This window comes from Devosia sp. Root105, from assembly GCF_001424865.1.
Taxonomy (GTDB): Bacteria; Pseudomonadota; Alphaproteobacteria; order Rhizobiales; family Devosiaceae; genus Devosia_A.
Genome location: NZ_LMCR01000017.1, coordinates 57,414 through 115,084, shown reverse-complemented (window position 1 = coordinate 115,084; position 57,671 = coordinate 57,414). Strand labels below are relative to the sequence as shown.

The 57,671-nt window shown below is 66.2% G+C and carries 49 protein-coding genes (2 of these 49 cut by a window edge); 20 read left to right on the top strand and 29 right to left on the bottom strand.

Translation table 11 applies throughout. The annotated features are described in order from the left end of the window. The 5 genes from ASC68_RS19045 to ASC68_RS19025 all read right to left on the bottom strand — a co-directional run. Nucleotides 1-1,277 carry the 5' portion of an FGGY-family carbohydrate kinase gene (locus ASC68_RS19045; RefSeq protein ID WP_055882808.1) on the bottom strand. Its footprint begins 121 nt before the window's first position, so only the first 1,277 of its 1,398 coding nucleotides appear in the window; it begins with the start codon at nucleotides 1,275-1,277; its stop codon lies beyond the left edge, outside the window. Further along, on the bottom strand, nucleotides 1,274-2,206 hold the full coding sequence (locus tag ASC68_RS19040) for an ABC transporter permease (RefSeq protein ID WP_055882806.1): 933 nt from the start codon (nucleotides 2,204-2,206) through the stop codon (nucleotides 1,274-1,276). The genes ASC68_RS19045 and ASC68_RS19040 overlap by 4 nt, the downstream gene beginning before the upstream one ends. Beyond that, nucleotides 2,203-3,690, bottom strand: coding sequence for a sugar ABC transporter ATP-binding protein (locus tag ASC68_RS28715; RefSeq protein ID WP_055882805.1), 1,488 nt, complete (start codon nucleotides 3,688-3,690; stop codon nucleotides 2,203-2,205). Before ASC68_RS28715 ends, ASC68_RS19040 begins: the two co-directional genes overlap by 4 nt. A gap of 2 nt (nucleotides 3,691-3,692) precedes the next feature. Then, the gene (locus ASC68_RS19030; protein WP_055882803.1) at nucleotides 3,693-4,622 is read right to left on the bottom strand and encodes a substrate-binding domain-containing protein; all 930 of its coding nucleotides are present in this window, start codon (nucleotides 4,620-4,622) and stop codon (nucleotides 3,693-3,695) included. A 77-nt stretch (nucleotides 4,623-4,699) separates the two neighbouring features. Further along, nucleotides 4,700-5,851: a Gfo/Idh/MocA family oxidoreductase gene (locus ASC68_RS19025; RefSeq protein WP_055882802.1), complete on the bottom strand. Its 1,152-nt coding sequence runs from the start codon at nucleotides 5,849-5,851 to the stop codon at nucleotides 4,700-4,702. Nucleotides 5,852-6,464: 613 nt separating this feature from the next. On the opposite strand from ASC68_RS19025, the gene ASC68_RS19020 reads away from it, so the two are divergent. The 8 genes from ASC68_RS19020 to ASC68_RS18985 all read left to right on the top strand — a co-directional run bounded on the left by ASC68_RS19020 (nucleotide 6,465) and on the right by ASC68_RS18985 (nucleotide 13,435). Then, nucleotides 6,465-7,988 carry an ABC transporter substrate-binding protein gene (locus tag ASC68_RS19020; RefSeq protein ID WP_055882800.1) on the top strand — a complete coding sequence of 508 codons (1,524 nt, stop codon included), beginning with the start codon at nucleotides 6,465-6,467 and terminating at the stop codon, nucleotides 7,986-7,988. A 99-nt stretch (nucleotides 7,989-8,087) separates the two neighbouring features. Then, the gene (locus tag ASC68_RS19015) at nucleotides 8,088-9,035 is read left to right on the top strand and encodes an ABC transporter permease (RefSeq protein ID WP_055882798.1); all 948 of its coding nucleotides are present in this window, start codon (nucleotides 8,088-8,090) and stop codon (nucleotides 9,033-9,035) included. A 16-nt stretch (nucleotides 9,036-9,051) separates the two neighbouring features. After that, complete coding sequence (locus ASC68_RS19010; RefSeq protein WP_055882796.1) at nucleotides 9,052-9,918, top strand: ABC transporter permease; 867 nt, start codon at nucleotides 9,052-9,054, stop codon at nucleotides 9,916-9,918. After that, nucleotides 9,918-10,910 carry an ABC transporter ATP-binding protein gene (locus ASC68_RS19005; protein ID WP_055882795.1) on the top strand — a complete coding sequence of 331 codons (993 nt, stop codon included), beginning with the start codon at nucleotides 9,918-9,920 and terminating at the stop codon, nucleotides 10,908-10,910. Before ASC68_RS19010 ends, ASC68_RS19005 begins: the two co-directional genes overlap by 1 nt. Further along, nucleotides 10,907-11,746: an ATP-binding cassette domain-containing protein gene (locus ASC68_RS19000; protein ID WP_055882793.1), complete on the top strand. Its 840-nt coding sequence runs from the start codon at nucleotides 10,907-10,909 to the stop codon at nucleotides 11,744-11,746. Before ASC68_RS19005 ends, ASC68_RS19000 begins: the two co-directional genes overlap by 4 nt. Continuing rightward, nucleotides 11,743-12,504 (top strand): SDR family oxidoreductase, encoded by a 762-nt coding sequence (locus ASC68_RS18995; RefSeq protein WP_055882791.1) that lies wholly within the window; start codon nucleotides 11,743-11,745, stop codon nucleotides 12,502-12,504. The genes ASC68_RS19000 and ASC68_RS18995 overlap by 4 nt, the downstream gene beginning before the upstream one ends. Continuing rightward, nucleotides 12,501-12,950, top strand: coding sequence for a hypothetical protein (locus tag ASC68_RS18990; protein WP_055882789.1), 450 nt, complete (start codon nucleotides 12,501-12,503; stop codon nucleotides 12,948-12,950). Before ASC68_RS18995 ends, ASC68_RS18990 begins: the two co-directional genes overlap by 4 nt. Next, complete coding sequence (locus ASC68_RS18985; RefSeq protein WP_055882787.1) at nucleotides 12,947-13,435, top strand: hypothetical protein; 489 nt, start codon at nucleotides 12,947-12,949, stop codon at nucleotides 13,433-13,435. Before ASC68_RS18990 ends, ASC68_RS18985 begins: the two co-directional genes overlap by 4 nt. Before the next feature lie 199 nt (nucleotides 13,436-13,634). Here ASC68_RS18985 and ASC68_RS18980 read toward each other — a convergent pair whose 3' ends face one another. The 11 genes from ASC68_RS18980 to ASC68_RS18930 form a co-directional block, all read right to left on the bottom strand. Beyond that, nucleotides 13,635-15,086, bottom strand: coding sequence for a M81 family metallopeptidase (locus ASC68_RS18980; protein WP_055882785.1), 1,452 nt, complete (start codon nucleotides 15,084-15,086; stop codon nucleotides 13,635-13,637). After that, a complete protein-coding gene (locus tag ASC68_RS18975) occupies nucleotides 15,086-16,144 on the bottom strand; it encodes a malate/lactate/ureidoglycolate dehydrogenase (RefSeq protein WP_082528294.1) in 1,059 nt (352 codons plus the stop codon). Before ASC68_RS18975 ends, ASC68_RS18980 begins: the two co-directional genes overlap by 1 nt. 21 nt (nucleotides 16,145-16,165) lie before the next feature. After that, nucleotides 16,166-16,957 carry an SDR family oxidoreductase gene (locus tag ASC68_RS18970; RefSeq protein ID WP_055882783.1) on the bottom strand — a complete coding sequence of 264 codons (792 nt, stop codon included), beginning with the start codon at nucleotides 16,955-16,957 and terminating at the stop codon, nucleotides 16,166-16,168. Continuing rightward, on the bottom strand, nucleotides 16,957-17,904 hold the full coding sequence (locus tag ASC68_RS18965) for an ABC transporter permease (protein ID WP_055882781.1): 948 nt from the start codon (nucleotides 17,902-17,904) through the stop codon (nucleotides 16,957-16,959). The genes ASC68_RS18970 and ASC68_RS18965 overlap by 1 nt, the downstream gene beginning before the upstream one ends. Beyond that, nucleotides 17,901-18,776 carry an ABC transporter permease gene (locus ASC68_RS18960; protein ID WP_055882780.1) on the bottom strand — a complete coding sequence of 292 codons (876 nt, stop codon included), beginning with the start codon at nucleotides 18,774-18,776 and terminating at the stop codon, nucleotides 17,901-17,903. The genes ASC68_RS18965 and ASC68_RS18960 overlap by 4 nt, the downstream gene beginning before the upstream one ends. Continuing rightward, nucleotides 18,773-20,857 carry an ABC transporter ATP-binding protein gene (locus ASC68_RS18955; RefSeq protein WP_082528293.1) on the bottom strand — a complete coding sequence of 695 codons (2,085 nt, stop codon included), beginning with the start codon at nucleotides 20,855-20,857 and terminating at the stop codon, nucleotides 18,773-18,775. The genes ASC68_RS18960 and ASC68_RS18955 overlap by 4 nt, the downstream gene beginning before the upstream one ends. Next, nucleotides 20,857-22,413, bottom strand: a complete 1,557-nt coding sequence (locus ASC68_RS18950; RefSeq protein WP_055882776.1) for an ABC transporter substrate-binding protein — start codon at nucleotides 22,411-22,413, stop codon at nucleotides 20,857-20,859. Before ASC68_RS18950 ends, ASC68_RS18955 begins: the two co-directional genes overlap by 1 nt. Before the next feature lie 54 nt (nucleotides 22,414-22,467). Further along, complete coding sequence (locus tag ASC68_RS18945; protein ID WP_055882773.1) at nucleotides 22,468-23,988, bottom strand: M81 family metallopeptidase; 1,521 nt, start codon at nucleotides 23,986-23,988, stop codon at nucleotides 22,468-22,470. Between the two features lie 434 nt (nucleotides 23,989-24,422). Beyond that, nucleotides 24,423-25,193, bottom strand: coding sequence for an IclR family transcriptional regulator (locus tag ASC68_RS18940; protein WP_055882771.1), 771 nt, complete (start codon nucleotides 25,191-25,193; stop codon nucleotides 24,423-24,425). A gap of 22 nt (nucleotides 25,194-25,215) precedes the next feature. Next, a complete protein-coding gene (locus tag ASC68_RS18935) occupies nucleotides 25,216-26,514 on the bottom strand; it encodes an alanine racemase (protein ID WP_055882770.1) in 1,299 nt (432 codons plus the stop codon). Beyond that, nucleotides 26,505-27,971 carry a M81 family metallopeptidase gene (locus ASC68_RS18930; protein WP_055882768.1) on the bottom strand — a complete coding sequence of 489 codons (1,467 nt, stop codon included), beginning with the start codon at nucleotides 27,969-27,971 and terminating at the stop codon, nucleotides 26,505-26,507. Before ASC68_RS18930 ends, ASC68_RS18935 begins: the two co-directional genes overlap by 10 nt. A 224-nt stretch (nucleotides 27,972-28,195) precedes the next feature. Between ASC68_RS18930 and ASC68_RS18925 the strand changes: the two genes are divergently transcribed. The 11 genes from ASC68_RS18925 to pip all read left to right on the top strand — a co-directional run bounded on the left by ASC68_RS18925 (nucleotide 28,196) and on the right by pip (nucleotide 38,279). Further along, nucleotides 28,196-29,020, top strand: coding sequence for an IclR family transcriptional regulator (locus tag ASC68_RS18925; RefSeq protein WP_055882766.1), 825 nt, complete (start codon nucleotides 28,196-28,198; stop codon nucleotides 29,018-29,020). Then, a complete protein-coding gene (locus ASC68_RS18920; protein ID WP_055882764.1) occupies nucleotides 29,017-30,501 on the top strand; it encodes a M81 family metallopeptidase in 1,485 nt (494 codons plus the stop codon). The genes ASC68_RS18925 and ASC68_RS18920 overlap by 4 nt, the downstream gene beginning before the upstream one ends. Before the next feature lie 18 nt (nucleotides 30,502-30,519). Next, nucleotides 30,520-30,906: a RidA family protein gene (locus tag ASC68_RS18915; RefSeq protein ID WP_248310567.1), complete on the top strand. Its 387-nt coding sequence runs from the start codon at nucleotides 30,520-30,522 to the stop codon at nucleotides 30,904-30,906. 177 nt (nucleotides 30,907-31,083) lie between these two features. After that, nucleotides 31,084-32,433, top strand: a complete 1,350-nt coding sequence (locus ASC68_RS18910) for an aspartate aminotransferase family protein (protein ID WP_248310566.1) — start codon at nucleotides 31,084-31,086, stop codon at nucleotides 32,431-32,433. Between the two features lie 251 nt (nucleotides 32,434-32,684). Next, nucleotides 32,685-33,752 (top strand): LysR family transcriptional regulator, encoded by a 1,068-nt coding sequence (locus tag ASC68_RS18905; protein ID WP_082528291.1) that lies wholly within the window; start codon nucleotides 32,685-32,687, stop codon nucleotides 33,750-33,752. Nucleotides 33,753-33,853: 101 nt separating this feature from the next. After that, nucleotides 33,854-33,937, top strand: coding sequence for a pyrroloquinoline quinone precursor peptide PqqA (pqqA, locus tag ASC68_RS18900; protein WP_055046352.1), 84 nt, complete (start codon nucleotides 33,854-33,856; stop codon nucleotides 33,935-33,937). Nucleotides 33,938-33,968: 31 nt separating this feature from the next. Further along, complete coding sequence (pqqB, locus tag ASC68_RS18895; protein ID WP_055882761.1) at nucleotides 33,969-34,871, top strand: pyrroloquinoline quinone biosynthesis protein PqqB; 903 nt, start codon at nucleotides 33,969-33,971, stop codon at nucleotides 34,869-34,871. After that, nucleotides 34,868-35,632, top strand: coding sequence for a pyrroloquinoline-quinone synthase PqqC (gene pqqC, locus ASC68_RS18890; protein ID WP_055882759.1), 765 nt, complete (start codon nucleotides 34,868-34,870; stop codon nucleotides 35,630-35,632). The genes pqqB and pqqC overlap by 4 nt, the downstream gene beginning before the upstream one ends. Continuing rightward, nucleotides 35,629-35,958: a pyrroloquinoline quinone biosynthesis peptide chaperone PqqD gene (pqqD, locus tag ASC68_RS18885; protein WP_055882757.1), complete on the top strand. Its 330-nt coding sequence runs from the start codon at nucleotides 35,629-35,631 to the stop codon at nucleotides 35,956-35,958. The genes pqqC and pqqD overlap by 4 nt, the downstream gene beginning before the upstream one ends. Next, nucleotides 35,955-37,154 (top strand): pyrroloquinoline quinone biosynthesis protein PqqE, encoded by a 1,200-nt coding sequence (gene pqqE / locus ASC68_RS18880; RefSeq protein WP_055882755.1) that lies wholly within the window; start codon nucleotides 35,955-35,957, stop codon nucleotides 37,152-37,154. Before pqqD ends, pqqE begins: the two co-directional genes overlap by 4 nt. 189 nt (nucleotides 37,155-37,343) lie before the next feature. Continuing rightward, complete coding sequence (gene pip, locus ASC68_RS18875; protein ID WP_248310565.1) at nucleotides 37,344-38,279, top strand: prolyl aminopeptidase; 936 nt, start codon at nucleotides 37,344-37,346, stop codon at nucleotides 38,277-38,279. On the opposite strand, the gene ASC68_RS18870 is transcribed toward pip, so the two are convergent. The 13 genes from ASC68_RS18870 to ASC68_RS18810 form a co-directional block, all read right to left on the bottom strand. Continuing rightward, nucleotides 38,276-39,163 carry a siderophore-interacting protein gene (locus tag ASC68_RS18870; protein WP_055882752.1) on the bottom strand — a complete coding sequence of 296 codons (888 nt, stop codon included), beginning with the start codon at nucleotides 39,161-39,163 and terminating at the stop codon, nucleotides 38,276-38,278. The two genes, pip and ASC68_RS18870, sit on opposite strands and share 4 nt — an antisense overlap. Before the next feature lie 148 nt (nucleotides 39,164-39,311). Continuing rightward, nucleotides 39,312-40,085 carry an exodeoxyribonuclease III gene (locus ASC68_RS18865; RefSeq protein ID WP_055882750.1) on the bottom strand — a complete coding sequence of 258 codons (774 nt, stop codon included), beginning with the start codon at nucleotides 40,083-40,085 and terminating at the stop codon, nucleotides 39,312-39,314. A 19-nt stretch (nucleotides 40,086-40,104) separates the two neighbouring features. After that, nucleotides 40,105-40,749, bottom strand: coding sequence for an alpha/beta fold hydrolase (locus ASC68_RS18860; protein WP_055882748.1), 645 nt, complete (start codon nucleotides 40,747-40,749; stop codon nucleotides 40,105-40,107). Further along, a complete protein-coding gene (locus ASC68_RS18855; protein ID WP_055882746.1) occupies nucleotides 40,749-41,828 on the bottom strand; it encodes a tetratricopeptide repeat protein in 1,080 nt (359 codons plus the stop codon). Before ASC68_RS18855 ends, ASC68_RS18860 begins: the two co-directional genes overlap by 1 nt. 55 nt (nucleotides 41,829-41,883) lie before the next feature. Then, nucleotides 41,884-42,531 (bottom strand): DUF4304 domain-containing protein, encoded by a 648-nt coding sequence (locus ASC68_RS18850; RefSeq protein ID WP_055882744.1) that lies wholly within the window; start codon nucleotides 42,529-42,531, stop codon nucleotides 41,884-41,886. Nucleotides 42,532-42,575: 44 nt separating this feature from the next. Next, nucleotides 42,576-43,475 carry a Ku protein gene (locus ASC68_RS18845; protein WP_055882742.1) on the bottom strand — a complete coding sequence of 300 codons (900 nt, stop codon included), beginning with the start codon at nucleotides 43,473-43,475 and terminating at the stop codon, nucleotides 42,576-42,578. A gap of 9 nt (nucleotides 43,476-43,484) precedes the next feature. After that, nucleotides 43,485-45,953, bottom strand: a complete 2,469-nt coding sequence (ligD, locus tag ASC68_RS18840; protein WP_055882740.1) for a DNA ligase D — start codon at nucleotides 45,951-45,953, stop codon at nucleotides 43,485-43,487. A 183-nt stretch (nucleotides 45,954-46,136) separates the two neighbouring features. Next, complete coding sequence (locus ASC68_RS18835; RefSeq protein ID WP_055882738.1) at nucleotides 46,137-47,150, bottom strand: LacI family DNA-binding transcriptional regulator; 1,014 nt, start codon at nucleotides 47,148-47,150, stop codon at nucleotides 46,137-46,139. Nucleotides 47,151-47,171: 21 nt separating this feature from the next. Next, entirely contained in the window at nucleotides 47,172-48,188 is a 1,017-nt protein-coding gene (locus ASC68_RS18830) for an ABC transporter permease (protein WP_055882737.1), read from the bottom strand. Continuing rightward, nucleotides 48,185-49,759: a sugar ABC transporter ATP-binding protein gene (locus tag ASC68_RS18825; RefSeq protein ID WP_055882735.1), complete on the bottom strand. Its 1,575-nt coding sequence runs from the start codon at nucleotides 49,757-49,759 to the stop codon at nucleotides 48,185-48,187. Before ASC68_RS18825 ends, ASC68_RS18830 begins: the two co-directional genes overlap by 4 nt. Before the next feature lie 92 nt (nucleotides 49,760-49,851). Beyond that, nucleotides 49,852-50,799 carry a substrate-binding domain-containing protein gene (locus tag ASC68_RS18820; protein ID WP_055882732.1) on the bottom strand — a complete coding sequence of 316 codons (948 nt, stop codon included), beginning with the start codon at nucleotides 50,797-50,799 and terminating at the stop codon, nucleotides 49,852-49,854. Nucleotides 50,800-51,125: 326 nt separating this feature from the next. Beyond that, nucleotides 51,126-55,439, bottom strand: coding sequence for a translocation/assembly module TamB domain-containing protein (locus ASC68_RS18815; protein WP_156387380.1), 4,314 nt, complete (start codon nucleotides 55,437-55,439; stop codon nucleotides 51,126-51,128). Continuing rightward, nucleotides 55,436-57,307: an autotransporter assembly complex family protein gene (locus ASC68_RS18810; protein WP_055882729.1), complete on the bottom strand. Its 1,872-nt coding sequence runs from the start codon at nucleotides 57,305-57,307 to the stop codon at nucleotides 55,436-55,438. Before ASC68_RS18810 ends, ASC68_RS18815 begins: the two co-directional genes overlap by 4 nt. Nucleotides 57,308-57,614: 307 nt before the next feature. On the opposite strand from ASC68_RS18810, the gene ASC68_RS18805 reads away from it, so the two are divergent. Then, nucleotides 57,615-57,671, top strand: partial view of an amidohydrolase gene (locus tag ASC68_RS18805; protein ID WP_055882726.1) — the beginning only. 768 nt of this gene lie beyond the right edge of the window; the window shows 57 of its 825 coding nt (coding positions 1-57); it begins with the start codon at nucleotides 57,615-57,617; the stop codon falls past the right edge of the window.

The following is a 57,671-nucleotide window of genomic DNA, read 5'->3' as shown; positions in this document are numbered from 1 at the left end:
ACGGTCAGCCCAAGTGCCTTCGCTGCGGCGCGATAGGCGCCGAGGCTCGCGGCCAATACCGGATATTGCGGCACCGTGACCTCGCGGCCCAGCACGTCGGCCATGATCTGCGGCCACACCGCGCTCTGCGCGCCACCGCCCACCAGGTAAACCGGCCCAACGGCGCCCATGGCCCGCACATTGGCGGCGATGGCGAACGCCACGCCTTCGAGCGCCGCATAGTAGAGCGCCGCCGCGCTGTCGCTAGCCGCGACATTGGCGAACCCGGCCCTGAGTTCAAGGTCGACGAACGGGGTGCGCTCGCCGTTGAGATAAGGCAGGAACAGCGCCCCGCCGGGTGCAGCATCCGCCTCACCCGCCAGCCGCTCGGCTTCGGAGAGGGTCAGACTCAGCGTGTCACGGGCCCATTGCGCCGCCGCGCCGGCAGAGAAGATCGGCGCCACCTCGATCAGCCCGCCATGCAGCGGATGCGACAGCCGATAGTATGGCCGCGGCGTTCGCTCGGTCAGCGCGGTGACACCCGCCACCCAACCGCTGGTGCCCAGGTAGATGCTGACCTCATCGGGCTGCTCCGCCCCGCTGCCGATGGTCGTCGCTGCGGCATCGCCACAGCCGTTGATCACCGGGATGCCAGCCGGCAGACCCAGCGCAGTCGCGGCCTCAGCCGTCAGCCCGCCGAGCACGGTTTCTGCCGCGAGGATCGGGGGCAGCAAGCCGCGATCGATGCCGAGCAGTTCGACCAGCTCAGCCGACCAGTCGCGCGTGCCGATATCCATCAGCCCGGTGGTGCTGGCGCAGCTCGGATCGGTGGCCGCGACGCCGGTGAGCCGCAACGCCAGAAAATCCTTCGAACCCGGCAGCACCCATTCGGCGTTTTTCGGCCCGAGCGCCAGCAGTTTGAACGCCGTCATCAGCGGCCGCGGCGCATTGCCGAGGATCGCCGTGGCATCGGCCGCCGCGAGCCGCGCCACCACCGCCTCGAAGGCTTCCGTCCCGATCGGATCGGAATAGAGCGCCGCCTCCCGCACTGGCGTGCCGACCGCATCGACGGCGATCAGGTTCTCCATCATCCCGGTCAGCGACAGCGCCGTGACGCCGTCGCGTGGCAGCCTGCCCAACGCCTCGACCGCGGCGCGCCACCAGTCCTCCGGCGCCCGCCGATGCGGCGCACGCTGCTCGGGGTAGCCGGCATCGGTGGTGGCGATCACCGCGCCGTCGTCGGCGAACACCGTCGCCTTCAGCGCCGAGCTGCCGCAATCGAGCACCAGGATGCTCATTTCGCCCGCCCCACCCGGCGCAGCAGCACCGCCACGAGAATGATCACCCCGGTCATGATCTTCTGCACGAACGGCTCGACCCCGACGATGGTCATGCCGTTGACCATCACCCCGGTGATGGCGACGCCCAGCAGCGTGCCCGCCACCGTCGGCGCTCCGGTGGGCGATGCCGTGGTGCCGATGAACACCGCCGCATAGGCCGGCAGCAGCAGCGGCTCGCCCATGGTGTGCTGCACGCTGCCCAGTCGCGACGCCAGCAGCAGCCCGGCGAGAGCCGAGAGCCCGCCGGCAATGGCGAAGGTGACGATGACGTCGCGGACGATCGGCAGACCGGCGAGCCGCGCTGCCTGCGCGTTGCCGCCGATGGCCCGCAACCGCCGCCCGAACTCGGTCTGCGTCAGGACGAACGCCGCGACCCCCAGCACCGCGACGATCCAGAAGCCCAGCACAGGGATGCCGAACACGTCGCCGCGCGCCAGGCTCTTGAAGCCATCCGGCACCGACTGGAACAGGCTCTGCCCACCACTGAGCCCGAAGGCGAAGCCCGAAAGGATGGTGCCGAGCGCCAGCGTCGCAACGAACGACGGAATGCCGAACCGCGCCACCAGCACCCCATTGGCGGCACCGCCGACGCTCCCCACCAGCAGCGCTGCCGGCACCGCCAGCCACAGGTCGTAGCCCTGCCCGAACAGCACGAAGCAGATCACCGCCGCCAGTGACGCCGAAAAGCCGACCGACAGGTCGAACTCCGAAATGGTCATCACCAGCGTCGCCGCGGTCGCGACGATAGCGAGGGTCGCCATCTGCTGGACGAGGTTGAACACATTGGCCGGCGACGCGAATGCCGCAGGCGCCGCGATCGAAAAACCGATGCAGAGCAGCACGAAGGCGATCAGCGTGCCGAAGCGATTGAGATTGGTGCGGGTCACGCCGCCTCCCGAGACTGCGCGGCCGCCGACAGCGCTTCGGCGCTCGCCTCCGCGCGGGTGAAAACTCTAACGATGCCGCCCTGCCGGAACACCGCGATACGGTCGCCCAGTTCCAGCGCCTCGTCGCGGTCCGAGGTCGAAACCAGCACCGCATTGCCGTCGGCGGCGATGGCCCGGATGATGTCCTTGATGGTCGCCTTGGCCATCACGTCGACGCCCTCGGTCGGCTCATCGAGCAGCATCACCTTGGAGTGCCGGTTGGCCCAGCGCGAAAAGATCAGCTTCTGCTGGTTGCCGCCGGACAACGTCCGCGCCAGCTGTTTCGGGTCGCGATAACTGAGCGACACCCGCTCGGCAGCGACAACAAACTCCGCCTCTTCGGCCTTCACATCCGGCACCGGCAGCCCGCGCAGGCGGCGATAGCCCGACAGCAGCGGCAGCGTCTTGTTGAACACCAGGTCCTCGTTGACGAACAGCCCGCTGCGATGTCGGTCGGCCGGCACGCACGACACGCCCCGGGCAATCGCCTGCCGCGGCGAGCGCGGCGCATAATCCGCACCGGCGAGCCGCATCTTGCCGACCCAGGGGATCGCCCCCCAGATCGCGTTGAGCAGGCTCGAGCGTCCGGACCCGGCCAGCCCATAAAGCGCGATCACCTCACCGGCATGCACGTCAAGTCGCGCCGGCCGGGTCAGGTCGCCTGCCGTCACGCCATCGATCTCGATAATCTTGGGCGCGCTGGTGTCGGTCGCCCGGTTCGAGCGCTCCGAGGCGCTGCCGCCCATTGCCGCGATCATCGCCTCGGGTTTCACTTCGCCCTCGGCAAAGCGCGCCACGATCCGCCCGTCGCGGATCACCACGGCGCGTCCGCAGAAATCGGCGATCTCGTCGAGCCGGTGGCTGACCAGGATGATCGAGGTGCCGCGCTGTCGCGTGCGGCGCAGCACGTCATAGAACCGCTCGGCATCCTCTGCCGGCAACGCCGCGGTCGGCTCGTCGAGGATCAGCAGGCGGCCCTTGTCGGCCACCGCCCGCAACAGCCGCACGAACTGCCGCTCGGCCGGCGGCAGGAACATCACCGGCAGGTCGAGATCGAGCTCCGGCGCGATGTCGGCCGCCACTTCGGCAATCGCCGCGCGCATCGCCTTGCGGTCGATCCGTCCGAACCGCCGTGGATAGGCGCGGCCGAGATAGCAGTTTTCGACCGTATCGAAGCCCGGCACCAGCGGCGCATCCTGGTGGATGACCCGGATGCCCGCCGCGTAGGCATCATGCGCCGAGTGAAACTGCGTGAGGCTGCCGTCGATGCGGATCTCGCCCGCATCGGGTCGATCCGCGCCGGCAATGAGCTTGATCAGCGTGGATTTGCCGGCGCCGTTCGGCCCGACAAGCCCAAGCACCTCGCCCTCGGAAAGGGCGAGGCTCACGTCCTCGAGCGCGTGGGTTGCGCCGAAGCGCCGGCTGATCCCGGAAAGGTCCAGCAACGTCAGGGACAGGTGACGCCGAGGCTCTCGCGGGTGATCAGTTCCACCGGCGCGTAGAGTTCGTCGGCCTTGGCGCTGCCGCCGGCGAGGATGGTGTTGAGCTCGCCGGCCGCGATGCTGGCCATCTCGCCAAAGCCCTGGCGCACGGTGCCGATATAGGCGCCGCAGGCCTTGATCAGGTCGATCGCCTGCGGGTTGCCGTCGATGCCGGCAATGACGATGCCCTTGCGGCCCGCCGCCTCGATGGCGAGGTTGGCTCCGATCCCCGGCTCGTCCCAGGCCGCCCACACCGCGTTGATGGCGCCGTCGCCCGGGTTGGCGAGCAGCATCGCATCCATGGCGGCGCGGCTGTCATCGACCTGGCCCGGTACTGCCACGTAGTGATCGGCCACCTGCTTGATCTCAGGGTTGGCCTTCAGCGCCGCATCGAGCGCCAGCTCGCGCTGATGCACGCCCGGGTGTGCCGAGTAGAAGAAGCGCACGATGTTGCCCTTGTTGCCGATTTGATCGAACAGGAACTTGGTCATCGTCTCGCCGAGCACGTAGTTGTCGGAGGTGACGTTGAGCACGCTCGAGGCGTTCTTGGCGCCGTCGATGGTGATGACAGGCACGCCCGCCGCCTTGGCCTTGTCGACCTGGTCCTGGATCTGCGCCGGGTCGACCGACACCAGGACAATGGCGTTGGCGCCGCTGGTGGTCGCATCCTCGACGCGGCTGGCAAAGGCCGCCATGTCGCCGGCGGTGTCCACCACGTCGACGGTCCACTGATACTCGGTCGCCTTGGCCTTGAACGCCTCGATCATCTCGCCCGTCGCGATCGCCGCGAGGAACGGGGTGATCACCGAGACTTTCTCGCCGGCGGCGAGCGCCCCCGAGGAGACGCCGAGCGCCAGGATGGACGCGAGCCCGAGGGCTGCGATGGATTTATGCATGGGATTGTCCTCCGAGAATTCCGCGCGAACATATCGGCGCCGTTTGAGGCCGCAAAGCCCTTCCAACGGAGAATCCGTCAGCTGAGCCCGTAGCTGTCGAACTGCCGCCAGGTCTCGGTGAGCTCAATCACCTGCCGGCTGGCCCGCGCCTCATCGATCTTGATCGCTGTCATCCCCGCCACCAGCCCGTCGACGATCGACACCGGAAGCGACGCGCCATCGGTCAGGTGGGCGAAGATATCGGCCACCATCTGCTCGTCGGCGCCGTAATGTACCGAGGTGCCCTTGGTCTCATAGCGCTTGTCGACCATCCGTTCGCCGGTCCGCGCATCGTGCATGCGGTAGAAGTTGCGCACGAAATCGCCCTCGGCCATGCCATGCGTGCCGATGACGGTGAAATGCCGGTACTCGTCGGGCACATTCAGGTTGGTGTGAAAGCAGAGGTTCTCGCCGCCGGAATATTCCACCAGCGCCGTCTGGTAGTCGATGATGTCGCCATCGCCGTCCCACACCCGGCTATTGCTCTCCCAGCCACCGGGTTTGCGGAAATACACGTCGAGATCGTTGATCCCGGCCTTGGTCGGCATGTTCTCGGGCACGAAGGTCTTGCGCCCGCCGAAGCTCGCCACCCGCACCGGCCGATTGCCGACCAGCCCCTGGTAGAGGTCGATATCGTGGCAGCACTTTTCGAGGATGAAGCCGCCCGAATAGCCGCTGCGCCGCCGCCAGTCGCGCATGAAGAACGCCCCATGGTAGGGCGCGATGTGCTCGCTGGCCTCGATCGAGGTGATCTTGCCGAGCGCGCCCGAACGATAGCTCGCGACGAGGTCGCGATAGAGCGGCGCATAGCGCAGCACCAGGCCGATCATCACGCTGTCGGCGCCGCCGCTCTGCTTCAACAGCTCGAGCAGCGCATAGGTATCCGCCTCGGTGGTCACCACCGGCTTTTCGGTGAACACCTTCAGGCCCGCCTCGAGCCCGATCCGAATGTGATCGAGATGCATGTGGTTGGGCGAGCCGACCATCAAGAGGTTGAGCTTTTCGGCCTTGAGCAGCGCCTCCGGCGTTTCATAGGCGGGCCCCGCATCGATCCCTGCCCCGGTCAGTTCCGGCATCCCATAGGGCGTCGGATCGACATAGCCAACCAACCTCGCGCCCGGCACCTGCTGCACCGCGATCCGCGCCAGGTACCCTACCCGGGCGCCAAGCCCGACAATTCCGATCTTCACGTCAAATTTCTCCTCGAGGCGGCGCAGAAGCTAGATCAGTTTCCGGTAGACCGCCACCGAACCACCCTGCTGCTCTGATGCACGCTACCTTGGGACGCAATGGGTAGCGCCGGTACGCGAACCAACGCTCTGCAAGCACCCCAAACTCGATGTCATCCCAGCCAAAGCTGGGACCCAACTCACAGCCCGCGCAAGTGGATGGATGGGTCCCAGCTTTCGCTGGGATGACACCGGTGGGTGGGCACGACCACGCGCATAAGGGCCTGTGCCGGGATGACATCGTGTTCGGGGCGATTACACCGATTCCCGCTCGATCACCCAGCCATCGCCAGCGAGAAAATCATGCTACTGCGCAAACAACGTTCCATATAGCGGAACGCAACTCAGCGACCGAACATCAAATTGCTGCGCGCTTTGCCGCTGAAACGGGAAGCTACTTGCCATACGCACATATCCTATGCAGACTATCGGCATGCAAAAAGAGTTTGCATTCCACATTATGGAATACGACGGCAGCACAGGCGCGGTGCACTGCCGACGGCACAGGGGGTCAGATGTGGAGGCGCCGCGCCACGCACAGATTTTCAGGGACAATCGGAAGGGACGATTCAACATGCAGTCTAAGGGAAAGTTCGGCCAGCGCCTCGGCGCCATCGCCGCGGCTGCGATCATGCTGGCAGCCTTTGGCGGCGCCGAAGCCATGGCCGCCTCGCCGCGCGCCGCCGAGAACAAGGTGGTGCTGATCGCCCGCCAGGATCCGGGCACGCTCGATTACGTCACCAGCGGCCTCACCGCGCTGCGCCTGTGGATTCCGGCCAACGTCGTCGAGCCGCTGATCTATTTCAACAAGGACGGCTCGGTTGAGCCCGGCGTCGCCGAGTCCTGGACCATTTCCGACGACAAGCTGACCTACGAGTTCAAGATCCGGAAGACCAACTTCTCCGATGGCACCCCGGTGACCGTCGAGGACGTGATCTACTCGCTCAACACCATGAAGGCCTCGCCGGTCGTCAACAACTCGTCGGCCTACAATGCCGTCACCGCCATCGAGAAGGTCGATGACCAGACCGTCAAGGTGACGCTGTCGCAGCCGAGCCAGAACTTCTGGCGCGGCATGGGCTCGGTCGCCGGGCTGATCCAGCCCGAGCACGCCGCCGGAAGCATCGCCACCAACCCGATCGGCACCGGCCCCTACGTGCTGAAGTCCTACACCACCAACTCGACCTTCGAGTTTGAAGCCAACCCGAACTACTGGGGCACCAAGCCAACGATCACCGCCGCCACCGTGCGCATCGTGACCGACGGCACTGCCGGCCTCAATGCGCTGGAAGCCGGTGAAGTCGACGCGGTTCCGGTGATCACCATTGACCTGTGGGAACAGCTGACCAAGCGTGAGCTCGACAAGAAGTTCACGCTCGTCACCTACCCGCAGATCGGCGAGCCGACCTACGCCGTGTTCAACCAGAAGCTCGACCCGGCTTTGCGCCAGGCGCTTGCCGCGACGCTCGATCGCCAGTCCTACAACGACGCCTTCGGCGCCGCCTGGGGTGCCGAGAACACCTGTACCTTCGCGCTGCCCAACCAGCCCTGGTACTCGCCGGAAAGCCCCGAAACCTGCCCCTACCCGTTCGACTATGAGGGCGCGATGGCCAAGGCTCCGGAGTTCGCCTCGACCCCGCTCGAATATGCTTCGCTGAGCGACGTGCCTGACCTGTCGCTGCCGGCCGACATCATGATCCCGGCGATGCAGGGCGCCGGCTTCAACGTGACCCGCAACGCCATTGACCTCGCGCGCTACAGCCAGCTGATCTTCCAGGGCCGTCCGCCGCAGTTCGATATCACCGTGATGTCGGGCGACGCCGAGCCGACCCAGTGGGCCTGCCCCACCCCGGACAAGGCCGGCTGGAGCACCTATTGCAGCGCCGAATACACCCAGGCACTGAGCGATGCCGACAAGGCGACCTCGGACGAGGACTACCTCGCCAAGATGAAAGAGGCCGCGGACATCCTCCGCAAGGACGCCGTCATCGTGCCGCTGATCGCCAAGAAGGGCGTCGGCCTGTTCGACGGCGAGCTCAAGGGCTTCCTCGAGCCGCGCGTCCTCGTCGCAATCGAGATCGGCAAGCTGCACTGGTAAGTGTAGCCTGATCCAATCCGCGAGCCGCCGGCCCGTGCCGGCGGCTCGCACCAGGTTTCTGCGGCCCCGAACAGGCCGCTTCGTCAAGGGTTGAGCTGAATGGCAATCTACGCGCTACGCAAACTTGCGTTTTTTCTGGGCGCCGTCTTCGTTGCCTCGCTGGCCATCTTCATTCTCATTCGCGCCGCCGGCGGCAACGTCGCCGCCATCGTCCTCGGCAAGGATGCCACCGCCGAGGCGATCAACGCCCTGGCGCATGCCTATGGCCTCGATCGGCCGCTGCCGGTCCAGTATTTCAACTGGATCACCAACATGCTGCAGGGCGATCTCGGCCAATCCTTCCGCACCAAGGAAAGCGTTGCCGAGCTGGTCACCGCGCGGCTTTCCGTCTCCGTGCCGTTGGCGCTCTCCGGCCTGCTGCTCGGCCTCATCATCGCCATTCCGGTCGGCACCTACGCGGCGCGCAATGTCGGCAAGCCCTCGGGCGCCGTGCTGGCGCTGATCAGCCAGATCGGCATCGCCGTGCCGGTGTTCTGGGCCGGCATCCTGCTTTCGGTGCTGTTCGGCGTAAAGCTCGGCTGGCTGCCCACCGGTGGCTGGATCGACTGGCGCGAAAGCCCGATCGGCGCCATCCGCTCGCTGGTGCTGCCGGTGCTGTCGCTCGGCCTGATCATGGCCGCCGTGCTGATCCGCTATGTCCGCTCTGCCGTGCTCGACGTCATGAACCAGGATTATGTGCGCACTGCCCGTGCCGTCGGCATGACCCGCACCCAGGCGCTGCTCAGCGTCGGCCTCCGCAACGCGGCGCTCCCCATCGTCACCATTGTCGGGCTGCAGATCGCCGAGCTGATCGGCGGCACCGTGATCATCGAGATGGTGTTCTCGCTGCCGGGCCTGAGCCGCATGATCCTCGCCAACGTCGCGGCGCGCGAGGTGATCGTCGTGCAGTCGACCGTCATGCTGATCATCATCTTCGTTATCTTCGTCAACTTCGTCGTCGACCTGCTCTACGGCGTGCTCGATCCACGCGTTCGGAACGCGGCGTGAGAGGGGAGGCAGCAGCATGAACACCACCACCGCCCCCGCAGTCGCCCCGCGCCGCCGGCGCCGCCTCGAGCTCAATGCCTCGCTGGTCGTCGGCGTGGTGCTGACCATCGGCTTTCTGGTCATCGCCATCGTCTCGTTCTTCTGGCTGCCCTCGAACCCCAACATCCCCAACATCAAGAACCGCATGCTGCCGCCGGGCACCGTCGATCACTGGCTCGGCACCGACGGGCTCGGCCGCGATATCATCGCCCAGCTGATGGTAGGAGCGCGCACCTCGATCCTCGTCGGCGCCGGCGGCGCCACCATCAGCCTGATCCTCGGCACCATCGCCGGGCTGGTCGCCGCCGCCTATGGCAAGATCGCCGACGAGACCATCTCGCGCGGCGCCGATATCATGCTGTCGATCCCCGGCATGGTGACCGCGCTGGTGCTCGCCGCCACCATGGGCTCGGGCGCGCTCACCACCATCTTCGCGCTCACCGCTTTCTTCACCCCCTCCTTCACCCGCGTCATCCGCTCCGCCGCGATGAGCGTGCTGCAGGAGGATTTCATCACCTCCGCCAAGCTCTATGGCCGCGGCAAGCTGTTCATCCTGGCGCGCCACGTCATCCCCAATATCGCCGGTGTAATGATCGTCCAGTTCACCCTCTATTTTGCCGCCGGCATTCTCACCGAGGCGGGCCTTTCCTATCTCGGCGTCGGCGTCACCCGGCCCTCGATCTCGTGGGGCATGATGCTCAACGAAGCGCAGCAGACCGTCGGCATTTCCTCGCCGCTCGCCATGTGGCCGGGCCTTGCCATCGTCATCGTCGTGCTCGGCCTGAACCTCCTCGGTGACGGGTTGCGCGACGTGCTCGATCCCAAGCTGAAGCGGAGGAGCTGATGACCTCGGCCAAACCGCACGCCATCGAAGTCAAAAACCTCGAGGTCACCAATGGCGACGTCACCGCCGTGCGCGGCGTCTCCTTCACCATTCCGCAGGGCGGCCGTATGGGGCTGGTCGGGGAATCCGGTTCCGGCAAGTCGATGACCGCGCTGGCGCTGATGGGCCTGCTCCCCATGGGCTGGAGCACCCACGGCAGCATCCTCCATGACGGCGTCAACCTCGTCAGCCAGTCCGACAAGGCGCTGTCGAGCCGCCGCGGCCGCACCCTCTCGATGGTGTTCCAGGATCCGCTGAGCTCACTCAATCCGGTCCGCCGGGTCGGCGACCAGATCAGCTCGGTGATCCGCCGCCATACCGGCGTCGACAGGAAGATCGCCGAAGCGCAGACCATCGAACTGATCAAGCAGATGAACCTGCCGCGCCCCGAGCAACTGGTGCGCGCCTATCCGCACGAGATCTCCGGCGGGCAGCGCCAGCGCATCATGATCGCCATGGCGCTCGCCTGTTACCCGCAGCTGATCATCGCCGACGAGCCGACCACCGCGCTCGATGTCACCGTGCAGAAGCAGGTGCTGCGCCTGCTCAATGGCGCCGTCCGCGACCGCGGCTCGGCGCTGCTGATGATCACCCACGACCTGCCGATCATCGCCGCCATGTGCGACACCGTCGCCGTGATGTATGCCGGCCGCATCGTCGAGATCGGCCCGGTGCAGGAGGTGTTCCGCAACCCCAGGCACCACTACACGCGCGGCCTGCTCGACAGCCAGCCGACCATGGACAATATCGCGCTCGACGGCTCGTCGCGCCTCGTCTCGATCCCCGGCATGGTGCCGCCGCTGCACAGCCTGCCCACCGGCTGCGCCTTCAACCCGCGATGCCCTGCCGCCACCGACAAGTGCCGCGAAGCCATGCCGGAACTGGGCAGCGACGGGGTCAGCGCCGCCTGCTGGCACCCGATCCGCCTCGCCGGCGAGGTGGCCGCGCAATGAGTGCCGTGACCCCATTCCCCGCCGACGCGCGCCCACTGCTCGAGGTGAGGCAGCTGAGCCAGGTCTACAACCTCAACCGGCAGAAACTGTTCGCGCCGCGGCCGAAGCTGAAGGTGCTCGACAGCATCGATTTCTCCGTCCGCCCCGGCGAAGCGGTTGGCCTCGTCGGCGAATCCGGTTCGGGCAAGACTACCCTTACCCGCATGCTCACCGGCGTCGAACGCCCGGGCGAAGGCCAGGTGCTCTATGACGGCGTCGACGTCTGGACCGGTGGTGAAGCGCACCGAAAACTGTTCCGCCGCTCGGTGCAGGTGGTGCTGCAGAACCCGCGCTCCTCGCTCGATCCGCGCATGCGTGTCGGCACCTCGCTGCTCGAGCCGCTGCGCAGTTTGAGGATCGAAGGCGACCACGGCGCCCGCGTGCTTGAAGTGCTCGACCAGGTCGGGCTCGACAAGAATGCGCTCGAGCGCTTCCCGCATGAGTTCTCCGGCGGCCAGCTGCAGCGCATCGCCATTGCCCGCGCCCTGATGCCCGGCCCGAAAGTGCTGATCGCCGACGAGCCGGTCTCCGCCCTCGATGTGTCGATCCAGGCCCAGGTGCTGAACCTGCTCAAGGACCTGGTGCGCGACCTCGGCCTCAGCCTCGTCTTCATCGCCCACGACCTGTCCGTCGTCGCCTACACAACCAGCAAGGTCTATGTGATGTCGTCTGGCAAGATCGTCGAAGTGGGCAAGCCGCTCGACCTGTTCCGCACCCCACAGGCCGAGGCGACACAGGCGCTCGTCGGCGCTGTGCTCAGCGTCGAAGCGGGTCTCGCCGGGAACGCACTCGCATGAGCCAGTGCGTCGCCATAACAGGTTCTACCACCGGCATCGGCTATGCCATCGCCGAGGCCTTTGCCCATACCGGCGCGCGGCTGGTGATCAACTCGCACCTCGCTGACGAGAGCGGGGCAGCCGCGCGGCTCGGCAAGCTGACCGAATGCCACTTCGTCCAGGCCGATCTCTCGACGGTGGCTGGTGCGCAGGGCTTCGTCGCGGCGGCGCGCGCGAAACTCGGTCGGCTCGATACGCTGGTCAACAACGCCGGCACCTACCTCGACACCAATTTCGACGACCTCACCGAGGCGGCGTTCGACCGGACCTTCAACCTCAACGTGAAAGGCTACCTGTTCGCCGCGCAGGCCTTCGTCAAAGGTCTGGCGCCGGGTCAGGAGAACCCGAGCATCATCTGCACCGGCTCGACCAACTCACTGGCGGCCGAAAAGAACAGCGTCATCTACGACACCTCGAAGGGCGCGGTGCTGATGCTGGTCCGCAACCTTGCGGTCACGCTCGCCGAACGCGGCATCCGCGTCAACGGCATCGGGCCGGGGATCATCGAGACGCCTCTGTCCGCGAAGGGGCTGGCGGCGCCGGGCGTGCGCCCGGCGCTCGAACGGCAGATCCCGCTCGGTCGCGTCGGCATGCCCGACGATATCGGCGGCGCCGCCGTCTTCCTCGCCTCTCCCGCCGCCCGCTACATCACCGGACAGATGCTCTATGTCGATGGCGGCATCCTCGCCAACCAGATGTCCTGGGAGCCCCAAGCATGAGTGAAAAACTCCGCTACGCCGAGACCGGCGAAGTGCACCTCGATTTCCATGGCGCCACCGACACCACCATCGAGTTCATCATCGGCAAGTTCGGCCTTGCCGCGATGGACGATATTTTCCGCAAGGTCGGCAAGGACGTCTATCGCTCGATCCATGAGGATCTGGTGGCCGGCGATACCGGGCAACTGGTGCGCCACTGGCAGCACTTCTTCGATCGCGAGAACTGCGACTACGATATCGCGGTCGGCGACGACGAGATCGTCCTCACCGTCCGCCACTGCACCGCCTGGCACCACGTCGCCAAGCTCGTCGGCACCCCCTCGGCGCATTTCTGCGATCAGACCAGCCGTACCAATGAGGGCATGGCCGAGGGCTCGCCCTTCGCCATCGACACCGAAATCACCGGCCCCGGCGCCTGCCGGCAGATCATCAGGAGGCGCGCATGATCCCGTCCGATCACTACACCCGCTTCTACAACGAGGTGTTCAAGTTCCTCGAGGCGCAGGGCGAAGAGGTGCTCGAAGCCTATTTCCTCGCCATCTCGAAGAACCAGGAAAAGCACATCCTCGAACTGATCCAGACCAAGGGTCTCGCGGGCATGGAGGAGTACTGGACCCACATCAAGATCGAAGAAAACTGCGACATGGACATCGACCGCAACGAGGATCGCCTCGAATTGCGGATGAATGTCTGCCCCAGCCTTTCCAAGGTCATGGACAACGACGCCGAGCCGATGGGCCGCTACTGCGACCACTGCGCCGGCTGGATCGGCCCGATCTTCGACAAGACCGGCTACCACCTGGTCTACGACGTGATCGATAGGAAGAAACCGCAATGCGTCATGCGGGTGTTCAAGGACGCGGCGAAAGCCAAGGAAGCCGAGAAGGACGTAAAGCTGCTGATGGGGTGGCCTGGGCACAAGGTGGGCTGATCTTCACGGGAGCTGGCCGCCCCGTCCCTTCTCCCCTCAGGGAGAAGGTGGCCGAAGGCCGGTTGAGGGGTGAAGCGGCGCCACACGCGCTCGCTGAGAAGCTGAACCCCTCACCCAAGTTCCGCTACGGACCTGGCGGTCCTAGCTGCACTACCCTCTCCCCTCAGGGGAGGGGGGCCCTGCCTCCGACCTCCCCCCCTCACGCCCACGGATCCGCCACCTGCGGCCATAACGGCCGCCCAGCATGCGGCAGCGGCAGCGTCCGGAAATCCGGCGATGAAGTGCCCTCGGCCACCGCGTAGATGATCCGGTCGGCCACCGGCGCGAAGCCGGCATGAAAGTGCTGCGCCGATTTCAGCACCACCGTGCGGTAGTCGCCAATCTCGATGCCGAACTGGGTGAAGGCGTCCGGATTGAAGGTCTGCGTGCGGATAGTGTTGATGACGATGTGGACGCCGCCGGCATCGAGCAGCACCGCATCGCCCATCGGCATCTTGCCGTCGCCATAGCTCACCTTGGCATCGCGGATGAGCTTCAGCACCCTGGCTTCGACATCCACCGGCCGGCCCGACATGGCGCTGACCTTGCCGCCGATCCGTAGCCGCAGCGTCGCGCCTTCGCCGGCTTCCTCGCAGATCCGCACCGCCGCGGGGTCCCATAGCAGCCCGAACAGTGCCCGCTCGGCTTTCGCGGCGAGCAGCGGCTCGAGCAGGAAGGTCGAGTCGCTTGCCGCACCGCAGCCGGCATTGTCGGAGATATCGGCGACCACTGTGCAGCCATTGCCGCCAGCAATCGCCGCCATCGTCTCGGCCACGTCGAGCAGGTTTGCCGCATAGGTCTCGCGCAGCGCCCAGATGCGGTCGCCGAGTTCCTTTGCCACCGCCTCGGCCAGCGCCGCATCGCCATCGGTCACCACCAGCGTCTTCGCCCCGACATCGCGCACATCGGCCCAGGGGAAGCCGTGCCCGAAGCTGACCGACAGGATATTGTCGCGCTGCTCGGCGGCCTGCATCCAGTCGACCAGCGCGCGCACTGGCGCATCCGAAGTGCGCCACACATCGAGCATGCGAAGATCACGCAGCGCCATCACCGGCTTGATCTCGCCCAGCACGGTACGGCGCCCCAGCTCGAACAGCTCTGCCCCGCGCTCGGCGACATCGGTATGCGGATACTCCTTGTAGAGCACCAGCAGGTCGGCATGGCGCATCAGCCGCTCGGAGATGTGGCAGTGGAGGTCGAACTCGACGCCCACGGTGACCTCAGGCCCGACCACCTGGCGCACCATCTCGACCAGTTCGCCCTCGCAGTCGTCGCACTGCTCAGACGCCATCGCGCCATGGAGGTTCAGCAGCACCAGGTCGAGCTGACCGGCGGCCCGGAGGTCGCCGAGCAGCGTATCTCGCAGTTCCTCCCATACCGCCTGCACCGTACGGCCCGCCGGCTGCGCGAAGGCCGAAAGGCTTTCGATCACCTCGTCGCCCGCCGCCTCGGCGAGGCGACGCCACTCGACGAGCGGCAGGACGAAATAGTTATCCGAGCTGAGGCTGGCATCGCGGCGGACCCACAGGGTTTCCTCGAACGTCTTCCGTCCGGTCGGCAGCGGCGAGAACGTATTGGTCTCAGTGCCGAGCGCCGCGATGAAGACGCGCATCAGACGGCCCCGAAGCCCTTAAGCCCGACATCGCGCGCCGACGCCTCGAGCTGCTCAAGTGTCGCCGCATCTACGGGCACGCCCTCCGCGAGGCGCTTCGCCCTCGTCTCGAGCTCGGGCATCCCCGGCAGCTTCACACTGCCGCCGCCCTCGTTCTCCGACAGCACCCAGCCCAGCACCGCTTCCATCTCGGCCGCGAACGGTCCGGCTGTCCCCAGCCGCTCCGGCGAGACGATCACCGAGAACATCGAGTTGATCACCGCGCCGCTTCCCGCCTTCTCATGCTGCGTCGGCGCCCCGACCAGCGCCGCACCCAGCAGCTCGCAGGCCAGCATCAGACCCCAGCCCTTATGCTCGCCGAACGTCGTCAGCGAACCCGGCGGGGTTTCGAACAGGGCACCAGGGTTGATGGTAGGCTTGCCCTGGTTGTCGAGCAGCGCCCCGGGCGGCAGCTCGACCCCCTTGTTGTGCGCCACGCGCACCTTGCCGGCAGCGAGCTTGGAGGTGGCGAAATCCACCACCACCGGCGGCGCGCCATCGCGCGGGAAGGCTGCGGCAAATGGGTTCGTGCCGAGCCGCGATTGCGTGCCGCCGAACGGCGCGACGATGGCGCCGGCGACCACGTTGACGAAATGGATCGACACCATGCCGGCCGCCGCGCACTGCTCGGCCCAGTGGCCGATGCGCCCGATGTGATGGCTGTTGCGGAGGCTGACGATGGCACTGCCTTCGTCCTTGGCGCGGGCGATGCCGAGCGCCATCGCATCATGCGCCATCACCTGCCCGGCGCCCTGCCCCGCATCGCAGATCAGCATGGCGCCGGTATCGATCGCCACCTTGAGGCTCTGGTTCATCACCATGCCACCGGACTTCACGCCGTTGATATACATCGGCACCACGCCGACGCCGTGAGAATCGTGGCCACGCAGGTTCGCTTCCACCAGATGCTCGGCGATCAGTTGGGCTTCCCGCGGCTCCGACCCGGCGGCGCGGAAAACACTTAGGGTATTCGCCTGCAGCCGGTCCCACGGGACAAGGTGCATCTTGGTCTCGGACATTCGATGGTTTCCTTGAAAACTTCAGATCGCGGCGGTGAGTCCGCCATCGACGGTAATGACGCTGCCGGTGGTGTAGCCCGAGGCGCGTGAGGCGAGATAGAGGGCAGCCGCACCGAGTTCGGGTGGATCGCCCCAGCGCGCCATCGGCGTGCGGTCGGCAATCTTCTGCTGGAACTCCGGCACCGCGCCGCGCAAAGGCGCGTTGCCATCGGTGAGGAAGTAGCCCGGCGCCAGGGCATTGACGGTGATGCCATTGGGCGCCAGTTCCACCGCCAGCCCACGCACCAGCCCATGCAGCGCGGTCTTGGCCGTCACATAGGCACTGATCCCCGGCCGGGCGACCGTGGCGTTGATCGACGAGACGAAAACGATCCGCCCGTAACCCGCCTTGATCATCAATGGCGCCGCATGCCGCGCCAGCCGCCATCCGGCGGTGAGACTGCCATCGATCACCGATTGCCACTCGGCTTCGTCGAGTTCGACGAACGGCTTTCGCACCCCGGCGGCGGTGTTCGAATAGAGGATGTCGAGCCGCCCATGCCGGGCCGCGATATCGTTGAGCGCCTCGACCGCCGCATCGCCGTCGGCGGCATCGAAGGCCGCGATCTCGGCGCTGAACCCCCAGCCGAGCATCTCTGCGAGCCGCTCTTCGAGCAACTCGGCCCGCCGCCCGGTCAGCACCACGCGGGCGCCCGCGGCAGCCAGCGTCTGCGCCACCGCCCAGCCAAGTCCCCTGGAGGCGCCGGTGACCAGCGCCACCTGGCCCGAGAGGTCGAAAAGCTGCGCCGGATTGCGCGGTGCCGGTTCTGTCATCAGCTGTATTCGATCCGTGGGTCGATATAGGCGTAGAGCACGTCGACGGCCATGTTGATGCCGATATAGAGCACCAGGATCACCACGATGCAGCCCTGGATCAGCGGATAGTCGCGCGTGCTGATCGCCTGGATCAGCAACCGCCCGAGCCCCGGATAGGTGAACACCGCCTCGGTCACCACCGCCCCGCCGATGAAGTTGGCCATCATCAGCCCGACAATGGTGACGAACGGCAGCAGCGCATTGCGCATGATATGGGTGCCGACCACCTGCCGCTCCGGCAGCCCCTTGGAGCGCGCCGTGCGCACGTAATCGGCCCGCAATTCGCCGACCAGCGAAGCACGCAGGAACCGCGCCAGGATGCCCGACACGTAGACCCCGAGCGTCAGCGCCGGCAGCGCCAGGTTGCGCAGCGCCGCCAGCGGGTCTTCCCAGATCGGCACGTAACCGGAGGCCGAAGGCAACCAGTGCAGTTCCACCGCGAACAGGAGGATCAACAGGATCCCCAGCCAGAAGGTCGGCACTCCCAGCGCCAGCGCGCTCCAGGCGCTCAGCACCCGGTCGATCCACGACCCCGGCTTCAGCGCGCTGAGGATGGCGACGGGAATGCCGATCAGCAGCGACACGATGGTCGCCGCCACCGCCAGGTGCAGCGTGGCCGGCAACCGCTGCCCGATCAGGTGCAGCACCGGCTCGCGGCCATGGATCGACATGCCGAAATTGCCCTGCAGGGCATTCCACAGCCAATCGAGATATTGCACCACCGCCGGCCGATCGAGACCGAACTGCTTCTCCGCCGCGGTGATCGCCTCGGGTGTGGCGTTCTCACCCACCAGCATGCCGATCGGCCCGCCCGGCACTGCGAAGATCATCGCCCAGATACCGATCGAGGCCAGCAGCAGCACCGGCAGCAACTGCCCGAAACGCCGCAACACGAAGCCGATCATGGTGTGCCCCCGACCTTGGCGGGCGTGACGACCTCGCTGCGGTTCTCGAGAATGCCGGCCAGCGCTCGGCCGATAGTGTCGAAGCTGAGGATGGTCAGCGTCAGCACGATGCCCGGCAGCACCGCATAGTACGGCGCCTCATGCAGGTAGGACTTGCCGGTGCGCAGCATCTCGCCCCAGCTCGGGGTGGGCGGCGCGACACCGACGCCGAGGAACGACAAGGCCGCCTCGAGCAGGATCGCTACCGAGCAGAGCACGACGATCTGAACGAAGATCGGGCTCCATGAGTTGGGCAGAATCGTGCGGAACATATTGTAGGCCGAGCTGCCGCCGAACGCCTCGACGGCGGTGACGAAATCGCGTCGCCGGAGCGACAGCACCTGCGCCCGGGTGATGCGCGCAAAGCTCGGAATGCCGGTGATCCCCACCGCGATCAGCGCCGCCACCTGGCTGCGCCCCAGCACCGCGATCATCGCCATGGCGAAGAGGATGGCCGGCAGCGCCAGGAGCACATCGACGAAGCGCATCAGCGTCGCGTCGCGCCAGCCACCGAAGAACCCGGCGACCAGCCCGATCGGCACCCCGATCACCGCCGCGATCGCCACCGCGCCGGCCGCGGTGAGCAGTGAGGTCCGCGCTCCGAACACCACGCGCGCCATGATATCGCGCCCCACCTCATCGGTGCCGAACCAATTGGCTGCCGACGGCCCGTTGAGCGCGTTGACCAGCTTCTGGGCATAGGGGTTGAGCGGCAGGAGATCGGCGAAGATCGCTGCCAGCGTGATGCCGAGGAGGAACAGCAGCGCCAGAGCCGAACCGGGGCTACGCAGCAGCCGCTGCAGCACCGATCGTGTCGAGTGGAGGAGCTTCATCGCGCCGCCTCCAGCTGCCGTTCGGCGCCCACCGACAATGGCCCGGCATGGTGGCACGACGTACGTGTATCGAGCCCCGGGTAGGCCGCGAATACCGGCGCCTCGCTGCGGCAGCGCTCGGTGGCGCGAAAGCAGCGCGGATGGAAGGTGCAGCCGCTGGGCGGCTTGGCCGGGTTGGGGATCTCGCCTTCCAGCACGATGCGCCGCCGGCTGTCGCGCACCGCCGGATCGGGCACCGGCGCAGCAGAGAGAAGGCTCTGCGTGTACGGGTGGATCGGCTGGTCGTAGAGCGTGTCGCGTCCGCTCTCTTCGACGATGCGGCCCAGATACATCACCGCCACGCGGTCCGAGATGTGCCGCACCACGCTGAGATTATGCGCGATGAACAGGTAGCCGAGCCCCAGCTCCCGCTGCAGGTCCTGCAGCAGGTTGATCACCTGCGCCTGGATCGACACGTCAAGCGCCGCCACCGGCTCGTCGAGGATCAGCAGCCGCGGCTTGAGCGCCAGCGCCCGGGCAATACCGATGCGCTGCTTCTGCCCGCCCGAGAACTCGCTCGGGTAGCGCCCCAGCATCGAGCGCGCCAGCCCGACCATATCGAACAGCTCGGCAATGTGCGGCGCCCCGCCCATTTCGTCATAGATGCCGTGGATGCGCAGCGGCTCGGCGACGATGTCCTCGACCGTCAGCACCGGGTTGAGCGAGGCATAGGGGTCCTGGAAGATGTACTGCATCTGCCGGCGGGCCTTGCGCATCTGGGCGCGCTCCAGCCCGACGATCGACTGACCCTCGAAGCGGATATCGCCGCCCGTCGCCCCGATCAGCCCCATGATGGCGCGCCCGGTGGTGGTCTTGCCGCAACCGGATTCACCGACGAGGCTCACCGTCTCGCCCGGTCGCACCGAGAGGCTCACGCCATCCACGGCCCGCACCCAGCCGATGGTACGGCGGAGGATCGAGGATCGAACCGGGAAATGCACCTTGAGGTCATCAACGACGAGCAGCGGGTTGGCCGGCGGGGTGGCTCCGCCGGCCGCCTCGCGCGGCGTGGCAACTACGCTCGCAACGGGGATCTCGTCCGCATAATGGCAAGCCGCCTGCTGCAGTTCGTTGACGACACGCAGGGATGGTTCTTCGCCGCTGCAACGGGCCCGGCCCACCGCCAGGGCGCAGCGCGGGTGGAAACTGCAGCCGGTCGGCAGCGCGCTGGGGGTCGGCGGTTGGCCGGGAATGGGATCGAGCCGCGCATCGGTGGTGTCGATCCGCGGGATCGAGCGCAGCAGCGCCCGCGTATAGGGGTGCCGGGGTGAGCGGAACAGCTCGGCCACCGGGCCGGTCTCGACGATCCGGCCGCCATACATCACCGCCACCCGGTCGGCGACTTCCGCCACCACCCCCAGGTCGTGGGTAATGAGGATCACCGCCGCGCCGGTCTCGGCCTGTCGCCGCGCCAGCACCGCCAGCACCTGCGCCTGCACCGTAACGTCGAGCGCCGTGGTTGGCTCGTCCGCGATGATCAGGTTGGGCTGTCCGGCCATCGCCATGGCGATCACCGCCCGCTGCCGCATGCCGCCGGAGAACTGATGCGGATACTGAGCGACCCGCCCTTCGGGGTCGGCGATATCGACTTCGCGCAACAGCTCGGCGGCGCGTTTCTGCGCCTCGCCCTTGGCGAGCAGCCCGTGCGCCACCTGCCCCTCGGTGATCTGCCGGCCGACCGGCAGCACTGGATTGAGCGTCGTCGTCGGGTCCTGGAAGATGAAGCCGACATCGCGCCCGCGCATCTGGCGCAGCGTTTCCGGCTCGGCCCCGATCACCTCGAGCTTGCCGAGCCGGATCGAGCCGGAGACCCGCGCGGTCTCGGGCAACAGCCCGGTGACCGCGAGGGCGGTGACGCTCTTGCCCGATCCGCTTTCGCCGACGATGCAGAGCACTTCATTGGTGTAGACATCGAAATCGACGCCCCGCACCACAGGCACCGCACGACCGGAACCGGTGAACTCCACCTTGAGATCCCTGACCGACAGGACTGGAACGCTCTTCGGGTCCATGTCGGGCCGTGCGGCGCCTGCGTCAGCCATTACTTGAAGCCGATCGTGCGGGCGACGAGCAGGTTATCGATATCGAGCGTGAAGCCGCCGAGCTTGTCGGAAGCAACGATCAGCCCGGTATCGACGGTGTTGGTCGGAACAGCGAACGAGTCCGTCACCAGCACGCGGTTGAGCTCGGCATAGGCCGCCTTAACCGCATCCTCCGGGCCGGAAGTGGCGTTCACCTTGTCGATCGCCGCCACATAGTCCGGGAACGGATGCGGGTCTTTCAGCACCGGGTTCTTGGCCGTGCGGTAGATCGAGTTGGTGGCCATGCGCGACGGGAACTTCTGCGCATTGCCGACCGCCCCGAAGGTGGCCCAGAAGTCGCCGCCCAGCAGCGCATCGGTGTATTCGGCGCCCTGGCGGACATCGAGTTCGATATTGATGCCGGCTTCGGCCAGGGCGCTCTGCACGATCTGGCTGATCACCACGCCCGGCTCGTCATTGCCGAACACCAGCATCTTCCAGTCGCTCATTTCGGCGGCCGACAGGCCCGAGGCCGCGAACAGTTCCTTGGCCTTGTCCATGTTGTAGGCGAACTCGGCGGTATAGGCCGCGTCGAACGCCGGCGAGGCCGGTGCCCAGGGCAGCGCCACGACGGTGCCGAGACCCGCATAGGCCACCTTCACCATGCCTTCGCGGTCCATGACGTAGTTGAAGGCCTGGCGGAATTTCTCGTTGGTGAAAGGCGCGCGTGTCGCATTGATGCGGAACACCTGCACCAGCGAGCCCGGCCCGCGGATCACCTGGTAGCCCGCATCCTGCAGCCGCACGGCGTTGCGCGCGGTGCTGCCATAGACCATGTCGATCGAACCCGACTCGAGCGCCGCGCTGGCCGCCGCGTCGTCAGCGAAAATAGTGAAGACGATCTCGTCGAGGATCGGCTCGTTCTCGCGCCAGTAGTTGGGGTTCTTCTTCATCGTCAGACTCTGCCCGACGGCACGATCGGCGAGCAGATACGCCCCGGTGCCGGCCGGCACCGTTTCGACCGTCGAGATCCCCGCCGCTTCGATCGGGATCATGAACTGCAACAGGTCGGTGATCTGCTTGGTCGGCGCCGGCGCCTTGAAGTTGATGGTGATGGTCGTCGCATCGGGCGCTGCCCAATCCTTGACGATCGCCATGGTGCCGAAAACGTTCTTGCCAAGGTCGGGGTTGGCCGCCTTCTCCAGTGTCGCCACCACGTCGGCTGAGCTGAACTTGCCGCCCGAGGCGAAGGTCACGTCGTCGCGCAGCTTCAGCGTCACCGAGCTGTTGTCGGCGTTGATCGTCCACTCCGTGGCAAGGCTCGGCACCGCCTCGCCTTCCGGCGTGTACTCGATCAGGCTGTCATAGAGGTTCTTGATCAGGTGGAAATTCACCGTCGAGAACTGCTGCGGATCATAGTTGGTCATGTCGGCGAGCAGGCCGACACGCAGCGTACCGCCCTTGAGCTCCTGGGCCTGGGCGGTGACTGGTGCAACGAGGGCGGTGCTGATCGAGGCGACAGCGGCGAACAGCGCCAGCCCCAACAGTCTCAAAGGCTTAAGAAATCCGGACTTCATGCAAGCGACTCCCCTGTGAGTTCAAAGACGTGACGGCAACAGGCAGAAACGAAATCAGGCTGGCCGGCGTGGTCCCGGCTGCGACGACACGGCGCGCCAGTCCGGGACCCGATCGAGCGGGTACATCGGCCGCGGCACCCGCTTCCATGGCAGCGTGAACACATCCGACTGGCCGGGGCCGCGCGTATCGGCACGGATCACCCGCGAGGTCAGCGGCGCGAAATACTGGAAGTTCGACGCTGTCTTCAGCACTGCGATCTTGTAGTCGCGCGGGTCCACGCCCATCGCCTCGTAGAGCTGCGGCAGGTTGCCGGCGAGCCCGCGCAACTCGGTGATCATCATGGTGATTGGCCCGACATCGAAGATCACCGCCTGGCCGAGGTCGACCTCGTTCTGGTGGCTGTCGGTGATGTGGATCATGCCGCCGCCGACGGTGCGGACGATGCCGGTCACCTCGATCGGCGTGAAGAACGCCGTCGCCGCATCGCCGCCGAGCAGCAACGTCACCTGGGCGCCCTCGCCGGCTTCGCTGAGGGTCTTCGCCGCACCCGGCGAGATCAGCGGCACCAGCGCCTTGCTCTTGATCTTCAGCCGGAGCATCGCCTCGAGGATCAGGTTGCTGTCACCGGCCGAGCCGCCGAACACCGTGTCGCCGGTGTCGGACAGCACCACGATGCCCCTGGGTTCGGCATCCGCCATGCGCACCGCATCATCGATCGACACCGCCTCGCGCACCTGGAAATCATCGCGCAGCGACCAGCAGAGGTCGGCCAGTTCGTCCGCCAGTTTCTCGGCCAGCGCCTGGTCGTTGTCGGTGACGACAATGGTCGCCCAGCCGCCTTCGGCCACATCCAGCCAGGGTTGCATCGGATAGTTCGACGCCTGCAGCACACGCGGGTCGGCTTCCATGGCGCGCGCCCGGTCGAACCAGACCTGCATCGGCCCCTTCGAGGTAAGGAACTGCTCCTGGTGCGACACCAGCGGGATCTTCCGCCACGCCGTGGTCGGTTTCAGCTTGTTGGTGATGATCTTGAGCAGCAGCTCGGTGCCGATCACCCCGGTGTCGAACGTGTCATGCGGCTGCGCCCGGTGCCCGACGATGGCGTCGACGCTGTCGACCATCTTCTGCGTCACGTTGGCGTGGTGATCGAGCCCCAGGACGATCGGCACATCCGGCCCGAGGATTTGCCGACAGAGCGCCGCCTGTTCGCCCTCGACATCGTCGATCCCTTCGGCGGCGCAGGCCCCATGCAGCTGCAGCGCCAACCCGTCGATCGGCCCCTCGGCCAGCGCCGCCTTGAGCCCTTCGCGGATCTTGTCATCGAAATAGTCGTAAGAGGCCCGGTCGATCCGCCCGCCGGCCACCGCCCAGGCACGGATGATCGGCACGATCTCGATGTCGGGACCGGACTTCTCGATCACCTCCAGGAAGCCGCCGACCTGCCCGAGCCCGCGCAGCTTCTCGACGATGTCGCGACCCTCGTAGATGCCGAACGCCTCATAGTCCGCCATCGTGGTGAGGACCGGATTGAAGTCGTTGGTTTCCTGGGCGACGTGAATAACGGCAATACGCAAAGCCAATCTCCGGCAACGCCATACCGTCCCGCCAAATGAGGTTTGGCGCGGTAGACAGTCGTATCGGTTCTCCAAAGGCGGAGAACTTCAGAATAGTCTCGGAAACGGAGCGCTAAGCCATTGCGATCACAGGGCGCACCCGTAGATCATCACGCTATTAACGGCCCAAAATGGTGTCAATAACGCCAGGTTTCGTCAGGGGGAACAACGGTGGCACGGGACTTCGACCTTAGGAGTGGCTGCAGGAAAGGGTGAAGGACCTCTCGGCTAACCCACCACGATCACCCCACCTACCATGTCATCCCAGCGAAAGCTGGGATCCAACTCTCCTCTGGTACGGGCTGTGAAATGGGTCCCAGCTTTCGCTGGGATGACAGCCGGTGGGTTGGTCAAGGGTCGAGCCCACCAGCTTCTCCGGGCGCGCCGCAAACGCCCTAGTGCTGCGCCGACAGATGTGTGGAAATCCGCTTGGCGGCGCCCTTCAGCGCATCGGCCGCCACTATGGTGAGTTCCGGCTTCATCCGCCGCTCCGGCGCGGAGAGGCTCATTGCCGCCACCGGGTAGCCGGTCCGGTCGAGGATCGGCACGCCGATGCACATCAGCCCGTCCTCGTTCTCGCCCACTTCGATGGCGTAGCCGCGCCGCCGCACGTCATCGACCTGCCGCCTGAGCTTGTCGGCATCGGTCAGTGTGTTGATGGTCCGCTGCGGCAGATCGATGCGCAGCGCCAGCGCATCAGCATCGGGCAGGAACGCCATCATCGCCTTGCCCAGCGAGGTCGAATGCGCCGGATGCCGGTGGCCGATCCGCGCATTGGCGCGCAACGGCCGGCCGGGCTCCAGCATATCGATATAGACCACCTCGTTCTCCGACAGCACGGCGAGGTTCACCGTCTCGTGGAAGGTCTCCATCAGCGTCCGCATCTCCGGCTGGGCGATATCGCGCAAGCCCTGCAACTCCTGGTCGACCCGCGCCAGCGAGCGGAACTTGCTGCCCACGCCATAGCGGTCGCGCTTCAGGTCGTGCTCGAGAAACTGCGCCGCCGACAGCGTCTGCAGGTAGCGGAACACCGTGGTCTTGGGCAGCTTCAGTTCCTGCACCGTCTCGGTCAGCGTCACGTCGTGCCCCTGCCGCGCCACGTAATCCAGCACCTGCAGGGCCTTCATCACAGGAAGAACGATATAGTCGCCACCAGACTTGCTCATCGCTTACCCCTTGGTTGATCGGTCAGAAGAACGTCTTGAGGGCGGCCGTGACGCCGTAGTCCTCGTCGACCAGCACCAGCATCTGCCACTTGTCGAAGGTCGTGCACGGGTGCCCGATGCCGAACGCCACCATGTCGCCGGCCTCGAGCGGGCTGTCGGCGGGCGTGGTCATGTGGCAGTGCTGGTCGTTGAGCGCCACCACCGTATGCCCCGTTGGCATCGTCTCAGGCTTCGTCATGTTGCCCGGCCGGAACCAGCGCAGCGGCACCGGCATGCCGGCATCGAAGCTGATGTCGCGCTTGCCCATGGTCAGCACGGTGCGCCCACCCTCGGGGCGCGACTGCACATAGGCCCAGACTTCCAGCGCCGCCTCGAGCCGCCCCTCCGGCAGCTTCAGCGAGGTGTCGTTGATGATCCGTTCGAACGCGGCGGCATAGGAGATCGAGTCGTGCGTCAGGTAGCAGCCCGAGCGCAGCACCTTGACCACCGGGCGCGCGAACGCCACCTGGTTGAAGCGCGTGCCGACGCGATCGAAAAAGGCCGAGCCGCCGGCGCTCACCACCACCGGCTGGCCATCGCGGAACAACCCTTCGGCGAGCGCGCTGACCGCCAGCGCCGCCACATCGTCGATCAGCCCATCGGCCGCCTCCGGTGTCGGCAGCAGGCCTTCGAAACACTCGAAACCGCCCAGCACCAGCCCCGGCGTCGAGGCGACGACGCGCGCCACCTCCATCGCCTGCTCGCGGGTCCGTGCCCCGGTGCGCCCGCCGAGAAAGCCGATCTCGACCAGCACACGCAGTGGGTTGCCCTTGGGCGGCGGGTTGCGCTTCGCGCCGGCGGCCAGCAGTTGCAACCCCGGCAGCCCGTCGGCGAGGCAGTAGAGTTCGAATCCGTCGCCCTGCAGCGCCCTGAAGCAGGCATCGATCGCCTGCGTGCCGACCGGCTGGTTGGCGATCAGCACCCGCTTCACCCCGAAGCGCACGCAGACGCTCAGTTGCTGCACCGTAGCGACGGTGATCGCCCAGGCGCCATCGGCCACCTGCAGGTCGAACAAAGCCGGCGACATCGTGGTCTTGCCATGCGGCGCGATCACCAGGTCGTTGTCCCCGGTGAAGGCGCTCATCCATTGGCTGTTGGCGCGCACCACCTCCTGCCGGATCACCGCCAGCGGCAGCGGCATGTCGCCTTTCAGCACGTTCCAGCCCTGCCGGCCGACCTCGCCCACCGTCAGTGCCGGCGCGTCGAACGGCAGCCCCTTGGTCAGCGGGTCGAGCGGCTGGCGATCGAGGGCGGCGAGGTCGAGACGAGGGATCAGAGCCATGGGTGAGGGTCCAGCGGATAGATGGGGCGGCGGAGCTTGGTGTACGGGATCATTTTGGGATCGCTCGGGAACGGCCCGCCGGTATCGAGATAATGGATCTTCGCCGCGATCCTGGAGAATGCGGCATAGAAGTGGTTCGACGACTTCACCACCACGACCTTCTTGGCCGCGAGGTCGATGCCGAGCTTGGTGAAAGCCGGCGGACTGAAGGTCTGCGACCGCCCGGTGGCGAGGACGATATCGACATTGCCGATGCTGATCGCCGCGGCCGGCCCGAGCGACACCCAGCTCTGCTCGAACGGGATCAGCAGGTTGTCCGACACCGCCTTGACCACCACGTCGGCATCGACCGGATGGCCGGAGGTTTCCGACACCTTGCCGCAGAAGCGCAGCCGGATCGCCGCGCCGACGCCCGCCGCGCGGCAGAACTGCACCGCGATCGGATCCCACAGCGCGCCGATGGCCGACGGAATCTCCGGATGCGCCAAGAGTGTGTCGATCATCACCGAGGAATCCCCGGCAACGCCGCCGCCCGGGTTATCCCAGCGATCGGCAAAGACGATCGGCTGACCCGGCTCGGCCAGCGCCTGCCAGATCGCCTCTTCGGGCTTGTAGTGATAAGGCGCTGCGGCGCCCGGCGGCCAGCCGAGGATCTCGCGCCCCAACTGCTCGGCCAGCGCCTTGGCCTTGGCGCGGTTGCGCTCACCATCGGCCACCACGAAGACCTTGCAGCCGACATCGGCGACATCGGCGGGCGTGAAGCCGTGCGTCACCGAGATCGACAGGATGCCGTCCTTGCCTTCGAGCTCTATCAGCTTGTCGACAAAGCTCCGCCCCGGCTCACGGCTGGTCATGAACGCGGCGGTAAGCGAGCGAAGATCGAACACTTCGGTCACCGGCTCGATCTCGCCGCGCGCCGTGCGGAGGCAGAGCTCCACCAGATCCTCGGCGCGCGCCAGAAAATCGGTGTGCGGGAACTCCTTGAACGCCACCAGTACGTCGGCATTGTCGACCCGCTGTCGCGTCAGGTGATGGTGCATGTCGAGTTCGGCGCCGACCACCACGTCGGGCCCGACGATCTGGCGCGTCCGCGCCAGCAGGTCCCCCTCGCAGTCGTCATAGCCGCGCGCCACCATGGCACCGTGCAGGCCATAGAGCACGATATCGACCGGCATCGCCGCCCTGAGCTGGTCGAGGATTTCGTCTCGGAGGCTCTCATAGGCGCCTTGCGAGACCAGCCCTGCCGGCTCGCCCCAGGTGGCGGTGCCCTCGATCAGCGTGAAACCGTCGGTCTTCGCCCGGCGTCGCGCTGCGACCATCGGCGCCGAACAGAGCGTCGGCGTATCCGGATGCGTGCCGGGCGGGCAGTAGAAGGCTTCCTCGAACGCGCTGCGATCGACGAACAGCGGCGAGAACGTATTCGTTTCGGTGGCCAGCGACGCTACAAAGACCCGCAACACATCCGCTCCCTGCCATCCATCCTATATGATGGAACGGCCTTTCGTTGGCCGCGGAGAATGTAAAGATGTTGGCAGCCGAGCTGTCAACTCTACCGAGGTCGCATCTCGGCAAAAGCTGGTCTAACTGCTTGCGCCATGCCGGCGCTCGTGTCTTATTGCGCCGGTAACAGCCATCCGGCGATTGTTCTACAATGTGGAACCAGCCGCGAGAGACCGTGCCAATGCCCAGAACCAGCGCCCCTGACAACGCGCAGACCAGCCTCCCCACCGCCGAAGCCCGTATTCAGTCGGTCGCTCGCGCCAAGGCGCTGCTCGACGCCATGGCCGGCGGTGATTGGGTATCGCTGCGCGACCTGGCGATCCGCACCGGCCTCGCCAAGACCACCGCGTTCAACCTGGTCAGCGCGCTCGTCGATGTCGGGCTCACCGAGCGCGACGCCAAGGCCGGGGCCTATCGGCTGAGCTTGCAGCACCTGGTCTACGGCAAGGCGGTCGAGCGTCGGCTCGATATCGCCGCCATCGCCCGCCCGCACCTGATCCGGCTCTGCGCCACGACGCGCGAGACGGTGAACCTGGCGCTTCCCGGCCCGACCGACGCGGTGATCGTCGAAAGCCTCGAGGGCAGCCAGTCGCTGCGCGTTTCCTCCTATTCCGGCACCCGCGCCGCCTATCACTCCACCGCCTGCGGCCGGGCGCTCCTCGCGCATCAGCCGCTCAACTTCCGCCGGATCATCTATTCGGTCGGCAACCTGCCGGCCGCGACCTCGCGCACCATCACCGACCCCGAGGCGCTCGAGACGGTGCTCGAGCGCTGCCGCACCCTCGGCTGGGCCACCGAGTTCGAAGAGAACGAGATGGGCAGCGCCTGCGTCGCCGCACCGATCTTCGGGCCCGGCGGTGACGCCATTGCCGCCGTCAGCATTGCCGGCCCCTCGGCTCGTTACGAGCCCGACAATATCGAGCGGCTGGGCAAGCTCCTCGTCGCCAGCCTTGCCGAGATCACCGCCGAAATGACCCATCACGCGCCGCATCCGAGCTCCAAATGACCAAGCCTCGCATCCTCCTCGCCGGCCTGTTCCACGAGACCCACACCTTCGTCGACGAAATCACCGGGCTTAGCGAGTTCACCATCAACCGCGGCAGCGCAGTAACGGCGCGGCGCGGCGACGGCTCGACCATCGATGGTTTCCTCGAGGTCGCCGAAACCGAGGGCTGGGAGGTTGTGCCGGTCGCCGACTTCTCTGCCCTCCCCTCCGGCACAGCCGACCACGCGGTGTTCGAGCTGTTCTGGAGCGAACTGCGCGCCGGACTCGCAGCGGCGCTCGCCGACGGCGGTCTCGACGGTATCTGGCTGGCGCTGCACGGCGCCATGGTCACTACCCAGAGCGTCGATCCGGAAGGCGAGCTGCTGGCGCGCATCCGCCAGGTGCCGGGCGCCGAGACGCTGCCGCTGTTCGGCGTCTTCGATCTTCACGCCACTTTCACCGCCGCCATGGCGAAGAACGCCAATGGCCTCGTCGCCTACCGCGAGAACCCGCATACCGACGCCAATGAGTCCGCGGTGCGCTCGGCCCAGCTCCTTGCCCGCGCACTGCGCGAGGGCGCGCTGCCGCACATGCTCGCCCGCAACGCTCCGATCATCTGGGCCCCGACCGGCGTTGGCACCGCCGACCGCCCGATGCGCGACCTCGAAGCGCTGGCCCGCCAGATCGAAGCCGAAAACCCGAAAATCTGGACCGTCAACGTCGTCGCCGGCTATTCGTTCTCCGACATCCCCGATGCCGGCGTCGCCTTCTCGGTCACCACCACCGGCAGCGATGCCGACGCCAAGTCGGCTCTCGACCGGCTGGAAAACCTCGCCATCGAGCTGCGCGAGCTCGGCATCCCCACCGAATGGGATCTCGACGCCGCACTCACTGAGGTGAAGTCCTTGCCCGGCGGGCCCTATGTCATCGTCGAGCCCTCCGACAATATCGGTGGTGGCGCGCCCGGCGATTGCACCCCGGTGCTGCGCGGCTTCCTCCGCCACGGCATCACCAATGCCGCCGTCGCCATCGCCGATGCCGCCGCGGTTCGCGCGCTCGATGGCGCCAAACCGGGCGACAGGCGCACCCTGTCGATCGGCGGCAAGGGCAGTCGGCTCGACCCTGGTCCGGTGGAGCTCGAAGTCAGCTTCGTCAGCCGCTCCGATGGCGCCTTTACCCTCGAGGATCGCCACAGCCACCTCGCCGCCATGCAGGGCATCCACTACAATATGGGGCCCTCGGCAGTGGTCGAGGCCAACGGCATCAAGATCCTCCTGTCGAGCCGCAAGACCCCGCCCTTCGATCTCGGCCAGCTGCGTTCGCAGGGCATCATTCCCGAGCAGCTGTCGGTGATCGGCGTCAAGGCGGCCGTCGCCCACCGCCGCGCCTACGACAAGATCGCCAAGGGCAGCTACACCGTCACCACGCCGGGCCCCTGCACCAGTGCCCTCAAGACCCTGCCCTACCAGCGGCTTCGGAAGTCCGTCTTCCCGATCAGTTGAGATTTCTTGGAGCCCATGATGATCGAATATCCCAGCGCGCCGGATACCCCGCGCTCGCATCTGCCGTTCAGCCCGGCCACCAAGGTCGGCGAGCTGATCTTCGTTTCCGGTCAGGCCTCGGTGGACGCCACCGGCAAGATCGTCTCGGACAGTTTCGAGGGCGAGATGCGCCGCTCGATCGAGAACCTGCGCAAGGTGCTGGAAGACGCCGGCAGCGACCTCGCCCATGTGGTCCAGACCCGCAACTATGTGCGCGATGACGCCGACCTGGCGCTCTACAACCGCATCTACCCCGAATATTTCCAGGCGCCGTTCCCGGCCCGCACCACCATCACCAATTGCCTCGGCCCGGCGCTCCGCTACGAGATCGACTGCATTGCCGTCGCCAAGAACTCCAAAGCATAGGAGCGCTTTCAGGAAAAGTTGTGAGACTTTTCCGGTTCGAAAGCGCGACCAAATCAAAATGCACTAGTGCCGGCTTTATCGGCTTTCCGCCCATTTTTTCGCCTCGCGAAACCGGCGGCCATTTACAACTTTCAGGCCCTGGGGCCACTTGGACTAGAAGAATTGAGGAGTCCCGCGTTGACCGTTACATCCCCTGCCGCACCATCGGCTGCTCAGTCACGCCCGCTCAGCTTCGATAAATCCGTCGAGGCGATCCGCACCAACTCGCAGTGGATCTCCGGCGGCGTGAACAGCAATTTCCGCCTCAACATCTCGCCCACCCCGCTGGTGTTCGAGCGTGGCGAAGGCGCCTATCTCTACGACGTCGATGGCAACCGGCTGATCGACTACTACCTCGGCATGGGCCCGATGATCCTCGGCCATAAGCCGCAGGCGCTGGTCGATGCGGTGAAGTCGCAGATCGACAACGGCATCCTGTTCGCCGGCCAGACCGCCATCGAAGCCGAGGCTGCCCGCCTTGTTTGCGAACTGGTGCCGTCGGCCGAGCGCATGCGCTTCGGCTCCTCCGGCTCCGAGGTCGACCAGGCCGCCATGCGCCTCGCCCGTGCCGCCACCGGCCGCACCAAGATCCTGAAGTTCGAAGGCCACTATCACGGCTGGTTCGACAACGTGCTGTGGTCCACCGCCCCGGCCCTCGACGCGGCCGGTCCGGCCGATGCGCCGGTCCCGGTGATCGGCTCGAAGGGCCAGCTCAAGGACACTGCCGATACCCTCGTCGTCCTGCCCTGGAACAATCTCGAACTGCTCACGGCGCGCCTCGCCGAGGGCGATATCGCCGCCGTCATCATGGAAGCGGCGATGTGCAATCAGGGTGCGGTGCACCCGCTCCCCGGCTACCTCGAAGGCGTCCGCGAAGCCTGCACCAGGACCGGCACCATCCTGATCTTCGACGAAGTCATCACCGGTTTCCGCCTCGCTCCCGGCGGCGCGCAGGAACTGTTCGGCGTCACCCCGGACCTCTCGACCTTCGGCAAGGCCATCGCCAACGGTTTCCCGGTGGCAGCGATTGCCGGTCGCGCCGACCTGATGGACATGTTCACCTCGGGCGGCGTCGTTCATGGCGGCACCTACAACGCTCAGCCGATCGCCATGGCGGCGACCGCCGCGACCCTGAAGTCGCTGACCCCGGCGCTTTACAAGAAGATCGGCGTTGCCGGCACTGCGCTGCAGGAAGGCTTCAAGGAAATCTTCGCCTCGGCCGGCGTCACCGCCTCGGTGGTCGGCTTCCCGCAGGTCTTCCACGTCGCCCTCGGCCTCGACAAGCCGGCCCGCGACTACCGCGATCTCGCCAGGATGAATCGCCCGGCCTACATCGCGCTGACCACCGCCCTGATGTACCGCGGCGTCCGCGCTCTCGAACGTGGCGCCTGGTTCCTCTCCAGCGAGCACGATGCCGGCGTGATCAACGATACACTGGCGGCGATGCGGGATGCGGTACGAGAGCTGAAGGCCAAGGGGACGCTATAGCGCTCTCATGACTGGGGCCGGTGCGGGCTGACCCCCACCCCTGTCCCCTCCCCCTAAGAATGGGGAGGGAGACGATGGCCTCGATAACAGTGTGAGGGTCTCCCTCCCCCTTGCGGGGAGGGGACAGGGGTGGGGGTCAGCCTGCGGCAGCCTATCCGGCGGCGTCGTCCCACCCCCCGCCTCCAATCCTCTTCATAGGCCATCTGACTGCCGTCTCGCGCTAAGCCCAATCCTGCATTAGGAATAGCGATATGACCGACGACGACGAAGATCGGACCCTCCCCGCGGATCTCGGCGCCCTGCTGCAGACCGGGCGCCAGCGCACCGCGTTGCGCGCCCGTCGTCCGGAAATCACCCTGCATCAGCTCCGCATCTTCTGGGCCGTCGCCCATTCCGAAACCCTGACCCGTGCGGCCAAGCAGTTGGGCCTCGCCCAGCCCTCGCTGTCGCAGCAACTCTCCAAGCTCGAGACCACTGTCGGCACAAGGCTGTTTCGCCGTCACTCCAACGAGATGACGCTCACCGAGGCCGGCACCTACCTGCTTCCCAAAGCCGAGCAGATCCTCCGCAACATGCAGGATCTTGAGGATGGGCTCGGTCAGTTCAGCGGCGGCCATCGGGTCACCGTGCGCCTCGCCGGCGTCAACTCGGTGTTGCGCGTGGTGCTGCCGACGGCGCTGACCAGCACGCAGTTGAAGTTCCCCGACATCGATTTCGACATCCAGGAAAGCGCCCCCGCCGACATCCTCGAGATGCTCTATGGCCGCCGGGTCAATATCGGCCTCCTCGCCGCCAATTCGGTGGCCGAGGCCAGTGTCGGCTTCCTGCAGATCCCCATCATCGAAGACCCCTATGTGCTCGTCGTCCCCGAGCAGTTGCACCTCGACGACATCGCCGACCCGCGCCAGCTGGCGCCGGCAGATTGGGCCATGCTCAACCGCTCGATCCAGTTCATCTTCGGCACCCAGCACGCCAAGCGCGTCGCCGATTGGTACGACCAGATGCTGCCCGAGCATCGCGTCGTCGCCCAGTGCCGCAGCTTCGAAGTGGCGATCGGGCTGGTCCGCGCCGGCTCCGGCATCTGCCTCGCCCCGGCGCTCTCCACCGTCAGCGGCAGCGCTTCGCTCGACGGCGTGCGGCTCTATCGCATCAATGCCGATGCCCGCCGCATCGTCGCGCTCGTCGCCTCGCAGTATCGTCGGCAGGAGCCTTACGCGAGCTTGATCGATGCGCTGCAGGCCGCGGGGGAAACCCTCGCCCTGCCGAACATCCGCGCCACTCCGCCCTTCCTCGATCGCGCTTCTCTCTCCGAATTCTAACCAATAGGCCTTATCTATCAGCATGATAGAGTGCGGGCCCCGGCGTTCTCCCTAAACTCCTCGCTCGCGGCACCAAGCCGTGAATCGTGAGGAGAACTTCAATGAAGTCCTGGAAGAAGCCCAAGCTGGTCGAAGTGCCGGTGAGCATGGAAATCAACATGTACGCTTGCGCGACCCGCAAGTAATCACGTCGATCCTGCCGCGGGGACAGGCCTCATGCTCAGCATAATTGTCCTGGGAACCGCGGCGGGTGGCGGGGTGCCGCAATGGAATTGCGGCTGCGACAACTGTCATGCCGCCCGCACCAGCCATGCCGAGCTCCGGGCCACGCAAGCCTCGATCGCCGTCAGCGCCGACCGGGCGCACTGGTTCCTGATCAACGCCTCGCCCGACCTCCGCCAGCAGCTCACGCAGACCCCGACGCTCCACCCGCGCGCGCTACGCCATAGCCCAATCGCCGGCGTGATCCTCTCGAATGGTGAAGTCGACGCCATCGCCGGGCTGTTGAACCTGCGCGAGGGCACGGCATTCAACCTCTACGGTCACCAGCGCGTATTGGACCTGCTCGCCGACAACTCGATCTTCAACGTGCTGAAGCCGGCGCTGGTCCCCCGCATCGCCATTACACACGACGCGGCGTTCGAGCCGCGACTGCCCGACGGCACGCCGTCCGGTCTCGAAATCCTCCCCTTCATCGCCCCGGGCAAGGCCGCTCTGTTCGTCGAGGAGACCAGCGCCAACGAAGCTGGCGATACGCTGGGCTTCGTCATCCGCGACCGGGCGAGCGGCGAGAGCCTGGTCTTCCTCGCGGCCTGCGCTGCCCTCACCCCCGAGGTCGAAACCTACCTGCGCGGCGCGAAGCTGGTGTTCTTCGATGGCACGCTGTTCACCGATGACGAGATGATCCGCCTCGGTCTGTCGGCAAAGACCGGCCAGCGCATGGGCCACATGGCCATGTCTGCCGCCATCCCTGCCCTCGATGGCCTCGGGATCGAGCGGAAAATCTTCCTGCACATCAACAATTCAAACCCTGCCCTGCTGCCCGGCTCGCCCGAGCGTCAGGCGGTGGAACAGGCCGGCTGGCAAATACCGGCCGACGGGATGGAGATCACGCTATGACTGCACTGACGGCTTTCTCAGTCGCCGCCGACGCGCCGCTCGATACGCCCGAGCAACTCGAGGAGCAGCTCCGCTTCATCGGCGCCACCCGTTACCACAGCCTCCACCCATTCCATGCCTTGCTGCATGGCGGCAAACTCAACCAGGGCCAGGTGCAGGCCTGGGCGCTCAACCGCTACTACTATCAGTCGACCATCCCGATCAAAGACGCGGTGGTGATCTCGCGCTTCCGCGATCGCGACACCCGCATCGAATGGCGCCACCGCATCGCCGACCATGACGGCGACATCGGCACCGAGGGCGGCATCGAGCGCTGGATCAAGCTGACCGAGGGCCTCGGCCTCGACACCGATTATGTCGAGAGCGCCGAGGGCATCCTGCCGGCCACCCGCTTTGCCGTCGAAGCCTATGTGCATTTCGTACGGGAGAAATCGCCGCTCGAGGCCATCGCCTCCTCACTCACCGAGCTGTTCGCACCGAACCTGCATGAAGAGCGCATCTCGGGCATGCTGAAGCACTATGACTTCGTGAACCCCGAGGTGATGAGCTATTTCAGCCGCCGCCTCACCCAGGCGCCGCGCGATTCCGAATTCGCCCTGAACTATGTCAAACAGCACGCCAGGACCCCCTACGAGCGCCAGCTGGTCTGCAACGCGCTGATCTTCAAGACCAACGTGCTCTGGGTGCAGCTCGACGCGCTCTACCACGCCTATGTCGAGGGCCACGTGCCGCCCGGCGCCTTCGTTCCGGCGTCGCCATGAGCACCGCCACCGCTCCGGCGGCCCGGCGCCGGCTGATCGTTGCCGAGGACAGCATCCCCACCCTCGCCCGCGGCACCCGTCTCCGCTACGACGAGACTCGCCAGCGCTGGGTGCTGCTGGTGCCCGAGCGCGTCATGGCTCCGGACGAGATCGCCGTCGAAATCCTGCAGCTCTGCGACGGCCAGCGCAGCGTCGCCGCCATCATCGACCAGCTGGCGGCTGCCTACGCCGCGCCGCGCGAAGAGATCGGCGCCGACGTCATCGCCATGCTGCAGGACCTCGCCGGCTCCGGCTTCGTCGTCGAGGCCCGGAGGGCCACGCCATGAGCCCCACCCTGCTCGATACCAGCCCCGTCTTCGCCGACCCAACGGATGGCCTCGCCATCCTCGAAAACAAGTCTGTGGCCGAAACCTACGGCATTCCGCTCGCCGTGCTGCTCGAGCTCACCCATCGCTGCCCGCTGCAATGCGGCTACTGCTCCAACCCGGTCGAGATGGAGCGCGCCGGCAACGAACTCACTACCGACGAGTGGAAGCAGGTGCTCACCGAACTCGCCGAAATCGGCGTGCTGCAGGTGCACTTTTCCGGTGGCGAGCCGACGGTTCGCAAGGATCTCGCCGAGCTGATCCGGCACGCCACCGAGCTCGGGCTCTATTCCAACCTCATCACCTCGGCGGTGCTGCTGAGCCGCGACAAGCTCCAGGCGCTGGCCGACGCCGGGCTCTGCCACATCCAGATCAGCTTTCAGGGGAACGAACCAGAACTCGCCAACCGCATCGCCGGCTTCAAGGGGCATTCGAAGAAACTGGAAGCCGCCGACTGGGCCCGCGAACTCGGCCTGCCGCTGACCGTCAACGCCGTGATGCACCGGCAGAACCTCCATCAGCTGCCCGGCATGATCGACATGGCCGTAGCGCTCGATGCCGATCGCATCGAAGTGGCGAACGTCCAGTATTACGGTTGGGCACTGAAGAACCGCGCCGCCCTGATGCCGACCATCGCCCAGATCGACGACGCCACCCGCATCGTCGAGGAAGCCTCTCTGCGCCTGAAGGGCATTCTCGACATCGACTATGTCGTTCCCGACTATTATGCCGACCGCCCGAAGAAATGCATGGGCGGCTGGGGCCGGCAGTTCTTCAACATCACCCCCTCCGGCAAGGTGCTGCCCTGCCATGCCGCCGAAACCATCAGCGAGCTCGATTTCGAGAGCGTCCGCTCCAACCACTCGATCGCCTGGATCTGGCAGAACTCCGACGCCTTCAACCGCTATCGCGGTACCGGCTGGATGCCCGAGCCGTGCCAGAGCTGCGCTTTCAAGGAACAGGATTTCGGCGGCTGCCGCTGCCAGGCCTTTGCCCTCACCGGCAGCGCCGCCAACACCGACCCCGCCTGCAGCCTGTCGCCGCGCCACCACGAGATCTTCAGGACGGCCGAAGCGGAGTCTGCTACCGGAACGAACCGCTACATTTACCGCAACTTTGCGGGTGGCACACTGGAGCCTGACCAGCAGGAATTGTGAGGCACGTGCCGAGAGCCAAAGCTCTGGCTGCGTGCTAACCACACCCACCGGCTGTCATCCCAGCGAAAGCTGGGACCCCACGGCGAGGGCTCTGCCCTCGTCCGGAACCAGCCCGCGAGGCGGATGGTTGGGTCCCTGCTTTCGCAGGGATGACATCGAGTGTGTTTCGCAGATCGAGGACGCTTCTTCGTGCCGCTGGACGACTTCACTACCACCCTCGCCACCCTCCGCCTCCCCGTCGGCGACGGGCACGAGCTCTACATCGAGACCCTCGGCGCCGCCGACGGCATCCCTGCGGTCTACCTGCATGGCGGGCCTGGCAGTGGCTGCCAGCCGGCGCACCGCCAGCTCTTCGACCGCAACCGCTTCCGCGCCGTGCTGTTCGACCAGCGCGGCGCCGGCCGCTCCACCCCGGCCCGGTCACGCGAGGCCAATACCACCGCCCATCTGGTTGCCGACATGGAGCGCATCCGCATGCATTTCGGCTTCGAACGCTGGCTGGTGGTCGGCGGCTCCTGGGGCGCGACGCTCGCCCTCGCCTATGCCGAGGCGCACCCCGAACGGGTGCTCGGCATTGTGCTCCGCGCCACCTTCCTCGGCACCCGCGCCGAGCTGGAATGGACCTTCGGCACCGGCCTCTCGACCTTCTATCCAGCGCTGTACGAGGATTTCCTCAGCCTCCTCACGCCGGAGGAGCGCCTCTCGCCGGTCGACCGCTATTTTCGGCGCATCCTCGACCCCGATGTCGCAGTCCACGGCCCGGCGGCTCGCGCCTATAGTGATACCGAGCGCATCCTCTCCGAAGTGCGCCCGGCAACGACGCGCCTGGATTTCACCCCGTCGAGCCGCATCCCGGCGACGGCAGTGATGGAAGCGCACTATTTCAGCCATGACAGCTTCATGGCCCCCGACCAGCTGCTTGCCAACGCCCACCGCCTCGCCGGCGTCCGCGGCATCATCGTCCAGGGCCGCTACGACCTGCTCTGCCCACCCCGCACCGCCCACGCCCTGGCGGCGATCTGGACCGACGCGGAGGTGCGGGTGGTCGACAATGCCGGCCATTCGCTCAGCGACCCAGGGATTGCCGAGGCGGTGACGGCGGCGATCGGCAGCTTTGTGGACTAAAGCCCGAACTTCTCCATCACCGCTTCGACATCGTCGCGCACGTCCTGCGCGTCGCGGCCGGAGCGCCACAGATCGTCGATCTGCTTTTTCACCGCCGGATCGAGCGCACCCCAGTTGCGCTCCCATTCGGCCAGCTTGTCGGTCCAGTAGCCGGTGATCGAGTAGCGCGTCGCCGGCCATTTCAGCTCGTGCCGCAAGTATTTGCGGATCGGCCGCACCGTCTTGGCTTCCGAGGCCACCCAGACATAGACCGAGCGGTCGGCCGGGAACGTCATCGACTTCACCGCGTCTCCGAGCTGACTCGCCGCGATGCCGTTACCGGCGCCGTAAAGCCAGACGATCTTCAGCTTGGCCTTGCTTTCGAACTGCTGCTCGTGGCTCTTGTCCGGCACCTCGACGATGACCCGCGCCTCGACATGCTCGGCGAGCCCCTCGAGCAGCCGGCCCAGTGCTGGCAGCCCGGTGGCATCGCAGACGAATAGCTGCCAATCCGCATCGGCGGGCGCCTCGTAGATGCCGTAAGGCTCGCGCAGCACGATCTCGTCACCGGGCTTGGTCGCCTGCGCCCATTCACTCGCCCTGCCATTCTCGTGCACCACGAAATCGAGGTCGATCTCGCCATCGCGGAAATAGCGGATGGTGTAGCACTCGCAATGCGCCGGCTTCCTGCCCTCGGGATATTTCCAGAACCCCTGCGCATCCACCTCGGGCAGCACCAGCTCGCCAGTGACGAGGTCGGGGAAGAACAGCCGCACATATTCGTCGCCGACACCGGTCGATTTCAGCGCCTCGATATCGGGTCCGCCCAGCGTCACCCGAACCATGCCCGGCGTCACCATCTGCCGGCCAATGACCGTGCCCTTGATCAGCTTCAGCGGCGCCATCGTAGAACCCATCGCTTAGAACAATGGGGAATGCGCTACTAATTCTGACGTTTACAGTCAACTTAAACGTCGGTGTGGCAACCCCGCGCCGGTCTGCCTTCTCCCACAAGGGGGAGAAGGCCACTCGGCTACCGCCGGTGGCTCCTCATCACACCTTCAGTTCGATCCACACCGGCGCATGATCGCTCGCCCCATCCTCACCGCGCACCTCGCGATCGATCCCCGCCGCCCCGAGCTTCCGCACCAACTGCTTGCTCAACAGCATATGATCAAGCCTGAGCCCGGCATCGCGCGGCCAGCGGTTCCGCATATAGTCCCAGAAGGTGTAGAGCGTCGCATCGGGGAATTTCTTCCGCAGCGCGTCGGTCCAGCCCTGGTCGAGCAGCCGCTGGAACTGCTCGCGGCTCTCCGGCTGCACCAGCGCGTTGTCGCGGTAGGAGGTGGTGACGTAGATGTCGCGCGGCTCGGGCACGATGTTGTAGTCGCCCGCCAGCACCACCGGCACGCCGCTGTCGAACAGCTCCGCCGCGTGCGCGATCAGCCGCTCGCCCCAGCTCAGCTTGTAGTCGAATTTCGGCCCGGGCTGCGGGTTGCCGTTGGGCGCATAGAGCGAGGCGATCACCAGTCCGTTGACCGCCGCCTCGATGTAGCGCGCCTGCGTATCCTCGGGGTCGCCCGGCAGCGACTCCTGCGTCAGCACCGGTTCGACGCCCTTGGCAAGGATGGCGACGCCGTTCCAGCTCGCCTCGCCCCGCCACACCGCCCCGTAGCCGGCATTGGCCAAAGCCGTTGCCGGGAACTGGTGATCCCTCGCCTTCAGCTCCTGCAGGCAGACCACATCGGGCTCGGCCTCGTCCAGCCAGGCGAGGAGATTGTCCAGCCGCCGGTTGACGTTGTTGATGTTGAACGTCGCGATCTTCAATACCGACCCCGAAGCGTTTCTAGGGCGCGATGCGCCCGACCCAGGCCGTGACGCTGTCGGCCACTGTCTTCAGGTGGTCGGCGGTCGAGAACCCCGAAATAGCCTTGCGCGGCTTCAAATCATGGTCGCCATCCTCGAGCCACTTCACCTCGATCGTGGGCGACAACCCATAGGTCGCGACCTCATCCGGCACGCCGAACTCGTCGCGCGTGCCCTGGCAGATGAGCGCCGGGGTCTTGAGCCCGATCAGGTGCTTGGTGCGCAACTGCGTCGGCCGCCCCGGCGGATGAAAGGGATAGCCGAGGCAGAGCAGCCCGGCGATCCGGCCCGCCTCATACTCGGCATCGGCGATCATGCTGGCGACCCGCCCGCCCATCGACTTGCCGCCGATCAGCAGCGGTCCGGTGGTCGGTCCGAGATCGTCGATCGCCGCGACATATTCCGGCATCACCGTTTCGGCTTTCGGTGGCGGCCTCTTGCCTGCTTCGGTCCGCCGGCCCGCCATGTAACCGAACTCGAAGCGCACCACCCGGAAGCCGGCCGCGGCGAGCGCCTTGGTGGTGGCGTTCATCGAGGCCGAGTCCATCGGCGCTCCGGCGCCATGCGCCAGGAGGATCGTCACCCGAGCATCCTCGGGGCCGTCAAAGAGAAAACTGGTCGTCATCAGCCAGCCGATTTCCGTGTGTGAAGGTCCGCATAGGCGATACCGCGCGAGGCGGTCTTCGCCCACTCCGAGTCCTGGTCGAGTTCGAGATAGCGCACCCACCAGCGCCGCGCTTCGCCGAGGTTGCCGGCGTCATATTCGAGCGTTGCGAGGTTGTAGATCGCATCGGCATAGTCGGGGTCGATGTCGATCGCCGTCTGCAAGTGCTGGCGCGCGATGGCAATCTTGCCCTCCTCGCGCAGCAATCCGGCATAGTTGAACCACGCCTCGACGAAATCTGGGTCGCGCTTGATCGCCTGCATATAGGCGTTCGCCGCCTCGGAATTGTCGTTCGCTGCTTTGAGGCAATTGGCGCGGTTATAGGCCGCAACGGAGTCGTTGGGGTCGATCGACAGGCAATGCCCGTAGAGCACCGCCGCCTCGGCAAATAGCCCTGCCGCTTCCGCCGCCTCGGCGAGCGAAAAATACTCCTCGGATTCATCCTCGATCGGCGCCAGCGCCAGCAGCCGCTGTCCATCGAGCTCGGCCGGCTGGTCGCCGATCAGTGCCCGGATGCGCTTTGGCCCACCCGGGTGCAACGACATCGCGGTCAGCGACTGCACCGGTCCGGAGCGATGCACCGAGCGCGCAATCGCCCCCCAGGTGGCGCCGCCAGCGAGCAGCCCGGCATATTTGCGCGACAGGATCAGGTCGCGGAACGAAAAGGGTTCGGCGTGATGCTCGAACGCGTCGAACAGCACCAGCAGATCAAAGGCGCGGGCATCGAGCTTACTCTGATCGAGAAGCGACTGGCGGCTGAGGTTGGATTGCTCGGGCGCGCTCAACAGCCCCAGCCAGCGCAGAAAGCCGTTTTCGCTGAGGAGCGTCGCGTCGGTTTCGCGCAAGCTCGCGACTTTGGCCTCGATCTCGGCGTCCGACAGCTTGTCCAGCAGTGTGCGGCCCAGCACCAGCGTGCCGGTATGGCGGGTCAGGCCACGCCGCAGCCGGCTGCCCTTGGTCCCCATCGCCCGCGCCGCCAGCCGTCGCGGAAACGCACTGAGCGCTCCCACGATACCGACAGTGCTGTCCGATTTCCGCATCAGCTGATTCTACGTTCGATCTATGGTGATTTGCTAGTGCCTCGCTGAGACCCAGTTAAAGCCCAAGTCGTGCGGACAATCCCTCAAGGTAGCCACGATGCAAAGGTTGCTCGGTCAGGTCAGCCTGTTTTTTTAGGAGGTGTCGTGCGTCGTCGACCCGACCAAGCTCAGTTAAGATAATGGCTGCAACCACTCTGGGGGGACCACCAGCGCCGTAGATCGGACCATCTTGCAGTTCCGCAATCATCGCCTGCCGTTCGGCATGCCTTTCGAAGAATGGCATCGCATAGCGCTCGAGATATGTTGCGATGTCTCCGTACAACTCGGCCGGACCATCAATCGGCCATACGCCGGTTCGGCCGAATGGCCACAACTCGGTCAGATCACGACGAACACAACAATCAATTTCGCCGACAGCCACCTTGGTCGGCTGCCAGTAGTGCAGGTGCTTTGCCACCTCCGGCACGTAGACACCCAAGCCGACGCTGAACGTGCCATACAGGTTGTGTCGGAAGCCCGCGATCTCTGGGGTCCCTGGCGGGTCGGACCGAGTCATTGTGACTTGGACGACATGGACGATCCCGTCTTCCGTCTTCCGATTGAACGTACGGCCGCGCGACCCGAACCCTTCCGCTTTCAGCAATCTCCGGATCGGATCTATCGCGTCATCGAGACGTTTGGCCAACTCTGACTTGATTGCCATCGTCTCGCCGTCACCACCCCGGGGATCCCAATGCTGTTGCCTAGCTAGGCCTTCTTCTTCGCCGCCGCAGGCTTCGAGGCTGCCGCCTTCGACGCCGCCACCGCTTCCTTCAGCGATGGCTTCTTGGCCGGCGCTGCCGGCTCGGCCTTGGCCTTGCTCGGCGCCGCGGGCTTCGCCTGCCCGAGGCTCGCCTTCAGCGCATCCATCAGGTTGATGACGTTGCCGCGCTCCGGCGCCGCCGCGATGATCGGCTTGTGACCCTTGAGCTTCTCGCGGATCATCTGCATCAGCGCGACTTCGTAGCGATCCTCATAATCCTTGGGGTTGAATTCCTTGACCTTCTGCTCGATCAGCTTTTCGGCGAGATCGAGCATTTCCTGGTCCGGCTTCACCTCGGGAATGTTGCCGAAATACTCGGCCGTCCCCCGCACTTCGCTCGGGTTGCGCAGCACCGTGACGAACATGCCGTTCTCCCGCGCCCCGATGGTGATCACCCGCTCGCGGTTGGTCAGCACCAGCCGCGCGATGGCGAGCTTGCCCGATTGCCGCATCGCTTCGCGCAGCACGGCAAACGTCTCTTCCGCCATCGCCCCATCCGGCGCCAGGTAATAGGGCGCGTCCTGGTAGATGACGTCGACCTCGTCTTCGTCGACGAAGGCCTCGATGTTCATCGTGTGGTTGGATTCGATCCGCACCGCTTCGAGATCGCTCTCGTCGATGATGATGTACTGCTTGTCCTCGTACTCATAGCCTTTGACGAGGTCGCTGCGCTCCACCAGACCCAGCTCAGGATCAACCGGTTTCATGTTGATCCGGTTATGGGTGTCCTTGTGCAGCTGGTTGAAGGTGATCCGCTCCGACGCGCTCGTCGCCGGATACATCTTCACCGGACAGCTGACCAAACTCAGCTTGATATAGCCTTTCCAGCTTGCCCTGGGTGCCACCTTCGTCTCCTACGCGCGCGTACTACGTCCAGCCTTGGATGATGCAGGCAGAGGGCGGGCTGACAGGTTAATCTCGGCCCACGGATCGCCGGACGTGGTTAATAATCCCGGAAGCGTAGAGTAGTTCAAATCCACCGGAGCGTCGATGCTTTCGAGGTCGCGCCAGTCGAGCGGCGTCGAGGCCGGCATATTGGTTCGCGCCCGCAGCGAATAGGGCGACACCGCTGTGGCGCTGCGGGCGTTGCGATGGATATCGATGAGGATACGGCGCTTGCGGTTTTGCGCCCCGATGGTGGTGACGAACGTATCGGGCGCGGTCTTCGCCATCGTCGCCGCCATCTCGCCGGTCACCGCGTGCACCTGCTTCCAGTTCTGCTTCGGCTCGATCGGCACCACCAGGTGCAGGCCCTTGCCGCCCGAGGTCTTGACGAACGGCACCAGTCCGAAGGCCTCGAGCTCACCGCGCAGGTGCACCGCCGCTTCCACCACTTCGCGGAACTCGATCCCCTCGCCCGGGTCGAGATCGAAGGTCACCCGGTCGGGCTTGTCGAGATGCGTCAGGTGGCTGCCCCAGGCATGGAACTCCACCACTCCGAACTGCGCCAGCGCCAGGTAGCCCTTGGCGTCTTCGATGGTGAGGTAGGTCTTGTCCTCCTCGTCGGAGTTCTGCGTCTCGAACACGTTGATCGAGGGCGGCATGCCCTTGAAGGCGTGGCGCTGAAAGAAACAGTCCTTCGGCAACCCGGTCGGGCAGCGGAACAGCGACACCGGCCGGTTGAACAGATGCGGCAGCATGAAATCGCCCACCGCCGCGTAGTAGACGGCGATATCGAGCTTGGTCGGGCCGCTCTTGCCGAACAGCCGCCGCGTCGGGTTGGTGATCGAAATCGAGGCGAGATCGGCATCGGTGATCAGCCGCTGCCGCGGTGCCGCCGAGGCCGTGAGCTCAGTCTCGATCAGCCCCTTGAACACCGAGTGCCGCAACAGCTTGTCCGAGGTGATGTTGGCGTAGTGCACCTTGCAGCGCAGCACCGGCTGCACCCAGATGATGTCCTTGGGCGCCCCCTCGAGTTTCAGCGCCGGATCCTGCAACGGCTCGAGCCGGCGCAATAGCTGCGCCAGCATCGGCGCATCGAACCCGGTGCCGCATTTGCCGCGATACTCGAGCTCGCCATCGACGAACTCGGCCAGCGCCAGCGAGGCCAGCCCTTCGGCAGCCGCCGACACGGTATAACCTGCTATGACGAAATCACCGACCGGCTTCGCCTTCACCTTCACCCAGGTCGTGGTCCGCCCCGACTGGTAGGTGGCGTTGGTCCGCTTCGAGACGATGCCCTCGAGTTGCAGTTCCGAGGCCCTTTCGTAGAGTGCCGCGCCGTCGCCCGCGACATGGTCGCTGAACTGGATCGCCGAGCGTCCACTGATATGCCCGCCCAGCATCTGCGCCAGCAGTTGCTTGCGGTCGGTCAGCCCTACTCCCCGGAGGTCGTAGCCATCGAGATAGAGCAGATCGAACGCATAGAAATGCAGCTTGCTGCCGGCGCCCTCCGACAGCGCATCCTGCAGCGCCGAGAAGCGCGAAATGCCCCGCTCATCCAGCACCACGATCTCGCCGTCGATGATCGCCTGCTTGACCGGGAGCTTCGCAAACTCCTTGGGCAGGTCGCCATAGCGCTTGGTCCAGTCGATGCCGCTGCGGGTAATCAGCTTCACCTTGCCGTCGATCACGTGGGCGATAGTGCGGTAGCCGTCGAACTTGATCTCGTGCACCCACTGCGCCGCCCGCGTCTCCTGCGGCGGCTCGGTCGCCGAGGCGGCGAGCTGCGGCTCCACCTGTTCCGACGGCGGCACCTTTACCGCGCCAGTGACGCCCGCGGCCTTCAGCAGCTTGATCGGTTTCGGCTTCGCTGCCTCCAGCAACTGCTCGGTGGTCAGCCCCGACTTCACGCTTTCCGGCCGCTCGGCAAGGATATCGGTCTCGGTATCGACGGCCGGATCGTGCTCCTTGAACAGCAGCCAGTTTTCCTTGTCGTTATCGCCCGGGCGGCCCTTGAGCTTGGTCAGCATCCAGCCGCCCTTCAGCTTTTCGCCCCATAGCCGGAACTTGAAACCGCCCTTCCTGAGGCCCGCGTCGACATCCTCCATCGGCGCCCAGTCGCCTGTGTCCCAGACGATCATCGGCCCGCCGCCATACTCGCCTTCGGGGATCACCCCCTCGAAGTCGATATACTCGATTGGGTGGTCCTCGGTGTGCACCGCCAGCCGCTTGTCGGCCGGGTTCAGCGACGGGCCGCGCGGGACTGCCCAGCTCAGCAGGACCCCGTCATGCTCGAGGCGGAGGTCATAGTGATCGGCGGTGGCAGAATGCTTGTGCACCACGAAGCGCGTACTGCCGGACGCCACAGCGCCACCGGCGGGCTCCGTGGTTTTGGAGAAGTCGCGTTTCCCGCGGTACTTATTGAGCTTGGTCTCGGCCATGGCGGGAAGCTAGAGCATTTCACGATTGAATTGCAGTGCTTTGGCCCCCAAAAAGGCCCCTCACCCGGCCTGCGGCCGACCTCTCCCTCGAGGGGAGAGGTGACGATGTGGCACGATCATGCCCCTGCCCACCTCTCCCTGGGGGGAGAGGTGGGCAGGGGCGCAGCGGCGGGTGAGGTGGCCTTAGCCAGCACCGCCCAACCGCCGAGCCGACTGCCGGAAGATCAGTTCGGGCTTCAGCTGCGTGCTCCGCGGCAGCGGTACGCCGCGATCGAGGTGGTTGATCGCCGCTTCCGCCGCCTGCGCCCCGAGGTCGGCGATCGGTTGCCGCACCGTGGTCAGCGGCGGGAAGAAATGCGCTGCCGACTCGATGTCGTCATAGCCCACCACCGAGATTTCGCCGGGGATCTCGACCCCCGCATCGTGCAGCCCATGCAGCAGCCCGATCGCCATGATGTCGCTCAGCGCAAAGATCGCCTCGGGTCGCGGCCCCGGTCGCCCGAGGATCTGGCGCGCCGCTGCGAGCCCGCCATCCATGGTGAGGTCGGTGCGGACCAGCCAGTCCCCGTCGAGCGCAATGCCATGCGCCGCGAGCCCCGCCGTCAGCCCGGCGATGCGATCGACCATACGCGGGTGGCTCTCGGGCCCGGAGACGCAGACGATGTGCCGGAAGCCGGCTTTCGCCAGATAGACTCCCACCAGCCGTCCGCCTTCAATCGAGTCGTCGGAAAATACCGACGCCACCGTGTCGGCTGGCGCATCGATCGCCACCACCGGCACCCGCTTGATCTGTCCGAGCCGGCGGAAGAACTCGGGGCTGGCATTGGTGGTCATCACCACCACCGCGTCGACCCGCTTGGTGAACAGCGTCCGCATATAGGCGACGAGGTTGGTCGCCACGTCGTCGGTGTTGCAGATCATCAGCGTGTAGCCATGCTTGAAGCAGGCCCGCTCCACCCCACGGATCACCTCGCCGAAAAACGGGTTCGAGGTGGTGGTGACAATCATCCCGATGGTCCGCGTCCGGCTCGACTGCAGGGCGCGCGCCACGTCGGACGGGAAATAGCCGAGATCGGCAATCGCGGCGTTGACCCGGCGGGCCGCATCCTCGCTCACCGGGCGGGAGTTGTTGATCACATGGGAGACGGTCGTGAACGAGACGTTCGCGCGTTTGGCAACGTCCTTGATGGTGACCATTGCTGCTCCCGGGAACCCGTCCTAGCTGCGTGACCTCGACTTGAGCCAGCGGTCAAAGGCCACGGCGACGATCAGGATCAGGCCGATGACGATGGACTGCGTGTAGGACGAGACGTTGTTGAACTGCAACCCGTTCTGCAGCACGCCGATCAGCGCCGCGCCAACCACAGTGCCGCCGACGCTGCCGATGCCGCCGAACAGCGAGGTGCCACCGATCACCACCGCCGAGATCACCGTCAGCTCGTAGCCGATACCGGCCACTGCCTCGGACGAATTGAGCCGCGCCGAGAGGACGAACGCCGCGAGCCCGGCAAAGAACCCGACGATGACATAGACCGAGATCAGGATGCGATCGACGCGCAGCCCCGAGAGCCGCGCCGCCTCGGCATTGCCGCCCACCGCGTAGACCGCCCGGCCATAGCGGGTGTAGCGCAGCACCAGGTGGCAAAGCAGCGCCGCCACGGCAAAGATGATCACCGGTACCGGCACCGGCCCGACGAGGCCCGTGCCGAACCAGCGCATCGAGGCATCGAACCCCGAGATCGGCCCGCCATTCGAGAGGGTCAGCGTCAGTCCGCGGAAGATCGTCAAGCCGCCCAGCGTCACCACAAAGGGTGGCACCTTCAGCCGGGTAATCGCCAGCCCCTGCACGCCGCCGGCCAGCGAGCCGACGATCACTGCAGCGAGCAGCGCCGCGAACCAGCCAAAGCCTTGCCCGCCGCCGGCCGATAGCGACATCGAGTTGGCCGTGCCGCCCTTCGCCACCACAGCCGCCACCATGCCGCAGAAGGCGAGGAGCGAGCCGACGCTGAGGTCGATGCCGGCAGTGAGAATGACGAAGGTCATCCCCAGCGCAATCAGCCCGGTGATCGAAATCTGCCGCATGATGTTGAAGACGTTGATCGGGTCGATGAAGCTCGGCTTCAACGCCGTGAACACCACCACCAGCGCCAACAGGAACAGCAGCGGCCCGAAGCGCTTCAGGATGCCGAAGGTGTTGGGGCCTTTCTTTTCGGCGGGTTCGGTTGTCGTCGTCATCTGGTCTCCCCCTGCCGCTGGTCGAGCGCCATCAGCGCCATCAGTTTTTCTTCCGTCGCGTCGAATGCCGGCATCTCGCCAGTGATCCGCCCCTGCCGCATGGTGACGATCCGGTCGCTCACCGCCAGCACCTCGGGCAGTTCGGACGAGATCACCATCACCGCGATGCCGCGTGCCGCGAGCTGCACCAGGATCTGATGCACTTCCGCCTTGGCCCCGACATCGACGCCGCGCGTCGGCTCGTCGACGATCAGCACTTTGGGGTCGCGCGCCAGCCAGCGGGCGAGGATCACCTTCTGCTGATTGCCGCCCGACAGCCCATCGATCGATTGCTCCGGCGAGGCCATGCGGATGGAAAGCGCCTTCTTGTATTCGGCCAGCGCCGCGCGCTCCCTGCCCTCGGCCATCAGCCCCAGCCCGTTGGAATAGGCCCTGAGCGCCGCCACCGAGAAATTCTGCAGGATGCCCAGCATGGAGAAGATCGCCTGGTGCTTCCGATCCTCAGGTACCAGACCGATGCCCAGTTCGATCGCATCGGCGGGCGAGGCCGGCGCAATCGCCTTGCCATCGAGCGTCACTGTGCCTGCCGCGATCCGGTCGGCCCCGAAGATGGCGCGCGCCAGCTCGGTGCGGCCGGAGCCGACCAGCCCGGCCACGCCGAGAATTTCGCCGGCCTTGAGATCGATATCGACGCCATCGAGCACGATGGCATGTGGCGCCTCCGGGTCGCGCACCGTGCGCAAGCCCCTGACGCTGAGCCGCACCGCGCCGGCGGCGTTGCGCTGCGTCGGCCGCGCGTAGAGTTCCGATGCCGCCCGCCCCACCATCTTCTCGATGATCTGCGGGATCGGGATCGGCGTGTCGGTGCGATTGAGATGCCCGGCGAGCCGCCCGTCGCGCAGCACCGTCATCCGGTCGCAGATCGCCGAGGCCTCCTCGAGCCGATGCGTCACGAACATGATGGCGACGCCCTCGGCGCGCAGCTGCTTCATGATCCGCAGCAGCTGGCTGACCTCGGTCTCGGTCAGCGCCGAGGTCGGCTCATCCATGATGATCAGCCGGCTTTCGAGCGACAGCGCCCGGGCGATTTCCACCAGTTGCTGCTCGGCCACCGACAGCGCCGACACCGGGGTGTCGGGGTCGATGCCGAGCCCCACCCGGGCGATGATGCCGGTGGTCTCGCGCCGCATCCGCCGCCAGTCGATAATGCCGAAGGCCCCAAGCGGCGCCCGGCCGATGAAGATGTTCTCGGCCACCGACAGCGTCGGGATCAGGCTCAGCTCCTGATAGATGGTGACGATGCCAGCGCGCTTGGCTGCATCCGGGCTGTGCGGCCGGTAATCTGCGCCATCGAACACGATGCGCCCGCTGGTCGGCGGCTGCGCCCCGGAGAGAATCTTTAGGAGCGTCGATTTGCCCGCGCCGTTCTCACCGAGCAGCCCGAGGATTTCTCCCCGCCGCACCTCGAGTGAAACGTCGTTGAGCGCCACAACGCCGGCAAAATGCTTGGAGACGCCGACCACTTCGAGAAGCGGCTGCGCGAGTTGTTCCGCGGCGGCAACTGCAGCCATCGGTCCCCTCCCGATAGTTAGTGCCCCTGGCGCACCAGCAGTGGCGATGCTTGCACATCGCACCACTGGCGCGCCAGTTGGCGGGAGGAAGTTTACCCGGCTTCGCCGATGCGCTCGGCCTTGTCGAGATTGTCCTTGCCGATGACCACGGGGGTCAGCAGCACCAGCTTCTCGGCCGGCTCGGTCTTGTCCTTGGCGTAGGCCACCGCGATCCGCACCGCGGTGCGCGACTGCTCGCCCGGGAACTGCTCGACGGTGCCGGCCAGCGTCCCGTCACGCACCGCGACCAGCGCTTCGGGCAGCGCGTCGAAGCCGTAGATCTTCACGTCGGTGAAGCCACGAGCCGCGCAGGCCTCGATGGCGCCAAGCGCCATGTCGTCATTAGCGCAGATGATCGCATCGGGCTTGCCGTTGGCGGCAAGGCCCGCCTCGGTGACCGACAGCGCTTCGGCGCGGGCGAAGTTGGCGGTCTGCTCGAAGATGATCTGGTACTTGTCCTTGATCGGATCGATGACGTTGTGCACGCCCTTGTTGCGATCGATCGCCGGGCCGGCGCCGGGCTGGCCCTGCAGGTGGAAGATCTTCGCGCCGTTGGGGAAGGCATCGACCAGCGCCTGCGCTTCGGCCTCGCCACCCTTGACGTTATCGGCACCGACATGGGCGAGGATGCCCTCGACCCCATCGACGCGACGATCGATGGTCACCACCGGCACGCCGGCCTGCACCGCCTGCTCGATCGCCGGCGCCAGCGCGTTGACGTCGAGCGGCGAGATGACGATGGCGTTGACCTTCTGGACGATCGCCGCCTCGATATCGGCCGTCTGCTTGGGCGCCGAGTTCTGGCCGTCGCTCTCGATGATGTTGACGCCCTGTGCTTCGGCCTCAACTTTGATCTGGTTCAGCATGTGCACGAAGAACGGGAAGCCGAGACTGGGCACCGAGCCCAGGATGGTCAGCTTGTCCTGCGCGAAGGCAGCAGGAGCAGCAACGGCAAGCGCGCTTAGCGCCACCGAAGACAACAGGAAACTGCGTCTATCCATGAATCTATCCTCCTCTGAGCGCCCGACGCGGGTTGTTTGACCTCATCCGCGGGCCCAAGGAAGCTACTTGCTCGCAAACGTTTGCGCAAGCGCTGACATGTTAGTGTTTGCTTCGACTTTGGTGGAAATGCTTGGAGCGATCGTGCCGTCGGGTCTCCCTCCCCCTTGTGGGGAGGGATCAAGGGTGGGGGTGACCAAGTGCTCCGGCGCGTGGGGCTTTCCCCCACCCAGTTACGCTACGGCTCCGCCTGGCTTCGCTAGCCCCCGGCGAGGGCCTCCGGCCCTCGTCCGGCTCCTACAAGGGGGAGGGAGACAGCGCGAGCCGCCTAATAATCGCTCTCGTAGAACACGCCGAAGCTCGAATCCCCGTCCGTGCCGGTCGAGACCTTGGCCCGAATATCTTTGGTGATGTCGAGGTTGACCGTCACCCGCGAATTGCCGTCCGCCCCGGCCTGGACACCGAGATAGATGTTGTCCTGGAGATACGCGCCCGCCTGCACCGCGAGGCTGCCATCCTCGTTAGTGACCACGTCGAGATCGTCGAGCCCGGCCTTGGCGCGGAGCGAGTCGACCAAGGAGCCACCACCGCCGCCGGCCAGCTCCGCGGCAGCGCCGGCGAGCTTGGCCAACTGGATCGGGGTCAGTTCGCCCATCGAGCGCTTGAACAACAGCCGCGACAGCACCTCGTCTTCCGGCAACACCGGGTTGGAGCTGAAGCCGATATCGAGCTCCGAAACGCGGCCGGTGACATTGACGAATACCGTGATGCCATCGCCTTCGGTGCGCGCGGTGAAATCGAGGAACGGGTCGAGATCGCCGACCAGCGTCACTGAACCTTCCTCGAAGGTGACACGCTGACCGAGGATGGCGAGCCGCCCGCGATTGAGCTGGAAGCCGCCGACCGGGCGGATGTCGTTGACCGAACCGGTGAGCCGTACCGAGCCGCCCACTTCGGCGTCGAGCCCGCGGCCGCGAATAAAGATCTGGTTGGGCGCACTGACATTGACGTCGAGCTGCACCACCGAGGGCCGCCGCTGCGGCAGCGGTGCGCCCGACGCCGTCACGGCAGCGCGCTTCAGCGTCACCAGCACCGGCTTCGGCGCATTAAGATGCTTGGCGTCGATGATCGTCCCGGCGGCGCCGAGCGAATCCGGGATGGTGATATCGGCCTTCTCGATCATCACATTGCCCGACAGCGTCGGGCTGGCATCGAGCCGGCCCCGGAGCGCCAGGTCGCCCGAAACGGTGGCGACGAACATGTTGCCATCGGCATAGCGCGCCGAATTGAGCCGCACCGCGATATCGGCCGGATTGCCGGCCCCAAGCCCGATCGAGCCGCCGACCGAGAGCGAGCCGCCAGTGGCGAGGCCGGCGGTCAGGCTGTCGATATTGATGCGGTTGCCGGCGAGGCTGGCGCGGCCGGTGATATCGACCAATCTCAGGTTGAGCACCGGATCGATATAGCCCGAGCCGCTGGTCGCGACCGTGCCGGCGAATTGCGGCGAGCTGAGGCTGCCGGTCACCCGCGCATTGAGGTTGGCGGTGCCGCTGAGCTGGCCGCCGCGGTCGGCGACGAAGCGGTTGCCGAGCGCCAGCGGCGCCGAGCCCTGCACGTCGATCGCGAGGCCGCGCCCATTGAGCGGCACCCGGCCACTGGCCGTCAGCTGCAGGCCGCCGGCGCCCTGGGCGGAGGCGCTCTCCAGAACCAGCGTCTGCTTGGCGAAACTGCCGCGTCCCGAAAACTGCATCGGCGTAATGCCGAACTCGCTGATCGCCGCAGCGGAGACGCCCGAGCCGGAAATGCTGAAACTGGCAGCCGGATCGGAGGCCGAGCCGGTGATCCGGCCGCTGCCGTTCAGCGTACCGGCAAGGGCGAGGTCGGGCGCGATGGCATTGGCGATCGACAGCGGCAGGGCCTGCACGTCGAGCGCGATATCGAGCTTCGCGCCGGCGCTGCCGGTGGCCGAGATGCGCCCACCGCCGACATCGAGTTGCACCGCGTCGAGGCGGACAGTGTTACCGGCAATGGCCAGCGCCGTCGGCTGCGCCAGGCGGGCCCGCAACTGTCCCTGGGTCAGCTCGGCCCGGTCGAGCGCCAGCCGATAGCCCGCCTCGAGCGGCGCGAGGCTGCCGGCCAGCGCGACATTGGTGCGGTTGGCCAGCGCCGCCGTGAGATCGAACGCCGTAGCGTCACCGCTGCGCGAGGCCTGCGCCTCAAGCGTGTCGATGCTGATGCCGCCGGCAGCGATGGCGCGGCCGTTCACCGTGCCATCAATGGCCGGCACGCCGAACAGATCCGACACCGAAGCGCGGATTTCGGCGGCGCCGATCTCGATGTCCGAGGTCGCGAGCTTGGCGATCGAGCCGACGATCTCGGCATTCTGCTTGCCGGCGGCGGGCGTCAGGGTGATCGAGGCATCGGCACTGCCGGTGGCATCGACCAGCAGCAGAGCCGCGGCCGTGGTGACGTTTGGCGAGGCGAGCTTCAGTGCGCCGGTCAGCAGCCCATCGGCGTCCTGCACCACATCGCCGCTGATCAGCGTCGGGCCGGCCTCGAAGCGCAACCCGGTCAGCCGTCTGGTCGTGGCATCCACCGCGACGTCGCCGCCCAGCGCCACGCGGAAGCGCTCGAGGAAGGCATCGCCCTTCAGTTGTCCGGTTAGCGTGCCGTCCTCGGCGAGCTGCCCGGTGAAGCCGAACGCCGCGTCCGACAGCGATTTGCCGGCCAGCGCCCCGCTTGGCACTTTCGCCGAGATATCCAGCGCGATGGCGCCCTTGCCCCTCGCAGTACCAGTGAGCGTCAACGCGCCCTTCGCCTGGTCGGAAACCAGCGCCAGGTCGGCAAGCGCCGCACTGAAGCTGAAGTCCGCCGCGCCGGTGGCAAACGTGCCGTCGGCGGCAATCTGCACATTGTCATTGGCGATGCGGAACGCTTCCGCCTCGAGCCCCTCGGCGGTGCGCGCCACGCGGCCGCTGAGCTTGACCGTGCCTTCAAGCACCTGGTCGAGCGCCGGCTCGGAGAGCGCGAGATTATCCGCGGTGCCGTCGAGCTTCAGGTTGAAGCCGCCGATCAGCGGGCTCACCGTGCCGGTGGCGGTAAGGTGCATTGCGCCATCGAGGTCGCGCCCGGCGACGCCCGAAAACGGCGCAATCGAACTGGTCTCGATCGCCACCTGGCCGTTGAAGACGTTATCGTCGATGGTGCCGGCGGCGCCGAGGCTCAGCGCCTTGCCGACCAGCCGGAACTGCGCCAGTTGCAGCGGCTCGCCGGCATTCCACAACCCGGCGAGCCCGAGCCCGGCACTGTCGCCCAGAGCCGCCTGCACATCGGCATCGGCGGAGACAATCCCCGAGACCATGCCGTCGGCATTGAAGGTCAGCCGGCGACCGGCCGGATCTTCGAGATTGCTGGCAATGCCGTTGCCGCGCAGCGTTATCTCGCTCGCTCTGAGTCCGCCGTTGGCGAAGCCGTTGGCGACGAGGTCAGCCGACCAGTCGTCGCTGCCCGCGCCGCCGAAATCCACGTTGAGCGTGGCGCTGTCGATGCTGGTCGCCGCGCCCGGCGCCGGCAGGATGACGCGGTTGCCGGCGGGATCGGCGATGGTCGCGGCGAGGTTCAGCCGGCTGAGGAAGCCATCCGCCGTAGTCGTGCCGGAGGCCTCGAGCCCAAGTTGCCCACCACTGAGCTTCAACCCGGAGATCTCGACGCCACCGGCCGAGCGCAGCAGCGCCGAGGCCTTGAGCGAGGTTTGGGCCCCGAAGAACGGCTGATAAGCCGGCGCCACCAGCATGCCGATCGGCCCGCCGAGATCGGCATCCACCGCCATACCTTCGGGCTTCTGGACGATCGTCGCCAGGCCCTCGAGCGCCCGCTTGCCGCCGGCATCGAGCGTCATGGTCGTCCGGAGGTCGGCGACCGGCCCGGAACCGTTGACCGCCAGCGCCATCTCGGGCTTGCCCTCGATATTGAGCAGGTTGGCGAGAATACCGTTCGGCGGTTCGGTCAGCGTCACCCCGACATCGATGCTGTTATCGGCCCGCTTGTACGCGACGGCGACATCGAGCTTGCCGCCCGGCCCGTCGAGCCGCACGATATTGAGCGCGGTATCGAGCGAGCCGCCTTCCAGCCGGAAGTTGCCGTCGACCGAAATCTCCGAGCCCAGCCCGAAGACGTTCTCGCCGAACGTCACCTTGGGGATGCTCAGCTTGTCGAGCTGGATCGCCACCGGGAAATCCGGGATCGCCAGCGGTGCCGCTTCCGGCGCCGGCAGGTTCGGGTCGCCGCTCGGGATGGCGTTGCGCAGGTACTCGATGCTGTCGGCGGTCAGCGACCTGACAAGCAGGCGGCCGGTGAACAGCGCCCCCTGGTCCCAGTCGATCGCCGCATTGTTGACCCTGAGCCACACCCCCTCCTTATCGGAGATAGTGACCTCGCGGATCGAGGCGGTCGACGACAGTGCGCCATCGATATTGGAGATGCGAATCTGCCGCTCCGGCGTCGACAACTGCCCTTCGACGAAGCCGACGAACCAGTCCTTCTGCTGCTCGGCGCTCATCTGGCCCTGGTCCTGCGCGACCAGCGGCATCGCAGCCAGAAGGCCGAAGCCGAGCATCATGCCGGTGGCGAGAACCCGTTTCAAAACGCCTGTCCTATGCCGACATAGAGCGCATAATCCGGATCGCCGGGCCGCTTGTTGAGCGGCACCGCCACATCGAGCCGCAGCGGCCCGAGCCCGGTATAGTAGCGAACGCCCGCGCCGACACCGAGGCGCAACTGGTCGAGGCCCGGGAACTCCTCGGCCGCGACATAGCCGCCATCGACGAACGCGACGATGCCGATATCGTTGGTGACCTTGTAGCGCGCCTCGAGCGAGCCCTCGATCAGGTACTTGCCGCCGGTGACCGTATCGCCAGGTCCATCGACGCCGATGCTCTTGAAACCATAGCCGCGCACCGACCCGCCACCGCCGGCAAAAAACAGCCGATCGGGCGGGATTTCATCAATCGCCGGCCCGACCAGCGCGCCGACCTTGGCGCGACCGGCCAGCACCAGTTGCTTATCGCCCATGACGCTGAGGTAACCGCGCACTTCGGCGGTCGTCCGGAACGCCGGGTTGCCGTAGTAGAACTCGTAGAACGGCTCCGCCGTCACATTGACGTAGAACCCTTCTGTCGCATCCTGGGGGTTGTCGCGCGCATCCCAGATCAGCCCACCGGTGAGCCCGGCGAGCGAAAAGTTGCGGGTGCCGAAATCGTCCTCGAACAGCGAGCGCTCGTAGAAGGCCGAGCCGTCCAGCGTCAGTTGGTCGAACAGATACTGCGTCAGCCCCACCCGCGCCGAAGCCGAAGTCTCGGTATAGGCCGGCAAAACGCTGCGCTCGGCCGACACTGCAGCGACGAGATCGTTGTCCGGGTTGAGGAAGCCCGGCTTGGTGAAAGTGCCGCCAAAAGCGTAGTCGAACTCCTCGGTGGCAATCGGCCAGTTGATGCCCGCGACCTTGGCGTCGAGCCTGAGCCGCTCGGCCCGCCCGAACAGGTTGCGCCACAGGTGGAAGCCCTCGATGCCCAGCCCGTCAATGGTCGAGTAGGTGGCGCCGACGCCGAAGCGCCGCTCCGCCTGCTCTTCGACGATGACGTTGAACGGCAGCACTCCGTCATTGCCGATGGCGCCTGCCGCCTCGATCCGCATGGCGCGGAACACGTCGAGCCGCGCCAGGCGTTTTTCGGCCCGCGCGATATCGTCGGGGTCATAATCCGTGCCGGCGATCAGCCCGGTCTGCTGCGCGACGAATTCCGGATCCATGCGAGTCGTCCCGGTGACCCCCACGGGCCCGACCGTCGCGTGCCGCCCCGGCGCCACGGTGATGGTGACATCGACCGTGTCGCTCTGATGGTCGGCGACCACCTGCCGGTCGACCACCGCCGCCTCGGCATAGCCCTGCTGCCGCCACGCATCGACCGCCAGTTGCTCGGCCCGCCCGACCACCGTGGCCCTCGCCACGAGGCCGGCGCCGAACCCGGCGATCTCGGGCTGCTCCACCTCGTCGCCGGCTTCGCTGGCGATGGGCGCGCGGTTGGTAATCTTGACGTTGCCGAAGCGGAACAGCGGGCCGGCATCGACCTTCAGCACCACCGCCACCGGATCGGGCAGGTCGGTATCGACCGGCAGGTTTGCCGCTTCCCTGCCACCGACCAGGATGCTGATCGCCCCGCCGTAATAGCCCTGGTTGTAGAGCGCCGCGAGAATGCGCCGATAATCGCTACGTGCCCTCGCCAACAGCCCTGCTGCACCGGAAGCCGGCGTCGCCTGATCGGCAATCAGCGCCGAGGCGCCGCGGATGGCGTTGGCCACGTCGCCGGTCGCTGTGGTTTCGAGCGTCGCCGTATAGGTCTGCGGATCGCCGATCACCGCATCAGCATCGATCTCGCTCTGATCCTCGAACAGCTTTATGCCGAAGAACTCAAAGGCCGACGCTCCCGGCACCAGCAATGGCGCCAGGGCCAGCATGGCCAGACCGATTCTTACCCGCCGCTGTAACAGTCCCGACTACCCCTGCCCTCGGCTGCCCCGAAACTCACCCCCGCCCGTGGCCCGGGCGGCTGCTGTGGTGAGCTCCGGCCGACCCGCCGTTGCCCGATGGGATATGTCCCACCAAATGTCGCAAGCCCAAGCAACCGTCAAACGGCGGCGACTATGAGGCGATAATGCGGCATCCACGATCACGACACGCGCCTAACTGGCTGTCGACGAACGCGTAATAGCCGCTTCTGCGGCATCTCATTATCGTCGGAGAAGAGTAAATGGGAGGTCAAGCATGCGCATCGTCGATACCCACCTGCACCTGGTGCACATGGATCGCTTCACCTACCCC

Bases quoted from the DNA above. Each gene is read 5' to 3' on its own strand.
- ASC68_RS19030 (WP_055882803.1), bottom strand. From the start codon at position 4,622: ATGCATAAATCCATCGCAGCCCTCGGGCTCGCGTCCATCCTGGCGCTC.
- ASC68_RS19020 (WP_055882800.1), top strand. From the start codon at position 6,465: ATGCAGTCTAAGGGAAAGTTCGGCCAGCGCCTCGGCGCCATCGCCGCG.
- ASC68_RS19015 (WP_055882798.1), top strand. From the start codon at position 8,088: ATGGCAATCTACGCGCTACGCAAACTTGCGTTTTTTCTGGGCGCCGTC.
- ASC68_RS19010 (WP_055882796.1), top strand. From the start codon at position 9,052: ATGAACACCACCACCGCCCCCGCAGTCGCCCCGCGCCGCCGGCGCCGC.
- ASC68_RS19005 (WP_055882795.1), top strand. From the start codon at position 9,918: ATGACCTCGGCCAAACCGCACGCCATCGAAGTCAAAAACCTCGAGGTC.
- ASC68_RS19000 (WP_055882793.1), top strand. From the start codon at position 10,907: ATGAGTGCCGTGACCCCATTCCCCGCCGACGCGCGCCCACTGCTCGAG.
- ASC68_RS18995 (WP_055882791.1), top strand. From the start codon at position 11,743: ATGAGCCAGTGCGTCGCCATAACAGGTTCTACCACCGGCATCGGCTAT.
- ASC68_RS18990 (WP_055882789.1), top strand. From the start codon at position 12,501: ATGAGTGAAAAACTCCGCTACGCCGAGACCGGCGAAGTGCACCTCGAT.
- ASC68_RS18985 (WP_055882787.1), top strand. From the start codon at position 12,947: ATGATCCCGTCCGATCACTACACCCGCTTCTACAACGAGGTGTTCAAG.
- ASC68_RS18980 (WP_055882785.1), bottom strand. From the start codon at position 15,086: ATGCGCGTCTTCATCGCGGCGCTCGGCACTGAGACCAATACGTTCTCG.
- ASC68_RS18975 (WP_082528294.1), bottom strand. From the start codon at position 16,144: ATGTCCGAGACCAAGATGCACCTTGTCCCGTGGGACCGGCTGCAGGCG.
- ASC68_RS18970 (WP_055882783.1), bottom strand. From the start codon at position 16,957: ATGACAGAACCGGCACCGCGCAATCCGGCGCAGCTTTTCGACCTCTCG.
- ASC68_RS18965 (WP_055882781.1), bottom strand. From the start codon at position 17,904: ATGATCGGCTTCGTGTTGCGGCGTTTCGGGCAGTTGCTGCCGGTGCTG.
- ASC68_RS18960 (WP_055882780.1), bottom strand. From the start codon at position 18,776: ATGAAGCTCCTCCACTCGACACGATCGGTGCTGCAGCGGCTGCTGCGT.
- ASC68_RS18955 (WP_082528293.1), bottom strand. From the start codon at position 20,857: ATGGCTGACGCAGGCGCCGCACGGCCCGACATGGACCCGAAGAGCGTT.
- ASC68_RS18950 (WP_055882776.1), bottom strand. From the start codon at position 22,413: ATGAAGTCCGGATTTCTTAAGCCTTTGAGACTGTTGGGGCTGGCGCTG.
- ASC68_RS18940 (WP_055882771.1), bottom strand. From the start codon at position 25,193: ATGAGCAAGTCTGGTGGCGACTATATCGTTCTTCCTGTGATGAAGGCC.
- ASC68_RS18935 (WP_055882770.1), bottom strand. From the start codon at position 26,514: ATGGCTCTGATCCCTCGTCTCGACCTCGCCGCCCTCGATCGCCAGCCG.
- ASC68_RS18925 (WP_055882766.1), top strand. From the start codon at position 28,196: ATGCCCAGAACCAGCGCCCCTGACAACGCGCAGACCAGCCTCCCCACC.
- ASC68_RS18920 (WP_055882764.1), top strand. From the start codon at position 29,017: ATGACCAAGCCTCGCATCCTCCTCGCCGGCCTGTTCCACGAGACCCAC.
- ASC68_RS18915 (WP_248310567.1), top strand. From the start codon at position 30,520: ATGATCGAATATCCCAGCGCGCCGGATACCCCGCGCTCGCATCTGCCG.
- ASC68_RS18905 (WP_082528291.1), top strand. From the start codon at position 32,685: ATGACCGACGACGACGAAGATCGGACCCTCCCCGCGGATCTCGGCGCC.
- pqqA (WP_055046352.1), top strand. From the start codon at position 33,854: ATGAAGTCCTGGAAGAAGCCCAAGCTGGTCGAAGTGCCGGTGAGCATG.
- pqqB (WP_055882761.1), top strand. From the start codon at position 33,969: ATGCTCAGCATAATTGTCCTGGGAACCGCGGCGGGTGGCGGGGTGCCG.
- pqqC (WP_055882759.1), top strand. From the start codon at position 34,868: ATGACTGCACTGACGGCTTTCTCAGTCGCCGCCGACGCGCCGCTCGAT.
- pqqD (WP_055882757.1), top strand. From the start codon at position 35,629: ATGAGCACCGCCACCGCTCCGGCGGCCCGGCGCCGGCTGATCGTTGCC.
- pqqE (WP_055882755.1), top strand. From the start codon at position 35,955: ATGAGCCCCACCCTGCTCGATACCAGCCCCGTCTTCGCCGACCCAACG.
- ASC68_RS18870 (WP_055882752.1), bottom strand. From the start codon at position 39,163: ATGGCGCCGCTGAAGCTGATCAAGGGCACGGTCATTGGCCGGCAGATG.
- ASC68_RS18860 (WP_055882748.1), bottom strand. From the start codon at position 40,749: ATGACGACCAGTTTTCTCTTTGACGGCCCCGAGGATGCTCGGGTGACG.
- ASC68_RS18855 (WP_055882746.1), bottom strand. From the start codon at position 41,828: ATGCGGAAATCGGACAGCACTGTCGGTATCGTGGGAGCGCTCAGTGCG.
- ASC68_RS18850 (WP_055882744.1), bottom strand. From the start codon at position 42,531: ATGGCAATCAAGTCAGAGTTGGCCAAACGTCTCGATGACGCGATAGAT.
- ligD (WP_055882740.1), bottom strand. From the start codon at position 45,953: ATGGCCGAGACCAAGCTCAATAAGTACCGCGGGAAACGCGACTTCTCC.
- ASC68_RS18835 (WP_055882738.1), bottom strand. From the start codon at position 47,150: ATGGTCACCATCAAGGACGTTGCCAAACGCGCGAACGTCTCGTTCACG.
- ASC68_RS18830 (WP_055882737.1), bottom strand. From the start codon at position 48,188: ATGACGACGACAACCGAACCCGCCGAAAAGAAAGGCCCCAACACCTTC.
- ASC68_RS18825 (WP_055882735.1), bottom strand. From the start codon at position 49,759: ATGGCTGCAGTTGCCGCCGCGGAACAACTCGCGCAGCCGCTTCTCGAA.
- ASC68_RS18820 (WP_055882732.1), bottom strand. From the start codon at position 50,799: ATGGATAGACGCAGTTTCCTGTTGTCTTCGGTGGCGCTAAGCGCGCTT.
- ASC68_RS18810 (WP_055882729.1), bottom strand. From the start codon at position 57,307: ATGCTGGCCCTGGCGCCATTGCTGGTGCCGGGAGCGTCGGCCTTTGAG.